This window comes from Mesorhizobium sp. Root552 (assembly GCF_001427285.1).
In the GTDB taxonomy this organism is placed as follows: domain Bacteria; phylum Pseudomonadota; class Alphaproteobacteria; order Rhizobiales; family Rhizobiaceae; genus Mesorhizobium.
The window spans coordinates 1-46,060 of record NZ_LMFV01000020.1 but is presented as its reverse complement, the minus strand read 5'-3'; the positions used below and the strand labels follow the sequence as shown (position 1 = coordinate 46,060).

The following is a 46,060-nucleotide window of genomic DNA, read 5'->3' as shown; positions in this document are numbered from 1 at the left end:
GTCGCCGAAAGCTCTGTCGTCATCTATCCGTCCTCTCAAAAGAGAGGGGGTCAGTTCTTCCTTTCGTCCGGGGGGCAATTTCTCATTTCGCCTGACAGGCCAGCCACGGGTTACTTTTCCAGTTGTCGCGCAGCCGGTTCATGGCCCGGCGAGCCTCATGGGCGGCAAATTCGGCCGGTGTGATCTTGCCCCGCCTCATGTCGTCCAACTGACGGTTCCGGACAGCACGCGCCGCGTGCGGACCGCAATGTTTGATGCACCGCCTGGACCCGGCCAAGGGCTTGCCCTGGCACGCCCCACCGGTCCGGGTCCGTGCCCCGCAGACGACTTCGAGCGGACCGCCGCGCCGATGGAGCACGTTCGCCGCCCGGAAATTGGCTTCCTGTTCGTCGCTGTAAAATCCGCCACTTGCCATCGTCCGCCCCTGTCGTCTCAATCTCACATGGGAGGAAAATATACCTAGGTATGTTCAAAATTCAAATACGACTGCCACCGGCATTAGCGTATGCGAACGCTGTTCAGCGGTCGTCCACGAGCTAGGTCGCTGGACGGCGGCTGCCCCCTGTCGAATGGCTGGCCCACACGCGGGGCCTGGACAAAACTGATTGCTTGCATTGGAGAATAGGCCGCTCAGAGATGGTTTCTCTGCCCTTCAGGCCGCTCGTCCGATCGGTTGAGTTGCGCCAGCAGCGACCATCATAAGGTGGTACCACTACTCCCGCTTTTCTGTCGCATAAGAACGCCAGAGTGTCTCAAGTTTGGGCAGCGACTCGCACCCGAGGCTTGACGACAATGTTTGCGTGAACCTCTTGGTAGATCGTCGCCGCACCGGGCATCTCCAGTGTTACTGCGAGGCCAAAGGGAATTGGCTCATCGATAGGTGTCCCTTGATCACGCTCGCGCTGGATTTGCAGCGGGAACGTAGCGCCGGGAGCGAAGTTCCCAATTCGCGAATCCAACCATCTCCGATGAACGATGGTGCCGCTTTCGGATTGGCTATTTGAAGGCTGCTGCGGACTAGTTCTTACGCCGAGAGCTTCGATAGCAGGGTCTTGTAGCGAGGCAATTTTCAGCTTCACTGCGCGGTAGGCCAGATGCCCCGGCCGGATCGGCGTGAACCAAGCAAGCGTTACCCGAACCTCCCTTTGGTTCGCGCTTGCCCCAATCGCCGCAGGCAGAGGAACGTCAAATGTGACCGACGATTCCGGTCCGAGAGTACCAGTGGCCCAGAGGGTTGCGCGATCGGCCGCGCACGCTACCGCATCCTCGGGGTCGACAAAACCGTAGCCGAGATATCGGCAAACTTCTCTCCGCCAATGCTCGTGGTGCAAGTCGAGATCTGGATCAACAATTGGTCGAATGAAGCCGTCAGAACCACGCCATGACGCGGAATGAACGAGCAGTGCTTTCAGTAAGGCGGCTCGCTCGGCCTGCGGCATCGGACCAATCAGTTCCGGGTATGCATCTTCAAGTGCGTCGAAAATGCGGTGCGCCGAATGTGTCGCCAACGCCGTAGCGGCACTTGTACCAACAGTGAAATGCAGGCCTACTGCACCATTTTCGGGGTGAGCAGCGACCTTCAACCCCCAAAATCGTGTTGGATGGGGGTGAGGTACAATGACAGGCGGAGCCGCAACCGGATCGAGACGAACCCTCTGCCGACCACCTGCCAGGAGGACTTCAGGTTTCGTGGAGCGCCGCACGCCGAGACCGAGACGCGAAGACAGATTTGGCATTTGCACATTTGCATATGCTGGAAATGGGCTGGCACCACCGAACACTTCCTGAGATGAATCACGATGCCAAGAGCCGATTGTTAGGGCGTTCACGCTATCAGCCGGCGCAAGCACTCTGCGATCAGCTTTGACCGCATCTAGCCCCTGAAAAATCGCCTTCTCCCTGTCATCGGCTGTAGCTGAATGGAACGCGCCTTGGTCTGGAAACCCGCCAAGCTCCACCCCATCATTGATGTTACCGGCACTGACGAGAAACAGGATTCCATAAGTATACGCGAGAAAATCTAGAGCACGAGCCCAGGTAGAAATCTTGCCGCCAAATGGTTTTGTCCGATCGCCGAGTGAAAGGTTGACCACAACCACGTTCATTCCGCCATTCCGACGCATTCGCATGACGGCCTCGACGATCACGTCAATGACGAGTTTCCCACTGTCGAAAATCTCGTCTCCCAAGGCTGGAGCAAACATCACGGGCCGGAAGTACACGCGTCGGCTGATCGGCGAGGCAGGGTCATTCAAATCGCCATGAACAGTGAGCGAGGCCATAGCGGTGCCATGGACACGAGGTCCGACCGCCTGCGCTTCAAGATTGTCAGGATCGTCTACGGCGAGATGACCGGCCAGTAGCGGATGCGTCTGCACGGGCACGGCGTCAAATACCGCCGCTATCGGGTCGTCATTGATTGGGACCGCGCGAGCGATGTCGTCAGGCACCCTGTCGCCCGCCTCTATTGGCGTTCCCACGCTCTGCGGCACTATCGACACGACAGGATCTGCTCCGGCGAGAGACGCTGGGTCCAAATTAACTATTCGCCGCACCTCAGCTGCGGACACGTCTACGAGCAGAGCGTGATAGGCGAACTCGGTTCGCCGCGACCGGTGGACTACTTGGCCGCCGGATTCAGTTATTCGGCCAGTTACGTCCGCCTCGGCAGCCATAGCGGCGGCATTGCTGTGACGGAACACTAACTCGACTTCAATTCGGACGAGTTCGTTATCCGGCGCACCGTCAACGATGCTTTCCAAGTACGCGCGATTGAACGTGGTAACGCGATCAGCTGGTCCCCAAGGCCGAACCATACGTAGCTGGAGAAACAGGTCTCGCCACGGCGTATAGTTCCGTGGAACGGAGCCGTTGTCCCGCCACCGCGACCAAAGAGAGACAATCTCCCTTAGCGCAGCAAGTTGCGGCACGAGCAGGTAGAACTCGGGTGCTTCATCAAGCGCATCCGCTGCAAGCTCTTCTTCCCCAGCGAACTCTAACCCCGGTATTCTCGCTACCGCTTTTGCGAAGTTCGCAACGGACCCAGTGACTTCAAAGACCAGAAGCCGTTCCGGAGCGAGGGAATTCGGGTCGGCACGTAGCTGGAGCGAGGCGTTTGGGCTACCCAAGACATTATGGAGATTGTGAAACACCGGCCCGTGGGTTTGGACTTGTGTAGTCCGATCAAGCCTGCGGGGAGCGGCTCCTCCGCCTCCTGAGCGCCGCCTTGGAGCCGGTTTTGGATCGTTTAGTCGCAGTAGCGGTTTGGTCGGATCGTGCGGCATCGGCTTCTAAAGGTCTTACTCGCGTTGCCCAAAGACTGATCTGCTCTTGCAGAACATCTTTCAATCTACGATTTGCGAGCGAAAGTATATGTTGCCGGCGCACCGCCTGACAAAATTCCAGAGCTTCGGCAAAACTTATGTCCCCAAGTTTGTCGGCCAAGACCCTGGCAGTTATACCCGTCGGCTCGGGCCAAGCGTCAAATTGCCGATCGATCAAGACCGCGAGTGAATCCCGCGAGGGCTGCGGCATTGATAAGCGAAGTTGGAAGCGACGCCACACGGCACGATCCAGAAGCTCCGAATGGTTTGTGGCCGCTACGGTGACGACGTAGCTCGGAAGCTGGTCGATCTGCATAAGCAAAAACGACACGACGCGCTTGATTTCGCCGGTCTCATGGCTGTCTCCGCGCTCTTTACCGATCGAATCAAATTCGTCAAAAAATAGAACACATGGCACGGTGCGTGCGTAGTCGAATAGCCGAGCGAGGCGAGTATTGGTCTCGCCAAGGTAGGAGCCGACCAACGTATCATACCGAACGGTGAAGAATTGGACCGCAAGTGCTTCGGCCATGCCTTCCGCGATAGAGGTCTTTCCGTTGCCGGGGGGGCCTGAAAGCAGGACGCGATGGCGTGGCTGCATGCCATGCGATCGAAGCAAATCTGCCCGGTGCTGCTCTTCAACAAGTTGCTTGACCTGCTGGTTCACCGGTAAGGGCAGGATCAAATCGTCCAACCGTTGGCGCGGCGTAGACTCAAGAATGGTGTCTTTGCCGGCTTGGGCAGACGGGTGAGCCATTGTCGGCGGCGTCACCGTGACAGCGTTCAGCGCACGCTGGAGCCGATCAGCCAATATGTGATGATTCTTGCCGCGCTCTTCCGCGACGATAGCCTCCACGGACGAGCGCAGCGCAGCCCGGTCGCCGGATGCACCGGCGCGAACAATCGACAAAAGAAGGTCGCTACGAGCCACGGCGGTTCACTTTTTGACACGAGCCTTTCTGACTACAAATGATTAACATTTTGGTTGCTCGCTTAACAGCATACGTTTTGACGCTACTGCCAATCCGCACAACAAAAGCGCTATTCGATCCTGGAACGCGGCTATGGAAAAGCGGCCGTTCCGCTCCCGTGCTAGGTCAGCCATAGCGAGCGCCTTCGCATCTCCTCGAAGGCAGCCATTCACTCGGCGACACCGTAGGTCGAGGTGGCGCTACAAGCGGACTATTGACTATTAGATGAAGTAGGCCGGCGTTGTACTTTGCCACCCAGAAAAAGATCGGTGGATCACGACTGAGCGAGCAAGTTGCGAGCCACTTGTTTGCTCGGGCTGCTTGCGGAGAATCTGGGCGCGGCTCTGTCGGAATGCGGAATATGCGCCTTATTTGTCTGTAGGGATTCCACTTCGATCCGGCGTGGGCGGGGTAGCCCTGCACATGCTGGTGCAGATGGAATGCCGATGGCCGTCTGAAAAATGGGGGGCCAAGTACGGCACGCAGCGGGATGGATTAAGCGCGTCTAATTGATATTGGTAGTCAGTGATCCATAATCATCGCAACGTCGTCCGGCGTAATCTGGGCGTCATTGGCTGGGCGGTGACTCAACTTGGTTCTCATGATCTCATATCGAATGCCGATTTCGGCAACGATCTGGTCGATATCTGATAGTTCGTCTTCCACCCGCGCCCGGCTGATGATCGTAGAAACGGATGATCGGTAATATTCCGCAAGGTTGAGTATGAGGGACTCCAGATAGGAGGGCATTCGGCCGGCGTGGACGAGCTGGTTTCTCGCCCTGTAAATCCGATTAATCTGCCAATTTACGCGGTTGAAGTGATCCGTGATCGTGCGATGGACACATTTCACGTCCCGATAGTCCCGATGAAGTTTCCAGACCCGATGCAGGGCGAGGGGGCTTTCAGCCAGTACACCGCAAAGCTTTGTCCGAAGAGGCGCGTACTCCGGCAGGAACATCAACTCGGCGAACGCCTTCGCCGCGGGAAGGGTTTTACTTGAGCCGGTTTCCCAAACCAGCCTCCGGAAGCGGCTGCGGTAAGTCACCAGCAACTCGTCGTACACCGCCGTCACTTGCCTCCTGGTGTGGCGGAGCGCAATGCAGGGCACGATAAGTGAGGCATAGTGGACAATCCGAGGGTCGTCCCTCGGTTCACTGAGCAGAACCTCGATCGCTGACCAGAAGGAGATGAGTTGGTTCTCGGGATTGACAGAGGTCCGTGCAAGAGCGGCTGTGTTGATCGAACTAAGCAGTCGCTCGGTAGATGGTTCGTCAAACCGGGTGGCAATGCTTCTGGCGTAGTTTCTTATGCTCCGCAGCCTGTTGCCCGAACTTGGCACCTTTCGGGGCGAGATGTTTACAAGAAAATCGCCCCTGGTTACGGTCGAACCCGATTTCGCCCGGGCGCGAGCCACGTGCATGGTTTCGCCCCACTCGGAGCGCATCCCATGAGGATCAAGGTAAGCAATCGCACGCTGCGAGCTTAGCATTTGGAACACCTCGGTCATGGCCCCATGAGGGTCAAACTGCTCGGAGATGCATTCGAGGGCCATGGAAAGGCCGGCGGCGTTCGTATTTGAGGAAAGGGAAGCCGCCTGGTCGGCGGTAAGAAAAGACATATCCCTGACGGTGAAACCCAATCCCTTGAGATATTGGGCGAGATCACGGGTTACCGCCGCATGTACTACGAATTTTTTAGCTCTGCCATCGAACTCCCTGAAAAACTTGGAGAGAGTGGCTGATCGTGCTCGCTGTATCGGATGAGCGAAAAAGTAGGACTGAACCAGCTCGAATATAAACCTTCGCTGATAGCCAAGATTTATGATGTGGCTGCAATAGAAGCCGACAAGCTTCCTAAGCTCGGTTCTGCGCTTTGGATCACCGAAAACCTTAAGGATAAGTTCCTCAAGCCGCTCCTTGTATCTAGGAACGACAAGTTTCTGGATCAACTTGATGCGGGATGCGAAGTCACCCATCCGGACGCTGTTCGGCTGCCGCAGGATAAGCAGAAGGGCCTCGATCTCATCTGCCGCAAGGAGCTTTGCTGCCTCGTCCTTCGAGAACGACCAGGCCAGTTCGTTGTAGATTGGCGTCAGGGTGGCAGGCGGTATGCGACCCCGCTTTACCTCATCGACAAGCTCCAGAGCTTCACCGAGTCTTGCGATCGTATCGAGGGAGTAGACCCGGAAACTCTCGAAGGTGTTCAGTGTCAGCATTTCGCTCATTTGCTGAGCGAACATCAGTATTCCCCGACTACCGTCAGTATCGGGCCAAGCAAATTTTGGCGGGCGCACCGATTCTCCCCCTGCGGTGGTAGCCCAAGCTAGAACTGTGTCAGAATACCCGCAAGTCATTATGAGCCGGAAAACGATGAAGGCAAAGCGCCCGTGTCATAAAGCTCACCTAGGAGATAGCCGTAAGTAACCCACGCGTCGGTCTCTTCGCCGCTAGCGTTCGTGGACAAAGGTTGACTGCGGAATCTGGTTTTGATGGCTTCCCTTTGGAGGCAGCCTTGGGCGAACGGATTGGATTGACGGACGGGGAATGGGCGCTGATCGGTCCGCTTCTGCCTGCTGAACGAGGGCGCGGATGCCGTCCTGCTCAGGACAATCGAAGGTATTTCGAGGGCATGATGTGGATGGCGCGCACCGGAGCGCAATGGCGACACCTGCCGGATGAATACGGCAAATGGAACAGCGTCTTCCGCCGTTACCGGCGCTGGGTCGAGACCGGTGTGTTCGAGGCCATGCTCGAAACGCTGGCCGAACTGGTCGAGCGGGATCGAAGCGCCGACATGATCGATAGCACCGTTGTCCGGGCACATCATTGTGCGGTCGGCATAAAAAGGGGACTCAGGAGACCGAGGCGCTTGGCCGATCGCGCGGCGGCTTCACCACCAAACTCCATGCCCGGTGCGATGCAAAAGGCCGCCCGCTCGGCTTCGTGCTGACGCCCGGACAAACGCACGATACCCAAGGCTTTGCGCCATTGTTCCGGATGATTTCCGACCGGATCGAGGCCTTCCTTGCCGACAAGGGCTATGACGCCGACGCCATTCGCGAAGAGATCGCCAGCGCTGACGTCGTGGCCATCATCCCCTCAAAAAGCAACCGGCGTGAGCCCATCCCTTATGACAAAGCCAAGTACAAATGGCGTAATCAAATCGAGCGCCTCTTCAACAAGCTCAAGAACTGGCGGCGCGTTGCGACCCGATACGACAAGACCAAGGAATCGTATCTCGGTTTCGTCGCCATCGCTGCAGTCAAACTATGGATACCCTTTGTCCACGAGCGCTAGTTCTCGGAACCCCGGCTTGGTGCGGGGTGCCGGTCAGGATGCATAGCCGACTACCTTCGTTCGGACATTCCACCCCAGCACCGAGCATTGAAAAGCCCGCCACCCAACGTGCTCCAGAATGTCCCGCTATGGGTCATGACGTCTACGACAAAGGGGCGCGAACCTTCGAGAGAAGGGGTTGGAATAGGAATTCCGCAAACGTCAGATTTTCACCATTAGGATGCTATATCGAGCGTCGGCAGCGACCGCACGATTTTCATGGTTTCGAGACTGACGGTAATGACGCGCTGGAACAGTTCGAGTGGATAGGCAGGGTTGCCGACCGTCTCAATGGCGTAGCGGTTGGCGTCATTGACGATGCCGCTGGCCTTGTCGGACTTTACGCACTGGCGTTCCATCACCCATTCGAGCGCGGGCTTGCCGTTTACCACATAGTCGTAGGCTTCCAGCGGAATGCCGGTCATGGTGATGTTGGCGTTGTAGATCACGGTCGATTTGTCGAGGTTTGGGCGCTTGCCGGCGAACTTCATCTGCTCAACCCGGTAGAAGCGTTCCGGGTCGGCAATGTTTGCAAGTCGCAGGTCGCCCTCGGCAATTGTGACGGGATAGGGTTCGACCTGCTCATAATCGCAATGCAGGTCGCCCAGCTTGTGGCCCGCCGCGACAAAGGCCCTGAAGTCAGATGCCGTTCTTACCGCAGGGATGCGCGGCAACTGCTTGGACAGGTTGTCAGCGAAGCGAGCGCGATAGTCCTCCGAGTGCAGCAAGCCATAGACGTAATAGAACAGATCATCCTTGGTGATAGCTTCGCCTGGATAGGCGGCTTGGAAATGCGCCAGTCCTTCATCGGTGATGGCATCGCGTTGGCCGCTCTGTACGATTGACGCGGCAGCAAATAGGCCGCCTTGGGCAGTGTAGCCCGTCGGTTCTATGTAACCATCGTAAAGGTAACGGGGAAAGCACTGCTCCCCGCCATCCGGAGTAAATGCCGGGACTTTGTTCGACATAAGGGCGAGGCAGCCATCACGCCACTTTGCCTTGACCATTATTACCCGATTAACCGCTTCAGTGCTCGGGAATATGCGCGGCATCTGATAGACCATTTCGTTAAAGGTGCGGCTGAAGTAGAGCCATTGCCCTGTGAAAGGACGATACAAGCTCGGCGTCAGACAACCCTCGTCAAAGTCAAAGTTCTTTCCTTTGACCAAATCGCCTTTGAGCGCCCGCGTCCAACTGATCTTGCTGGGGTCGGTATTAATGAACCCGTCCACGGCGGAATCGCGTGCCTTACGGTCTTCATAGGGGTGGGCGGCGTTGAAGCGGTCCAATTCGCTGTTATAAACACCGATCATCGCACCCATGTTTTCCGCCACCACCTTTCGGCTCGGGTTGTAGGCCCAAGCGTCCCGTGCAGTCAGAACCCCTTGTGAGAAATTATCAAACAGTTTTGCGTCGTCGCCCTTCTTGTCGCCCAAGGTCAGAAACGCTTCAAAGCTACCGTCGCGCTGGTTGAGCCAGTCGCCATGTTCGTCCGGCGTAACCGCCTGCCACCCTCCGACCTTGTTGATGCCGCCGATGCTGCCGAAGCGCGACACAATGGCCAGCTTTCCTTCGCGGGTTAGGTAGTCGCCAATATCGTGGAAGCGGATTTGTCCTTGCTTGGCGGCGTTCGGGTTCTTCAGCAGCAAGGTGATGGCAACTGGCGTGCGGCTGCCTTGCCCGAATACATTGTCCTTCTCTTTGCGACGCTGTTCACCGGACGTGCGCGCATTGCCCCGCAGGTGGAAGACATGAATGCTGGCGAACTCGTTGGCAAGGCACTTGCGCAAGCCGTCAGCGGTATTGGCGTCTAGCCAGCCAGCATTGGAGACATAGGCGACCACCCCTGCATCGCCTATGCGGTCACTCGCCCAGCGAATGGCCCGAATATAACTGTCATAAAGTCCCTTCGCCAGTGTCGCCTTGGATTGCTTCGTGTAAGTTTCGCGGATGCGGCTATCCAGCTTGGGGTAACTCAGATTGTCCGCGTTATCGTTCTCGCTCTTTTGCCCCACGGAATAAGGCGGGTTGCCGACAATGACTCGAATATCCAGTTCCTTCTGCCGGGAGCGGCGCGTACTGTTGTCGGCCATCAGGTCACTGATGAGGTCTTTATCCTGCTCGTAAAGCTGGAATGTGTCGGTGAGACAAATGCCCTCGAACGGCACATAGTCGCCGCCGGCAACGCCGTGATAAGCGGCTTCTATGTTGATGGCGGCGATGTAGTAGGCCAGCAGTACAATCTCGTTGGCGTGGATTTCATGCCGGTATTTGTGTTCCAACTCGTCCGGCTTGATCAGTCCGGATTGCAGCAGGCGAGTTATAAAAGTGCCGGTGCCGGTGAACGGGTCCAGGATGTGGACGCCCTTGCTGCCCAACGTCTGCCGGAACTCGGATTGCAAGACCTCGTTGACCGAATGGATGATGAAGTCCACGACCTCGACGGGCGTATAGACGATGCCCAGCCGGTCGGTCATTTTCGGGAAGGCGTTGCGGAAGAACTTGTCGTAAAGTTCGACAATGATTTTCTGCTTGGCGTCGGCCTTGTCGATATCGGCGGCGCGGCGCTTCACGCTTTCATAGAATTTTTGCAGGCTTTCGGCTTCCTTCGCCAGATTGTGCTCGTGCAACTTTGCCAGAACGGTCTGCATGGCCTTCGACACGGGGTTGTGCTGGGCAAAGCTGTAGCCTTCGAACAACGCCTCAAACACCGGGCGGGTGATGATGTGCTGTGCCAACATTTCGATGGCTTCGCCCTCGCTGATGCTGTCGTTCAAATCGTCCCGGACTTCGGCCAGGAACGCCTCGAACGCCGTCCGCTCTGACGTGCCGGGCTTTTCCACCAGCGCGGTGATGCGGGTGATGTGGGTTTGGGCGATCTTGGCAATGTCGGTCGCCCAATCCTCCCAGTAGTCGCGCCGACCGCACTTCTTGACGATCTTGGCCATGATGGCCTTGGAGAACTCGTCAAAGACAAAGGAGCCTTGGGCCGGCCCGGTGGGTTTGGTGTCGCCCGGTTCGCGCTCGTCATCCTCGCCGGCGGCGCTGCCGTGGCCGATGCCGGGACCGCCAGTCTTGCTGTCATTTCTGGTCGGCAGCTTGTTGCTGACGGCAATGACCTCGATGTGGTCGGACACGTCCACGCCAAGGTCAACCTTGTTGATCATGGCGTCGAAGCGCTCGTCGTGGGAGCGCAGCGCGTTCAAGATTTGCCAGACGACCCGATAGCGTTCGTTGTCGTTCAGCGCTTCTTCCGGCGTCATACCTGCCGGTACGCCAATCGGCAGGATGACATAGCCCATGTTCTTGCCGGGGGCGCGGCGCATGACGCGGCCGACCGACTGCACCACGTCGATCTGCGACTTGCGCGGGTGCATGAACAAGATGGCGTCCAGCGCCGGCACGTCCACGCCTTCCGACAGGCAGCGGGCATTGGTGAGAATACGGCAAGCATGGTTGCCGTGGTCCTCCTTCAACCAATCCAGCAGGCGGGTCCGCGCCTTGGCGTTGAAGGTGCCGTCCACATGCTCAATCTCGCATTCGAGCGGCTTGGCGTTGCCCTCGGCTTGCTTGCCCTCATCGGACGCCAGATATTCCGAGACGACCGCAGCAAATTCTTCCTCAATCAGTTCGGACGTGGCGATATCCCGGCAGAAGGCCAGCGCCCGCTTCATGGGCTGCGGATCGGTCAGCAACTCATTCTTCAAACCATGCTTGGTCAGCGCCTTGTAGCAGCCGATGATCTTGGTGGCGTCGTCCAGCTTGAGTTCGGACGATCCGTCCGCAAGCCGCTTCTGCACGCCACCGCTGACCATCTGTTCGTCAACGGCCAGCACCAGCACCTTGTAGTCGGTCAAAAGGCCGTTCTCGACCGCCCAGCCGAACCCACGTGCAAACAGCACCTTGCCGTAAAGCGCTTCGTCATCCATCGAGCACAGCACGGCGGATGCCTCGTTGGCCTTGCTCTTGATGGCATCACCGAACACGCGCGGCGTGGCGGTCATGTAGAGGCGCTTCCTGCCCGCGATGAACTGCTGGTTGTGGATTTTGACGAAGTTGCTTTCGTCCTCGCCGTCCAGCGTCGCCCCGGTGGTCCGGTGCGCTTCGTCGCAGATGATGAGGTCAAATTCCCGCAGGCCATGCTTCTGCTGCGCGTCCGATATGACCTGTATCGACTGATAGGTGGAAAACACCACCGTCATGCGGTCGGCTGCCGGCTGGGTAGCCTTCTGCGCCAGCTTGGCGGCATCGGTGGTTGCCGGATAGTCGAGGTCGTGCGTTTCTATCTCGGCAATGTCGTTGTCTGCCTTGCGGCGCTTGCCCACCTGCACGTCGGAACAGACAGCAAAGGCCCGCAACGGGACCACGGCATCAATGGTCCATTCCCGGATGGTCTGGCTCATCAGGGCCAGAGACGGCACCAGGAACAGCACCATCCTGCCGGGTCCGGCCATGTCCTCGGCAATCTTGAGGCCGGTAAAGGTCTTGCCGGTGCCGCAGGCCATGATGAGCTTGCCGCGATCATCTTCCGCCAATCCGGCACGGACAGCAGCCAGCGCATCTTGCTGGTGGGGTCGGATTTGCTTGGCCGCTGCGACTTTGATCTCGTCGCGCAACAAATAGGCCGACCAGTCAATCGGGCTTTCTTCGAGCCGGTCGAGGCCGATGCGCGAAGTCGGCTTCGACTGGTCGTCAAGGGCGGCTTCCGCGTTGGCGCTCCACGGCGCGTCGGTGGTGTCTATAATGAGACGGCGGCCGAACTGGCGCTTGCCGGATGCGGTGAAGAAGCTGTCGATATCGGCTTTCTGGATGCGGTGGCCTTCCCGGTAGAATTTGCACTGGATGGCGCAGACGGCATCTTCGCCGCGAACCTGGGCGACCGCATCAATGCCGGTGTCACGCCCGTCAACGCCGTGACTTGCCGCCCAATCTGAGAACAGCCAGGCATCCTCATATTCCTGCGCCATGCCGGGGTCGTTCTTGATGAAATCGACCGCCAGCCGCTCGAAATAGTTGCCTTTCTCGCGCTCGGTTCTGGCGCTGGCCCGAAACTGTGCCAGCAACTCACGAATGGCGTTGGTCTTCGCCTCGACGCCGGATTGCTGATCCAGCGATCTTGGTTGCTCATTCATGACAGTCCCCCGGCACTTGCAGTTCAGGCAAGGGATATATGGCGAATCATCGCGCTACAGCAGCCGATTGCCCCTCGCTGTCACCGCACCATTGGCCAAAGCAAAAGGCAGTTCAATAGCCAGCAGACCGGCAGTGGATATCATGCGGAAGCAATCAACCGAAGAAACGCCGCCAGCGCCGCCTTCTCTCGTTTGACGAAACGGTCAAAAAGCCCAAAACACCGCCGCTTTGTGCTCGCCGGGGGTGTGACCAACTGCGCGCGTGCCGGGGCAGGCCGGGGGGTGGGGCCTGCTCCGGAGCCGGGTCCACGGACCATCGCGCGGTCCGCGCCCATGCCTTCTCCCGGCGGTCACTGCGAGCCGGCAATCCCCTGCCGGGGCTGGCCCATTGTTGAGAGCGACGCGGTCGGCCATAGTCGCTTGGAGTTGAGACGGTTGATGTGACGGCAGGCCAAACGACAAGCATGACTGACAATCCGGCTTCCGATCCAGACATGCGTGACCTCATGGCCGCCGTGGGCCAAGTGCTGCTATCGTGGGGATATCTGGAAGCAGCCATCCGCGACCGTATCGCGGCAATCAATCCCGAACCCAAATCGTCAACGGCACCCCTGCGGTCACGCTGGCGCGCGGTCGAACCATCTACTCCGGAGTTCGAGGCGCTGTATGCTGAGATAGTGCCCCTTGCCGATATCCGGCATTGCCTCGCGCATTGGCTGTCGTCCGCCCATGCAGACCCAAGGACAGGCAAGGAACCGGAAGTCGTGTGCCGCACACCAACGGGCGACCGCGCCTTTAGGTTCTCTGCCTTGCAAGGCGTCGCGGCGTCGCTTCACCGGGCAGCGTGGTCCGTAAGAGGCTTGGCCCCCGTTCGACGAAAGAAGTCCGCCCGATGATTCGCATCAATTGTGTAATCCGCATCGCCGCGCTAGGGCGGCACTAGCAAATTTGCTTGTTGGTGCCCTCATTTCGACCCCTCCCGTTCTCCGGCGCGGCTAAAATGGGCGACAGGTGAGAAAGGCAAGCAAAGCCCGCTTCCGTACCTATAGCGTACCTAGTCAGGTTTTGTGGATTTACTGGGTTTTGCTAAGCCTTTGAAAAGAATGGCTCCCCGGGCCGGATTCGAACCAGCGACCAACCGGTTAACAGCCGGTTGCTCTACCACTGAGCTACCGGGGAACAGCAGGCTCATGCGAACGGGGCAGCCTATAGCAAACCCCTTTCGGCTTTGCAAAGAAGCAAATTGCATTTTTTTGCGGTTGTTGGCGTGGCCTTTCTCGCAATATCCCATTGCGGCGACCATATTGGCATGCCGGCCACTGCATGTATGCCCTGGAAAGGGATTGCCAAGCTGTGTTTGGAATAGGGTGAGATGGTTTCGCAGGACGAAAATCAGCCAGAGCCAGCAAGGAAAATCTATGTCTTCGGGCATGAGTTCAACATGCCGCGCTCGCGCCGGGCGCGCATCGTCATCGGCGTTGGTTTGATCGTTCTAGGTATTTTCGGGTTCTTGCCCGTGCTGGGGTTCTGGATGGTGCCGCTGGGACTGTTGGTGCTGTCTTACGAATTTGCTACGGTCCGACGTTGGCGCCGAAGATTTGCCGTTTGGTGGGAACGCCGCCGCAGGCCCGGTCGATAAAGGAGCTACCTGCTATTCGGGCCTGTAGAGGAAGCGGCAGGATTGGCCTGCCGCCCCCAAGAGCCGCATTCACTGGTGATGCATGTGCCGTTCGGCGTCGACTTCGCCCATGGTGAAGCTCTGGAAACCGGGCATGAGCTGCCAAATGGCGGCAAGACCGACGACCACATAAGCGACGCGGGCCACTACGGTGCCCGAACCACCAAAGACCGCACCGATGATATCGAAACCCGAAACGCCCATCGCCAGCCAATTCAGGCCGCCAATGATGATGAGAGCTAGGGTGACTAGGTTCATGTAACGCATAGACGCCTCCCTGAGAGTGTTGCCTGTAAAAAAACGGGTGCCGTTTCAAACGGTTCCAGTGGTAACGGTTTTGTGATCGCAGTGATCGACCGAGGCCGCTCGATTCACGCGAACCCGGCGTCGTGCCGGCCTATCGTGTACGCCGGCACTATAATGCGGGCAGGAGAACGAAAGCGCTGGGAATGAGTTTGGAGGCGCTTGACGCCACTTTGCCGCCAACCTATTGAAGCGCCTTGGAACGCCCGAAGAATGAGGCCTCGTGGCGGAGTGGTTACGCAGAGGACTGCAAATCCTTGCACCCCGGTTCGATTCCGGGCGAGGCCTCCAAATTCCGGAATTCCTGCATGTTGCGGGAAGTGGGACGTTTCGGCTTGAGTATGGCGCACACTGCGCGAAGGGCGAGGCGGCTTGGATATGAGCGCTGATTTCACCGAACGTCGCGTGAAGATGATGGACGGGCAGATTCGCACCACCGACGTGACCAGCGCTCCGTTGATCGAAGCATTCCTAGACGTGCCTCGTGAAATTTTTGTCGATCCTGCCGTTCGCGACCTCGCCTATATCGACGAGGATATCCGCATAGCAGCTGGCCCGGATTCGCCGCGCTTTCTGATGGAGCCATCACCCCTTGCCCGGCTGCTGCAATTAGCGGAAGTCGATGAGAATGATTCTGTTCTCGATGTCGGCTGCGGAACCGGCTATTCGGCTGCCATCTTGTCGAGGTTGGCGCGTTCGGTGGTTGCACTGGAAAGTGACCCGGCATTGGCGGCGCGTGCAACTTCCGCGCTGGCAGAAACTGGCTGCAACAATGTCACCGTGGTTACCGGATCACTGCGCGACGGATATGCCGCCAACGCGCAGTATGATGTGATTTTTATCGGCGGCAGCGTGGAAGAGGTTCCTGAAACGCTTCTCAAGCAGCTTGCCGAGGGAGGCCGGCTGGTTGCAGTAGAGGGGCGCGGAAATGCCGGTGTCGCCCGTGTTTTTCTTAAGACCTCTGGTATTGTTACGGGTAGACGTGCATTTAATGCGGCAATTAAGCCACTACCTGGATTCGAACGTATCCGAGTTTTTGAGTTCTGATCGAATTTTTCTTGCAGCAGACGCGATGTCATGCTGGCCTAGGCTAGCAAGTCGTTTCTGAGCCGCTTGGTTTGTGCGGGCGGCGATGTGGGAATGGGGGCGCGGCCGGGATTGCTTTACAAAAGAGCATTCTTGGGCTGCGCGGCTCTGTTGAATAAATGATTGAGGGGTCGACGTGCCGTCCTTTAGCAAGACCATTTTTGCTGCCGTGCTTGTCTCTGCAACCGCGCTTTCGTCATTGTCGGTTTCGGCGGAGACCATCACCGGCGCTTTGTCGAAGGCTTACCAGAACAATTCGCAGTTGAACTCGGCTCGCGCCGGCGTTCGCGTTGTCGATGAGGACGTGGCTATCGCCAAGTCCGGATGGCGCCCGACTGTTGGTGCCTCTGCAAGCATCGACTATACCAATACGCGCCGTGATACCGGCACCTCGCGCCTGACCACCGGCAGCTACGGTGTGCAGATCAACCAGATGCTGTTCGACGGCTTCCAGACCAAGAACAATGTCGCGGCAGCCGAGGCTCGCGTTCGCGCTTCGCAGGAAAGCCTGCGCAATACGGAAGAGAACATCCTTTTCAGCGCCGCCCAAGCCTACATGAACGTGATCCACGACCGGCAGGTCGCGGCTCTGACCCAGCAGAACCTGCAGTTCCTGAACGAACAGGCACGTGCTGCGCGCTCGCGCTTTGATGTTGGCGAGGGCACCCGCACCGACGTCGCGCAGGCCGATGCCGCCCGTTCCGGGGCCGAGGCGCAGGTGAGCGCCGCCCGTGCTCAGGCACTCGCGAGCGCAGCAATCTATCACCAACTGGTTGGCGAAGAGCCTGGCAAACTGAAGGCAGCCGCGCCGCTGGGCAAGCAAATCCCTTCAAGCCTGGATTCGGCAGTATCCGTTGCTTCTGCGGAGCACCCGGCAATCCTTGCCACGGGTCATCTGGTGGATGCAGCTGCCTTCTCGGTCAAGTCCGCGGAAGGTGCGTTGCTTCCGTCCGTGACGGCCTCGGCAGGCATTTCGCAGACACATGTAAGTTCCTCAGGAGCGTCGACACTGTCGACCGGCGAGACCACTTCTGCCAATATCGGCGCTACCTTGAATATCCCGATCTATCAGGGCGGCCGTACGTCGGCGCAGGTACGCAAATCCAAGGAATCCCTCAGCCAGGCCCGCATTGAGGTGGATGTAAGCCGTGACCAGGTTCGTCAGGCTGTTACTGCCGCATGGACATCCTATGCGGCCGCCAAGGAAGGCGTCGTTGCCAACCGTGCCTTGGTCAATGCCGCTCAACTGGCGCTCAACGGTGTGGTCGAGGAACGCAATGTCGGCCAGCGCACCACGCTTGACGTGCTCAACGCGCAGGCTGACGTGATCAGCGCCAAGATCAATCTGGCGGGATCGGAGCGGGACGTGGTGCTGGCAAGCTATGCAATCCTTCAGGCGATGGGACGGTTGTCGGTCGAGCGGCTGGGATTGCAGGTCACGAAGTACCAGCCTCAGGAACATTACGAGGCGGTCAAGGACAAGTGGTTCGGCCTTCGCACGCCTGACGGGCGTTAACTCACTGTAAATATTGGATATTGAACCATGACGGCGACAGATTTTCTGTCGCCGTCATGCGTTATACAAAGTACCATTATGCCCCTGATATCTGGTCGCCGTGGGGCGTTTTGTCCGTCCATGAACTCTCTTCGGGGTGCTTTCAGACGGTAATCTGTTGAAATTCGACCGGGTTCCACATTGGGGATTCTCGGAAGGTCGTTGGTCGGTTACGCTTGCTTCGTGATTCGGACACAGCTGCGGTTGGCTGGCGAAACGGGCACCGGGGGCGGCGGAAGTGACAATGGCTACGGCAAGCAGCGCTCAGCGCGAACCTTCCATGGAAGAAATCCTGGCTTCGATCAGAAGGATCATCGAAGACAGCGATACCGGCCGCAAACCTGATGATGTTGCTGGTGTCGCCCAGGACGTCGAGCCTGCAGCAAAGCGAACGACTGCTGATGTCGAAGCCTTCCGCGCAGAATTGAGAACCGAACCTCAAGTGTCCAAAGCGGAGGTACTGGCCGCAGTAAAACCGGCGGTGCGGCCAGTAGAGCAGGTTGGAGCCGCCTCGCTGACGGAGGGGCGGCGGCCCCACGTTACGTTGGCTGAGGTTGGTGCGCAATTGGCTACCGAGAAACCGGCCTATTTGCCTTCTAACAGTACGTCGTCTCTGGGCGAGGTAGTCGACACAACCGAAAGTCGCGAGGCTGGGATTGCAGACGCAGTTCAGGCTCCTCTGGCTGATGAACAGCCATGGGGCGCCGCTGCCAACAGCAGCTCAAGCGTCCAAGCCGATGTGGCTGTCCCGGTCATCCACAACGAGCCGTTAGAAAATCTGACCTCAAGATTGGCCGAGGTTGATCATCTCGAGCCGGCTGCCGACGCATCTTCTTCGAGGTTGGCGATTGTATCCGAGCAAACCAGCCGACAAGTTGCCGCTGCTTTCGGTGAGTTGTCGGAGGCCTTCGCCACGCGCAGCAAGAAGACGTTTGACGACATGGCCGAGGAAATGCTCAAGCCGATGTTGCAGGATTGGCTCGACAACAATCTTCCGACGCTCGTTGAGAGATTGGTGCGTGAGGAGATCGAACGAGTCGCCCGCGGCGCTTGATCAGGACCAGGTACTTTGGGACCGCCCTTATAAGTGCTTTCGAAGCTTTATTATCAGTTTTTCGTAATTAAAATAATGGGTTGTACCCGCTTTTAGATTCAGTTTGCCAAAGGGTTTCAGGCTTCGGAAACCCGCTTCATTAAAGCTATCGCCCCGAACGGCGCTCGCACCTTGCCCTCGGTGATAAAGTAGACAAACACCTCGCGAGGTTTAACTGGCGCTAAGGTCTTTTGATCCGACTTCGGCAAGTCGTCTGGCTCTTTGCCTTCCGCCCAGATCTTCGCCCGTTTGGCCCATTGATCCAGCCGGTCCGGTTCGTAGCAGTCGGGATTATCGTCCTTGCCGGTCTGCAGTCGGGCATAGACGAAATCGCCAGTGACATCGGCAATCGCCGGATATTTCTCGTGGTCGGCGTAGACAATGGCTACGTTGTATTTACGGACAAGCACAGCAAATTCCGGCACCGCGAAGCTGTCGTGGCGTACCTCGACCGCATGCTTGAGCTTCACGCCATCCTGTTTCTCCGGGAGCGATTTCAGGAAGGCTTCGAAGTCGTCGGGATCGAATTTCTTTGTCGGCGCGAACTGCCAAAGGATCGGTCCCAGCTTCTCACCAAGCGCGGCAACGCCGGAACCCAGGAATCGCATCATGGATTCGCCCGCTTCACCGAGCACGCGGCGATTCGTGACAAACCGGTTGCCCTTGAGCGAGAACACGAAGCCGTCCGGCGATTCACTCGCCCATTTGACGAATGTGGGCTCCTTGAAGGACGAGTAGTAGGTGCCGTTGACCTCGATGGTCGGAACTTGCCGTGAAGCATATTGCAGCTGCTTGGCTTTCGAAAGCTTGTCCGGATAAAACGATGTATCCCAAGGCTCAAAGGTCCAACCACCCATGCCGGCGCGGATTTTTCCAGGGTTAGTCAAGGATCAGTATCCCTCTTGGTCTTGGGCGAAAGACAACGTTCTTGGACATCGCGCCCTATTCAGCCGCTTCCCTCTTGCCGCCCGGTCTTCTCCCCAGCAGCTCCTTCAGGAACTGTCCTGTATAGCTCCTCGGCTCGGCGACAATCGCTTCAGGCGTGCCGGAGGCCACCAGTTCGCCGCCGCCGTCACCGCCTTCGGGACCTAGGTCGAGCACCCAGTCGGAAGTCTTGATCACCTCCAGATTGTGCTCGATGACAACCACGGTGTTGCCCTGTTCGACCAGTTCATGCAGCACTTCGAGCAGCTTCGCCACATCGTGGAAATGCAGGCCAGTTGTTGGCTCGTCGAGGATGTAGAGCGTCTTGCCGGTCGCCTTGCGCGAGAGTTCCTTGGCGAGCTTGATGCGTTGCGCCTCGCCGCCAGACAGCGTCGTGGCCTGCTGGCCTATATGGATGTAGCCGAGCCCGACCTGTTTCAGCGTTTCCAGCTTGTCGCGTACGGCGGGAACGGCAGAGAAGAATTCGACGCCTTCCTCTACGGTCATGTCGAGAACATCGGCGATCGATTTGCCCTTGAACATCACGTCCAGCGTCTCGCGATTGTAGCGCTTGCCGTGGCAGACGTCGCAGGTGACGTAGACATCGGGAAGGAAGTGCATCTCGATCTTGATGACGCCATCGCCCTGGCAGGCTTCACAGCGGCCGCCCTTAACGTTGAAGGAAAACCGGCCGGGCTGATAGCCGCGCGCTTTCGCTTCCGGCAGACCGGCGAACCAGTCGCGGATTGGCGTAAAGGCACCCGTATAGGTGGCGGGATTGGAACGCGGTGTGCGGCCGATGGGCGACTGGTCGATGTCGATGACCTTGTCGAGGAATTCCAGTCCTTCTATCCGGTCGTGTTCGGCCGGATGCTCGCGCGATCCCATGATGCGGCGCGATGCGGCCTTGAACAGCGTCTCGATCAGGAAGGTGGATTTGCCGCCGCCTGAAACGCCGGTCACCGCGGTGAAGGTGCCAAGCGGGATTTCCGCCGTTACGTTTTTCAGATTGTTGCCGCGTGCGCCCACCACCTTGATGCGTTTGCCTTTCTTGCCGGGGCGACGCTCGGCTGGTGTTGCGATCTCCAGTTCGCCAGACAGATATTTGCCGGTGATCGAGGCCGGATTGGCCATGACCTCGCGCGGCGTGCCCTGGGCGATGACGCGTCCGCCATGAATGCCGGCGGCAGGGCCGATATCGACGACGTAGTCGGCATGAAGAATGGCATCCTCGTCATGCTCGACGACGATGACCGTGTTGCCGATATCGCGCAGGTGCTTCAGCGCATCGAGCAGGCGTGTATTGTCGCGCTGGTGCAGACCAATGGACGGTTCATCCAGCACATAAAGCACGCCGGTGAGGCCCGAGCCGATTTGCGAAGCAAGCCTTATTCTTTGGCTTTCGCCGCCAGAAAGCGTGCCGGAATTGCGCGCCAGCGTCAGATAGTCCAGACCAACATCATTGAGAAAGCGCAGCCGCTCGCGGATCTCCTTCAGGACACGCACAGCGATTTCGTTCTGCTTGTCATTCAACTGCGTCGGCAGGTCCGCGAACCACCTGTTGGCATTGCGAATGGATTGCTGTGTCACTTCGCCGATATGCTTGCCGCCGATCTTTACCGCCAGTGCTTCCGGCTTGAGGCGATAGCCATTGCAGGCCGGGCAGGGGGTGGCGGACATGAAGCGCTCGATTTCCTCCCGCATCCAGGCGGATTCGGTTTCCTTCCAACGCCGCTCAAGGTTCGGGATCACGCCTTCAAACGTCTTGGTGGTCTTGTAAGAGCGCAGGCCGTCGTCATACTGGAAGGCAATCTCGCGCTCATCCGTTCCTTGAAGGATCGCGCTTCTGGCTTCGTCAGAAAGGTCTTTCCATTTGTCACCCAGCTTGAAGCCGTAGACTGTGCCCAAAGCCTCGAGCGTTTGGGAATAATAGGGGGACGTGGATTTAGCCCACGGACTGATCGCGCCGTCGCGCAGCGACACGTTTTCATCCGGAACCACAAGGTGGGCATCTATGGCGCGTTGGCTGCCCAGGCCATCGCAGGTTGGACAGGCGCCGAATGGATTGTTGAAGGAGAACAGCCTGGGCTCGATTTCGGGAATAGTGAATCCCGACACCGGGCAGGCAAACTTCTCCGAGAACAGCACCCGCTCGTGCGTCTCGTTCTTGGATTTGTAGGCGGATTCTTCCGAGGTTTCGCTTGCCGGCAGCGGCTTGTCGGCAAACTCCGCCACCACCAACCCTTCAGCCAGTTTCAGCGCCGTTTCCATGGAATCGGCAAGTCGGGTAGCGAGGTCGGGGCGCACCACTATCCGGTCCACCACCACATCGATGTCGTGTTTGTATTTCTTGTCCAGCGCAGGCACTTCGGCGATCTCGTAGAAGACCCCGTCGATCTTTACGCGCTGGAAGCCTTTCTTCTGCAGTTCCAGGAGTTCCTTGCGGTACTCGCCTTTGCGGCCGCGCACGATCGGCGCCATGATGTAGAGCCGCGTGCCTTCCTCCATCGCCAGCACACGGTCGACCATTTGGCTCACCGTTTGGCTTTCAATCGGCAACCCGGTAGCCGGCGAATAGGGAACACCCACACGCGCGAACAAAAGGCGCATGTAGTCGTATATCTCGGTAACGGTGCCGACCGTCGAGCGCGGGTTCTTCGACGTTGTCTTCTGCTCTATGGAAATAGCCGGAGACAGGCCGTCGATCTGATCGACGTCCGGCTTTTGCATCATCTCCAGAAACTGGCGCGCATAGGCAGAAAGGCTCTCGACGTAGCGCCGCTGCCCCTCGGCATAGATGGTATCGAAGGCGAGCGACGATTTACCGGAGCCGGAAAGCCCAGTCATCACCACGAGGGAATCGCGTGGCAAATCGAGGTCCACATTCTTCAGATTGTGTTCGCGTGCACCGCGAATGGAAATGTATTTTTGGTCGGCCATAGCCGGTCCGCCGCCTCAGATCATGATGTCTCGGAATGGCGGGTTATCCCGGCCTTCCGCCAATATAGGTCGTCTCTACGCGGTTTCGAGAGAAGCCGCACTTCCCCGCCAGCGTTTAAGCGTCTTTCAGGACAGCGGGCAAGCGCAAAGAACAAAAAATGAACAGGCTACTGACAAAACCGGCCATACGGATTCATGTTACAGTGGATCACTTTTGGGTCGATATGCCTGCAAAAGGTTGACGCAGGTGCCAGGAAGGACCAGTCTTGGCAAGTCAGGAAAGCTGATCGCCAAACGGCGATCTTCGCAACCGGCAGGCAGTCTGCGAGACGCCGCAGACCAGCGAATGAAGCGCTTCCGGACACCATGTGCAACGGACAGAAGGAGCGAGGCATGACTCCACCGGACAGTCCCATCTGGCTCTACGCCGAGTAGAGCCGCGATCAGCACGAAACCAAACCAAGGCCCTTGGTTCCCGGTCCGGTTTGATCGTTTCCCTTACAATCAGAAACCATAGTCGGATCGACGGTTGAATCCGCGAAGCATCCGAAGATAAAAAGTCGGTGAAATGCTCCCGACACTATGGGTTGAACCCATTCAAAGCCCCGTCATTCTGCTCTGGCAGCGGCGGGGCTACTCATTTCAGGCGCCCACTTTTTGAGAGGGTGAGGTCGTGTCAGCGGTTTGGCGGTCGGGTCGAGCCAACTCCCACGTCAATGGTGACATCGCCAGAAATGCGTACATCGACATTTCCGATCTTGAATTGGCCTGACTTGCCCTGTGGAACCGTATCATCCGGTTCTGCATCAAGCGGTTTGACGATGCTATAGCCATCCATCACTCCGGGCAGAGTGGTGCGGGAACTGCCGTTGGAAACGGAGTCCGCCCAAGCAGTACTCGATACGCAGAATAGAGCTACAGTCAGGGCCGATGCCGATTTACAAAACATGGCCTCAATATAGGGGCATCAAGCGGGTCAAACCAGCATCTCAAGACAAGTCACCTGTCCACAGCAAGGGCCGGGCAGATGGATCGGTTCAACCAGGTGAAATTTTCTTGACTCGATCAAAGGGTATTAATAGAACATATAGAGAACAAAATCTTTGTGGGAAAGAGGCCCTTAGTCGAGCGGAATGAGGCGTCTCGCTATAAGGTGCTGCGGTAATTTCGTTTCGGATAAGCGTGGAGAAGTATCATGGCGGGTAGCGTCAACAAGGTCATCCTGGTTGGTAATCTGGGGGCAGACCCTGAAATCCGCCGGCTAAATTCGGGCGAACCTGTCGTCAATCTGCGCATAGCAACCTCGGAAAGCTGGCGTGACAAGAATTCCGGCGAACGCAGGGAAAAGACGGAATGGCATCAGGTCGTCATCTTTAACGACAGCCTCGCCAAGGTTGCCGAGCAGTACCTCAAGAAAGGCATGAAAGTTTACATCGAGGGCCAGCTTCAGACCCGAAAGTGGGAAAAGGACGGCGTCGAGCGCTACACGACCGAGATCGTACTGCAGAAATTTCGCGGCGAATTGCAGATGCTGGATTCACGTGGGCAAGGTGAGGGCGGCCAGGTTGGGGGGTACTCCGGCGGCGGTGGTGGCCGAAGCTCCGATTTTGGCCAGTCCGGCCCCGGCGACTATGGTTCCAATCGTGGTGGCGGCGGCGGCCCGAGCCGTGGTGGCGGCGGTGGCTCTCGTGATTTGGACGACGAAATCCCGTTCTGACTTTTGTGGCCACGGCACTGTGATTTTGTGCTTGGTCAACAGGTTGATGCTGTTTCTTGATTCAGGCGTGCGTGCCCGGTTGCCGGTTCGCGCCGCCTGAAACCGAAGAATCTGTTTCCGATCAGTACGATACGTCGGCAAATGGAATCAGTTCTTGCGGCTGTTTCCGCGTCTCTGGATCACGCAGCCAACAACTTGTCGACGATCATCTTGCCGATTGGAATTGCGGAAGTGGCCGCAGGCGAGGGCGCATTGCAGACATGCAGCATGCGCTCCGATTGCACGAATAGAAAGTCGTGTACCAATGTTCCATCTTGCATCACCGCTTGTGCGCGAATACCGGCTGGCCACGGCTGCAGGTCGCTGACCTCGAGTTCCGGACAGTATTTGCGGCAGGCTTCGAGATAGCGCCGCTTGGAAAGCGAATTCCCGAACTCTGTCACGCCGGAGCGCCAGTTAGCGGCGATCAGCTTCCAGAATCCGGCAAAGCCAAGCATGTCTGCAATGTCTGACCCCCGCATCGTGCCTTTCGGATAACCCTCGCGGTCGAAACCGAGCACGGCGTTCGGCCCTACCGTCACTCTGCCGTCGATCATCCGCGTCAGGTGGATGCCCAGAAAAGGCAAATCCGGATCGGGGATCGGATAAATCAGGTGTTTGACGATGCTGGAGAGGCGAGGCGGCAGCACGTGATATTCGCCGCGGAACGGCACTATGCGGTGCTCGATCTTCAGGCCAGCCATTTGCGCGAGGCGGTCGGATTGCAGCCCGGCGCATGCAATCAGCCGCTTGGCTTCGATCCTGTTGCCACCAACCTCAATAACCACACCGTTGCCTTGCTCCCGCAGTGCCGTGACGGGTAAACCAAAGCGGATTTCTCCCCCCTTTGCCTTGATGGCCCCGGCCATCGCCTCGCTCACCTTGCGGTAACTCACGATCCCGGTGGCAGGCACCAGCAGCGCTCCAAGCCCCGAAATGCGCGGCTCGGCTTTGCGTAGTTGCGTGGCATCGAGGTGTTCGAACGCGATGTCGTTCTGCACCGCCCGCTTCGCCAGTGCTTCCATGCGCTCGAGTTCCAGCTTGTCGGTCGCCACGAGAAGCTTGCCGCACTGGTCGAAGGCAATATTGTTGTCGCGGCAGAATTGCTTGGTCGCTGCTGCGCCCTCACGGCAAAGGCGTGCCTTAAGTGAACCCGGTTGATAGTAGATGCCGGCATGGATGACGCCGCTGTTGTGGCCGGTCTGGTGAACGGCTACAGCGCCTTCCTTTTCCAGGACGACAATCCGCACACCTGGCTCGCGCTGCAGCAATTCCATGGCAACTGCCAGGCCGACGATGCCGGCGCCCACCACGCAATAGTCGAATGTCATTTTGCCGCTCCGCTTCGTCGCCTTCGTTTACGTCGATTTGCGGTGGCGTGAAATAGCGCGCAGGGAGGGCGTCAACGGAAAAGGGCTTGCTGCACCAGCTCTTGGCTCTCGCCTGTCGAGACAGGCAAAGCTTGGCCGGCGTGTGTGCAATAGGTTGGACTATTCACGCCGGCCAATACGGTGGTCGTTGCAACCTCCGCACGAGGTTAACTAGGGCGCGCCGCATGACCGACCACTGGCGCTCTTGCAAACGGTGCTGGCACGCCAACTGTCGGCTGCAGGGCTCTGCCGGTGTCAGCTAAGGTTGGATACCTAGCACCCGGCCATGCTTCGGCTCAGGCCGGCAGTGCGCCGGACTTCTTGGCGGTCCATGTGGCGATATAGTCCATGAGGCCGGGCGACAGGCAGTCGTAGGGCTCAAGGCCGGCGTCCTTCAGCTGGGCTCGAATCCCGTCCATGCGGGTTGGGTCTACGCCCGCCTCGATGATCGACGATACGAAGGCCGCGAAGCCGGGCGGAGACCAGCCATCTTCCTCGAACCGTTCCGGATGAACGAACGACAGTCCCTTGAACGGATGGTCGCGCTCGACCGGCCCGTACATGTGCACGCCGCATTCGGTGCATGCATGGCGCTGGATCAGCGCGCTGGCGTCCACCACTTTCAACTTACTGCCGTTTTCTATCACTTCGACGTTATCGGACGGAGCCACGGCGACGGCGGAAAAGAGCGCGCCTTCAGGCTTCCAGCACTTGGTGCAGCCGCAGGCGTGGTTGTGAAGGATCTGGCCTTTAATTTTCACTTTGACGGGCCGGCTTTTGCAGGCGCAGACCAGCGTTCCACCGGCGAAACTCGAGCTTTCCTTCGGTAGTCCGTTGTCGATGGCCGGATGCAGTTTCTCAGACATTTCTATTCCTCCTGTGAGTAGGACCTTGGGTGGCCTTTAAATAGTGGAAGCTGGCAAGCGCTTTGCTGCCTGTTCCTAAAACACGACGACGGATCTGATGCTCTCGCCGGCATGCATGAGGTCGAAACCCTTGTTGATGTCCTCGAGCTTGAGGATATGGGTGATCATCGGGTCGATCTGGATCTTGCCGTCCATGTACCAGTCGACGATCTTGGGCACGTCGGTGCGGCCGCGCGCGCCGCCGAAGGCGGTGCCCATCCAGGTGCGCCCGGTGACCAACTGGAACGGCCGCGTCGCGATCTCCTGGCCGGCGCCCGCAACGCCGATGACGACCGACTTGCCCCAGCCCCGGTGCGAGGCCTCCAGCGCCTGGCGCATCACCTTGGTGTTGCCGGTGCAGTCGAAGGTGTAGTCGGCGCCGCCAATCTGGTCGGCGCCGCGCTTGGTCAGGTTGACCAGGTAAGGCACGATGTCGCCGTCAACCTCCCTCGGGTTGACGAAATGGGTCATGCCGAACTTCTCGCCCCAGGCCTTCTTGTCGTTGTTGAGATCAACGCCGATGATCATGTCGGCGCCGGCCAGCCTCAGGCCCTGGATGACGTTCAGGCCRATGCCGCCAAGCCCGAACACCACAGCGGTCGCGCCTTGCTCGACCTTGGCGGTGTTGATGACCGCGCCGATGCCGGTGGTCACGCCGCAGCCGATGTAGCAGATCTTGTCGAAGGGCGCGTCGGGATTGACCTTGGCCAGCGCGATCTCGGGCAGCACGGTGAAGTTGGAGAAGGTCGAGCAGCCCATGTAGTGGAACAGCTTGTCCTTGCCGATGGAAAAGCGGCTCGAGCCGTCCGGCATCAGGCCCTGGCCCTGGGTGGCGCGGATCGCCGTGCACAGATTGGTCTTGCGCGACAGGCATGACGGGCACTGGCGGCATTCGGGCGTNCCGTCCGGCATCAGGCCCTGGCCCTGGGTGGCGCGGATCGCCGTGCACAGATTGGTCTTGCGCGACAGGCATGACGGGCACTGGCGGCATTCGGGCGTRTAGAGCGGAATGACGTGGTCGCCCTTCCTGACGCTGGTGACGCCCTTGCCGACATCGACGACGACGCCTGCGCCCTCATGGCCGAGGATGGCCGGGAAAATGCCTTCGGGATCGGCGCCAGATAGCGTGAACTCGTCGGTGTGGCAGATGCCGGTCGCCTTGACCTCGACCAGGACCTCGCCCTCGCGCGGACCCTCAAGGTCAACCTCCATAACCTCGAGAGGCTTTCCAGCGGCAACAGCGACTGCGGCGCGGGTTTTCATAGATTTACTCCAGCTATTCTTTAATCGTGGAAGTGTGGGGCTTATCAATATTAAGGCGGGCAACCGGTGCCGGCTGCCCGCCTCATATGCGTTTTCGTTCAGTTGGCGGAGGCAGCCGAATGTGCGGACCGGTCGGCTGCCGACGATCCAATTGCCGAATCCGCGACCTCGCCGAAATCCTTCGGCATCCGCTGGCTCAGGATCATGACACAGACAATACTCAGCACAGCCATCGCCGCGAGATAGTAGCCGATGGAGTGCGAGCCGTAGGTCGCTGCAAGCTCCGTGGCGATGATCGGCGCCAATGCTCCACCGAAGATGCCCCCGAGGCTGTAAGCCAGGGCGGCACCGGTGTAACGAAGGCTTGGCTTGAACAGTTCCGGCAGGAATGCACCCATCGGGCCGTACACGCCGCCCATCACGGCAAGAGTGATCGACATCGCCAATGCGATTAGCCAGGAGTTTCCGGTGTCCAGCATCGGGAAGAAGAAGAACGACCAGACGATGGCGACGAGTGCCGAGATGATGATGACGCGTGGCCGGCCGTAGCGGTCGCCAAGCATTCCGCAAACCAGTGTCGATGCAGCCATTGCGATGACCGCGACCATCGTCAGGCTGAGCATATGCGAGCGTTCCAGACCTAGGGTTTTGACCCCGTATGACAGGCCGAATGTGCCGGTGGTAAAGAACAGAACATATGTGATTGCAGTCGACATGCCACCCAGGACAACCTGCAAGGAATTGGTCTTGAGGACACTGACGATCGGTGCGCTCGATTGAACTTCCTTGTCCAGCACACGCTGGAAGACCGGGGTTTCGGCTATGCTGAGGCGGATATACAGACCGAACACGATCAAGACCGTGCTGAGCAGGAACGGGATACGCCAACCCCAGCTCATGAACTGTTCGTCGCTCAGGAAAAGGCTTAGCCCGAGGAAAATTCCGTTCGAAAGAAGGAAGCCGGGCGCGCTCCCCAACTGCGGCAATGCGCCGAACAGCCCCCGCCGCCCCTTGGGCGCAAACTCCGTCGCGACTAGCGCGGCTCCGCCCCATTCGCCACCAAGGCCGATGCCTTGCATGAAGCGTAGGAGGCACAGCAGAACCGGTGCGGCGATGCCTATGGATTCGTATGTTGGCAGAAGCCCGATGGCGACGGTGGCTATGCCCATTGTCACCAGTGAGGCAACGAGCATGGCCTTGCGGCCGATCCGATCGCCGAAGTGTCCAAACACCACTGCCCCAAGCGGGCGCGAAACGAAGCCCACGGCAAAGGTGGCGAATGCCGCAATAGTTCCGACAACGGGATCGAGGCTTGGAAAGAATATCTTGCTGAAAACGAGCGCTGCGGCAATTCCATATATGTAAAAATCATAAAACTCGATAGTTGTTCCAATCAAACTTGCAATGGCAACGCGCCGCTGCATAGACTTCGAAACCTCAGCCATATTTCCCTCCCAAAGGTACGTGGCGATCAATCCTGGACCGGGCGAACCTGTTCTCAACGGCTTTGCCGCGCACAAATCCACCCGGAATCCGGCGGACGATAGTCAAAAGTTAGTCGCATGCAATATCGATAATTTTGTATGCATTGCCGGAATTCCGTGTTACGCGAGAGCGCGCACACACGAACAAAATCTGGCGCAAGCCTAAATTTCCCATCAAAAAAATTTTCAAACGTCGCTTTAAGCGGCGCCAGATTGTGTGATCGGGCCGGCAGGTAAGGGCCCGCGGTTCAAAGCCGCCTGATGGCGCGAGATTTTCGTGATCCATGCGCGCAATTCTGCCCCGAGTGGCTTTTCGAGCGCCGAGCGCTGCCATGCGAGGAAGTAGGTGTGGGACAGCTCGAGCCGCAAGTCGAAGGGAACCACCAGTCGTCCGGCGACGAGGTCGTCGTGGACCATGGATAGCTGAGCCAGGACGAAGCCGCGGCCATTGATCGCCGCATCGATGGCTGCGCTGGAAATCGAAAACCGGAGGTAACGTGGTGTGCTAGGCGGCGCCTCGCCGATGCTTGCTGCCCAATCCACCCAGGTCGGTGGTTGCTGGTAGCTCGAATCCCACTCGATGCCGAGCAACGGGCGGCTGAGAATGTCGGCAGGCCGTTCCACCGGGTTTGTGGCCAGGAAGACGGGCGAGCACGCGGGCACGACCCAGTCGGTGAACAACTCGGTGTAGTGCTCAAATGTTCTGACCCGGTCGCCATAGGAAATCCGAAAGTCGACCGGTTCCTCGCCTTGGCGTGGCTCGGTGCCGGTCCCGACGAGACGGATGTGGGCGCCCGAGTTGGCCTGCCAGTCGAACAGTTGTGGCCCGACCCACTTGCTTGCGAGTGAAGGCAGGCAGCTCAGCACCAGTGTGCTTTCGGCCCGGATAGACTGCAACTCGTCCTGCGCCTCGCGAAGTTGGTCGAATGCCCGAGTAACTTTCTCGTGGTAGATGCGGCCCCAAGGCGTCAGCGAGATGTTCTTGCCATGCCGCTCCAGCAGGCGCAGGCCCAACATGTCCTCGGCGCGCTTGATCTGCTGGCTTACAGCTCCGCTCGTTACACCCAGCTCATCGGCGGTTGTGGCAACGCTTCCGTGCCGGCCGAAAGCCTCAAAGGTCTGTATCGCCCGCAATGGCGGAAGCTTTCTCACATCCCGGCTCCAACCGAAAATCTCTGCTTTAGTAAAACTAAATCAGATCGCAATTTCAATCATTTTGATTGGGACGGCGTCGCGGCTATTGTCCGGATGTCTGAAACGGGCCGCTTGGAGCGAGCCGGGAGGCGAGGTTCTCGCCCGGACAAATGAGGAAATCCAGATCTTGTGCGGACCGCGCCGGATAGCGGCAGGCCGATGGCGAGGTCGTGCAAACAGATCACCGTGACGGGTGTCGCGGACAAGGAGGAAACGATGGTTGACGTACGCAGAGTCAGGGGCGGGGACGGTCTCGCTGAAATCAACGATGAACTCGACCAGATCCTCGACTCTGTGGTTGAGAATACGCGCCTTGCAACGGAATCGTTCTTTGCCTCCTATGACAAGAACCCCGATCCGAAGGTCCTCGCTGCATGGCTGGCGCCGCGCGCCTGGCGAGAGATCGACTACGTTTTCCTGCTGAACGAACAGATCCGTCGCTACGGCCTTGAGTTCGAGCGCAAGCACATCACCTTGCTTGCCAAACAGTCTTTCCAGGAAGCCGAGCACTACGAAATCGTCGGAAAGGCAATCGAGTCGCTTGGTGGCAAGGTGCCGACCTCGGTTCCGCCCGAAGCCAAGCCGTGGAGTGACTTCTTGTGGGACTGCCTCGAGCGTCACCCGCTGGCGGCCATTGCGGCTTGGAACTGCTCGGAAACCTCGGCGTCCGGAAGCTTCGAACCGACGTTTAAGGCTGGGGAACGGCACGACTTTGCCGAGGTCGTCCGTGTCTACAAGCAGATCGAGACAGACGAGAAGTTCCACGTCGGCCTCGGTCGGCAGGTTCTGGCGGCTTACGCCAAGACTGACCACGACCGCGATGAAATCCTGCGAGCGATGCGCGGCATGCGTGACATTGCCTGGAAGACCTTTACGCCAGAATCCGTCGCCCAGGCTCGCAGCGCCTGAGCCCAGCGGTGAGGCGGCGCAGCTTCTGCCTGCCCCGCGATTTGGCGGACCGAACAAGTCGATGAAACCGGCGCGGATTGAGACCATGACGACATTCGATTCCCGGTCGCTGGGACAGGCGAGCGAACTTTACGATCTGACCATTGCGGAACTGCGGCCAGCCGCGGAAGGCGTCGTCAGTCTCGAATTGCGTGCTCCGGATGGGGCTGACCTGCCGGAATGGCAGCCGGGCGCACATATAGATGTGTTGCTCTCAAACGGCATCGTCCGGCAATATTCGCTTTGCGGAGATCCTTCCCTGCGCGACAGGTGGCGGATCGGAGTGCTTCGCGAGCCTTCCAGCCGCGGTGGGTCAAGCCATATCCACGAGCAGTTGCGGCAGGGCGATACGCTCACCGTTGCCGGCCCGCGCAACAATTTCAGGCTTGTTGAGGCGGATCGCTATCTCTTTGTCGCCGGCGGTATCGGTATCACGCCAATGCTGCCGATGATCCGTTCGGCTGCGGCGCAAGGCAAGCCGTGGACTCTTCTATATGGCGGGCGCAGCAGGCGTTCGATGGCGTTTCTTGATGAGATTGCAGGGCTTGCCGGTGGCGAAACTCATATCGTGCCGCAAGACGAGATGGGGCTGCTCGATCTCCAGAAATTTCTCGGGCAGCATCAGCCCGATACGCTTGTCTATTGCTGTGGGCCAGGCCCGCTGATCGATGCGGTGGAGGCCAAGTGTCAGGTCTGGCGTGCAGGCGCGCTGCATCTGGAACGGTTTGCGCCAAGTGACAGGGCCGCCAGGAAGGAAAAGGGCAGCTTCGAGGTGGAGCTTGCGCGCTCCGGGCAACGTCTGGTCATCCCGCCTTACCGCAGCATTCTTGATGTCCTGAAGGAGAACGGCTGCCAGGTCACCAACTCCTGCTGTGCCGGCATCTGCGGCACTTGTCTTGTCAAAGTGCTCTCCGGTGTCCCTGATCACAATGACGATGTGTTGAGCATCGAGGACCAGGAGGCGGGAGAGGTCATGCTTGTTTGTGTCTCGCGCTCGAAAAGCGAGCTGCTCGTGCTCGACTTGTAACGCGCGGACAAGTGGAGGTGGCCGCAATTAAGGAGTGATCAACGCCGCTTGGGGTCGACCGGGACCCACGCGGCCAAGCTGCATGTTTCGGACCTTGGGAGAGAGGGTTTGGAAGATGAACGATCTGCATCAATGCAAATGGGAGGAACTAATGCATTTGAACGGGCGTAAGCATAAAGCAGACTTCTGGATCGCTGCCGCGCTCGGCGCGGCCGTGATGTTTTCGGGATCGGCGTTCGCACAGGAATGGACGCCTAGCAAGCCACTGCGCCTTGTCGTGCCTTATCCGGCAGGCGGAACGAGCGACACGATCGCTCGCCTGATAGCTCCCGGCCTTGGTGATGCCCTCGGTCAACCGGTCGTCGTTGAGAACAAGACAGGCGGCGGCGGCGTGACCGGAACGGAGGCGATCTTGCGATCCCCTGCGGACGGCCACACCTTTGGCATTGTTGCGAGTTCCTACGCTTCGAGTGTCAATCTCGTTCCCGATCTGCCATTTGATCCCGTCAAAGATGCGCAACCACTGACGATGGTCACTCGGGTTGGCGTCGCTCTGGTCACCAATCCCGACTATCCGGCCAAGACGCTGCCGGAACTGTTGGCGCTGGCCAAGGAAAAGCCCGGCACAATTGCCTATGGCTCAGCTGGCAACGGCCTCTCTGGGCATTTTTCAGGTGAGGCAATGAAGCTTTCCGCCGGCGTAGACATGGTTCACGTGCCGTATCGCGGTGGGGCTCCGGGTCTGAACGACGTTTTCGCCGGCCAGATACCGATGATGTTCAATGTGATCTCTTCGGTGATGTCGTCCGTCGAGGGCGGGAAGGTCAGTCCTTTGGTCGTCACCAGCGCCGAACGCTCCAAGGTCCTGCCGGATGTGCCGACGATGGCTGAGGCAGGGGTGGCAAACGTCGAAATCTATGAGTGGTACGGGCTGGTCGCGCCCGCCGGTATCCCGCCGGAAGCTACCAAGCGTCTTCATGCGGAACTTGAAAAGGTCCTGAAGGAGCAGGCCTTTGTCGAGCGCATGGACAAGCAGGGCATCGAAGTGGTGGCGAATTCGCCCGAAGAGTTCACGGCCTTCATCACTTCCGAGATCGATCGTTTCGGCACGCTCATCAAGTCGGCGAACATTTCGCTCGATTGATCTCAGCCATTTAGAGCGCCGCAGCCGCGGGGAGTCCCGGCTGCGGCGCGCAACAACATCCAGCAACTTCAATTGGAGCGGTATTGCATGAAACGAACGACGTTTGTGGACGCCGTCTACACCCAAACCGAAGGCGAAACGACCTGCATCATCAACGGACAGTTCCTCTTTCCGGGAGGAACCACGCTTCTTGAGAAGCGGGAGCATTTCAAGAAGCGCTTCGATTGGGTGCGCAAAGCCATCTTGAATGAGCCGCGCGGTCACAACGATTTGTTCGGCGCGCTGATCGTTCCATCGTCCAGCCCGGAGGCCGATGTCGGCATCATATGGCTGGATGGCGACGGCTATGGCGATATGTGCGGCCATGGCACCATCGCCACCTCCATGATCATGACGGCTTTCGATCTGACGCCACAATCGTCGAGCCCAAATCGCATCCGCATCGAAACGCCGGCTGGCATCGTGGTCTCGGAAGTGGAAGTCGAAGGCGAAGAGGTCAAGTCGTGCCGCTTCGAAAACGTGCCCGCCTTTCTCGCCGAACAGGATATTCCGGTGGAGTTGCCCGAGCTTGGAAAGGTTCAGGCCGACATTGCTTTCGGTGGCAACTACTTCATCACCATTCCCTTGCCGGAAACATTCTGCCGCATTGCTCCGGAAAATGGTGCGATCCTGGCTAAGCTGGGCGTACTCGCCAAGCGGCAGATCAACGAGAAGATAAAGCTCGTTCATCCGGAAAAGCCGCACATCACCGAAATCGACCTGGTGACCTTCTACCAACCCTCTCAAAGGCCCGGCGCTTTCTATCGCTGCGTCCACACTTATCGCAATGGCAAGATGGATCGCTCACCCGGGGGAACCGGCACGTCGGCCATGCTGGCGATGCTTGAAGGGCGCGGCCGCATCAAGGTGGGCGAGCCGATTCAGGCGGAAGGCTTGTTGGGCTCGGGTACATTCGAAGGCTGCATCGTTCGAGAGACCAAAGTCGCCGGCAACCGTGCCGTGGTTCCGACGGTCAAAGGGCGGTCTACCATTGTCGGTTTCGCCAAGTGGCATCTCGATCCCAATGATGAGAATGGCAAGGGCTACGTGATCAGCACCGTCTAGTCACGGTCACGTGTCGTGCCAGGGAGGATTTCAAGTGGCGAGTGCTAGAGCCCTGACGCGGGCACGCAACATCAGCGACCTGCGCGAACTCGCCCAACTGCGGGTTCCTCGTTTCTCGTTCGAGTATGTCGATGGCGGTGCCGAAGATGAATTGACGATGGCGGCCAACCGGGCCGCATTCGCCGGTGTGCAGATTCTGCCACGGCAATTGGCAGGCATTTCATCCATCGATATGTCCATCGATGTGATGGGTGAGCCTTCGGCACTTCCGATCGTGGTGGCTCCGACCGGATATAATGGCATGCTGGCGAAGGACGGCGATCTGGCCTTGGCCAGGACCGCACTGGATGCCGGCTTTCCGTTCACGCAAAGCACCATGTCCAGCAGCACGATAGAGGAGGTCGCCGCGGCGATGGTCGGCGGCCGCCACTGGTTCCAGCTCTATATGCTCAAGGACACGGCGATCACCAAACGCCTCGTCGAACGCGCTTTGGACGCTGGATGCGAGGCGTTGGTGCTCACCAGCGATGCCATCGTGCTCGGCAATCGCGAAGGCGACAAGCACAACTATGCCGGCCCGGGCAAACTGACATGGCGCGCAAAAATAGATGTCGCCTCTCGCCTGTCGTGGGTGCTGGATGTCGTGGTGCCGCATGGGCCGCCGGGCTTCGGCAATCTGACCGAGTTTCTCCCCAAGGGGCAGAGCAGCGCCATCGACGGCGCGCGCTTCATATCTGCGCAGATGGATTCGGCGCTGTCGTGGGAAAGCGTTTCGTGGCTGCGCTCCATCTGGCCGCGCAAGCTAGTGGTCAAGGGCATCATGCGCGCGGAGGATGCCCTTGCCGCCGCCGAGAGAGGCGTCGATGCGATCGTGGTCTCAAACCATGGCGGACGCCAGCTCGATGGGGCGGCAACCTCGCTCGGCGCGCTTCCGGCAATAAGCAAGACGCTGGACGGTCGTTGCGAGATCTTTCTGGACAGCGGTATCCGGCGGGGAGGGGATATCTTCAAGGCGGTTGCGCTTGGGGCCAACGCGGTGCTTTGCGGGCGTGCCATGCTCTACGGCCTCGCGGCTGGAGGTGCTGCAGGTGCGTCGAGATCGGTCGAAATTCTCCGCACCGAACTTGAACGCACCATGATGCTAGCCGGCCAAAATTCACTCAGGCGCATCGACACATCCGCACTGTGTGAACGATCGCCGCTGCTTCGGCGGTGATTGGGCATTTCAACAAAAAAGAAAAGAAGGGAGCCTCCATGCGCTTGGTGAAGAGTCCAAACGATATCCTCCTCGCAGCGACACTGCTGGCAATGGCAGGCTTGCTCTACTGGCAGGTTTCCAAATTGCGGGTGGGCACAATCCTGCGCATGGGGCCGGGCTACATGCCCACTATATTGTGTGCTCTGATCGCACTGGTGGGGCTTGGCATTTTCGCCCGCTCTTTTTTCTTTCAGGGCGACAAGCTGCGCTCCTTGCCTGTACGCCCACTCACTTTCATTTTCCTCGGATTGCTGTCCTTCGGCCTGCTAATCGAGAAACTCGGCCTGTTGGTGGCAATGCCGACGCTGGTCATATTGGTTAGCGTTGCCGATCGCGATAGCAGCAAAGGCGAAGTCGCGGCCCTCGCGATTGTTATGACCTTGTTTTCGGCATGTGTTTTCGTATGGGCGTTGCGCCTTCCAATTCCACTCTGGACGGCGGGTTGATCGATGCTTGATGCATTTTCGAACCTTTTCGCCGGTCTGTCGGTCGCGCTGCAGTTCCAGAATATTCTCTATTGTTTCAGCGGCGCACTGATCGGAACTTTGATCGGTGTTCTACCGGGACTGGGGCCGGTTGCCACCATCGCCATCTTGCTTCCAGTAACCTTCTACCTCCCTCCAGTGGCGGCTCTGGTGATGCTCGCGGGTATCTACTACGGAGCGCAATATGGCGGGTCGACGACAGCCATCCTCGTCAATCTTCCGGGCGAGAGTTCATCCGTCGTAACTTGCCTCGATGGCTATAAGATGGCCCGCAACGGCCGCGCCGGTCCCGCTCTTTCAATCGCAGCCCTGTCGTCGCTATTCGCGGGCTTCATAGCCGTGCTCTTGATGGCGGTCTTCGCCACCGGCCTCAGCGAATTGACGATGTTCTTCGGGCCGGCCGAGTACTTCTCCCTCATGGTTTTCGGACTGATCGCTGCGGTCATATTGGCTCAGGGATCCGTGCTCAGCGCCTTGGCTATGGTCTTTGTCGGGCTGCTTTTGTCGCTGGTTGGCACTGACGTTTCGAGTGGCGTGCAACGCATGACTTTCGGCTTCTTTGATTTGAGCGACGGCATCGATTTCGTCCCGCTGGCGATGGGTCTGTTTGCGGTTGCCGAGATTCTCAAGAACCTCGAGGACCCTGAAGAACGCGTAGTACTGAAAGGCAAGATCGGGCGGCTGCTGCCGAGCCGCGAGGAATTCAAAAGGTGCATTCCTTCTGCATTGCGCGGCACATTCATCGGGTCGTTTCTTGGCCTGTTGCCGGGTGGTGGGCCAACCTTGGGCTCATTCGCCGCCTACACGGTCGAGAAACGCGTTTCCAAATACCCGCAGCGCTTTGGCACCGGTGTGGTGGAGGGGGTGGCCGGGCCTGAAGCGGCCAACAACGCCAGCGCGCAAACTGCTTTCGTGCCCTTACTGACGCTGGGCATTCCGTCGAACCCGACGATTGCCATGATGGCTGGCGCGATGCTCATTCATGGCATCCAGCCGGGGCCGGAAGTCATGACCAAGAACCCGGACGTATTCTGGGGCCTGATCGCCAGCATGCTAGTCGGTAACCTGATGCTCGTAATCATCAACCTGCCACTGATCGGCGTTTGGGTTTCGCTCCTGAAAATCCCGTACCGGCTGTTTTACCCGGCAATCCTGGTGTTCTGCTGCATCGGTGCCTACAGCGTGAACAACAACGTCTTCGATATTTATGTGATGATCTTTTTCGGCATCGTTGGCTACGTGTTCATGAAATGGAACGCAGAGCCGGCACCACTGATCCTCGCATTTGTCCTGGGGCCGCTCATCGAGGAGCATTTCCGTAGGGCAATGCTGCTTTCGCTGGGTGATCCGACGACCTTCGTCAGCCGCCCAATCAGCCTGGCGCTGCTGGTGGCTGCGGTCGGCTTGGTCCTGATCACAGTCGCACCACGCCTTCGCCGCCGGCGGCATGATGCGTGAGCTGTCGCTGCGCTTGATCGAACAGTGGGCCGGTGCCCGACCCTTCTGCTCAATCGGTTAGCTTTGGATGCGGTCGATTTGATGGCGGACAGCCACGAAACCGAACTGTCCGCCTTAAGTGCAAACGCCTCGACAACGCTGCTTCAGTATTGCGGCACTTTGTAATCGAGCGCCTCGGACACGATTGCGGTGTCGCAATAGTGCTTGTAAGTGGTCAACATTCCGTCGCGAGCGGTCCAAAGATGAATGGTTTCCATCTCAAACGATTTTCCGGTCGCCGACGCCGTTGAGCGATACTTTCCGGTTACGATGATATTTTCTGCATCGATTTCGATAAACCGGTCTGTGTCCACTGCCCAGAAATCAAAATATGCGCCGAAATCCTGGAAGAACTTCTTCGTAGCGTCCAGCCCGGCGTGGTCTCCTCCGAAAGGAAAGCCTTTCATTATCGCCAGATGGAAATCCTTGGTGAAAATCTCGTCGAAGTCGCCCTCAGCCCCATTCACGATATCGTAGAAACGCTGCACTAGTTCACGGATCTTACGTGCCATCTTATCTTTCTCCCAAAAAAATAGCCACCGCAGCACCTCGTGCTGTCAGTGGCTCCATTGCCCTATGATTCAGTTATTCTAATACAGTCAAATTATCACTGCTAGGAAGATTACTTGCCTGTCGATAATTTGTCAACATTGCAATCCCTCTTGGCGCGCTTGCCTGCGCGCGCTGAACAAAGCGATGAACGTGAGGGTTGTTCAATTTCTCAAATTTACAACGTGTTGATTTTATAGAGAATTACATCGATTTTAGCTGATGGCGGAGGGGTGGTCGCTGAAAACCAACCTTCTCCGCCCAAGGGTAGTATCGTTGCACAAAAAATACCCGGTCCTAGATGCAGGCTCGCAATGTGTCACTTGTCGAGCCGAACTCAAACCCGAAGGCTGATTTTTATCATGAATCAAACTTATCAAAACTAAGCATCCGACAGGCAACCTGAGTGTTGGTTCCTGTTGCCACCATCAACACTCTCCTCATCGTGATAGCTCGAGGACAGAGGCAGATTGTGAACACCAGAACATGCTTTTCGTGCGATGGGCAAATTGCTTAAAGTGCTGCGGGCCGGATGGGATAGGTGCTCGTCTGCCACTTCGTTGGCCAGGAAGAGAAACCGGGAAAAAGACTTCCTGTTCACCGCTACCATCGGGCCCGGTTGACACGGCCCGCAGCAGTCCAAACGCCTGGAACAGGAAAAAGGTTCATGATCGGGCCTTCTTGAGCCAGTTCAACATCCCGGTTTCGTCCGCATTGAAACCATCACGCGCATGCCTGCCCCTTGCAGCTTGCCAGTTCCTCCCGTTGAGTTTTCCTTCCAACCAGTCGTTGAGTACGGTTGGGTGAATGTAGGATTTGCGACAGACCGAGCGCGTGTTGACAAGCCGTTCTGCGACTTTGTCGATGATCCCGTTCAGGACGCGCTGTTGTGCTGCCTTGCCTTCGGGAAGTTCTGTCTTTGCGAGAAGCGTCGCCGCATGGATGGTACCGCCCCAGGTCCGGAAGTGCTTGGCGCTGAAACCATTGCCTGCGGCTTCGCGAATATAGCAGTTGACGTCCTGTGAGCTAACCGGCCGCCTGATGCCATCTTCATCCAGATACTGAAAAAGCTTCTGCCCCGGAATGTCTTGCGCGCCGCGAACGATGCGAGCGATGCGCCGATCGACAAGCTTCAGTTTCCATTCCTTTCCCGACTTGCCCTTGAAAGCAAAACGCAGGCTTGCCCCCTCGATGTCGACGTGACGGTCGCGCAAGGTCGTCAGGCCGAAACTCTTGTTGTCCTTGGCGTAGGCGGCATTGCCGATCCGTATCATCGTATTGTCGAGGAGCCACACCACCGCTGCCACAACCCGCTCGAAGGGTAGACCATGCCGCCTTAGATCGGCATCCACCCGGGCGCGCAATCTGGGCAATGCCTTGGCGAATTCGACAAGGCTGTCATATTTTTGGCCGTCACGCTCGGCTGCCCAATCGGCATGATACCGGTACTGCTTGCGGCCTTTGAAGTCTCTCCCAGTGGCCTGTATGTGGCCTGCAGGGTCTGGCGATATCCAGACATTCTTCCATGCTGGCGGGATTGCCAGCGCGCGGATGCGCTGGACAGTTTTTCCTTCGCCCAGTTTCTCGCCCTTCGGTCCTACGTACCAGAAGCGCCTCGGTGCGCCTTTGCGGCGAATTCCCGGTTCACTGTCATCGACGTATGTAAGCTGCGCGCCAGTGGCCGCTTCATCACTGTTCGTCGTCTCGAGCATTTGAGGTGACCAACCGTTTCTCACGCGGAGAAACGACATCGTTCATTTCCGGTTCCCGGACTTTCCTATGCGCGCTGAAATTCGAACAAACCTGCATCGGAATCGGAATGAGGGGACGCTGGGCGCCCTGTAAGCGAGCCACACCGGCTTGCCGGTACGCAGATCGAGTTTTCTTGTCATGAGGTCCCCTCTGATCGAGGAGGAAATCGCCATTCGTGAATGCGGTTCCCAAACGAACACGTTTTGTGCGAACCAAATTGTGGCTCAGGCGTTTTCGAAACAGGCGATCCCCGCCTTATGGAGAAAACCATGGACTGGAACCGCGTCGAAGGAAACTGGAAGCAGCTAAAGGGCAAGGTCAAGGAACAGTGGGGCAAGCTCACTGATGATGATCTGGATGTGATCGCCGGCAAGCGTGATCAGCTGGAGGGCAAAATCCAGGAGCGCTATGGTCTCGAAAAGGACCGTGTACGCCGCGATGTGGACGACTGGTACGGCCACCAGAAGTGGCCGATGTAAATGACACCCAACGCCCGCTCGGCATTGGCCGGGCGGGCCTTTTTTTGCTATGTCAAGTTAATATCAATACCCGGTCCTAGGCTGGCGGGTTAGCGCTATCACATGATAGGGCGCGACGCGGTACCGACAATAGTGCGCGTGAAATAGATATGACTCGCTATTGTCGCAGTTCGGGAGGACAATGCACCATCGCCAGCCATTGATTAGGGCGTTGGCGACTGTCAGCGAACAACATGCTCCCGCCCCGACCTCCGTGAAAGGAGGCTCCACGATGCGCATCGCGAACAGACGTTCCGGGTTTTTCACACCTGGTCAGTTGGATGAAATGCAACGGAAACTGGATAGGGATGCCCCTATCGGGGAAACGCCGACAGAGCGGGAAAACCGTGCGCTGGCGATTGTTCTCGGAAGGCAGGCAAGCGACCCCGAGACCTACCGCGAGAAAAAGAACAGGGCAGCGGCTGATCGACCGGCAGCAATTTAATCTCAGTCGGTCGTCTCATTGTCGTTTTCCGCAACAAGATATGGACCCTGGTGGTCCGTGTATGGTGAAGCGAGTCCCCACGCTTGGCCAGACCAAGTTGAACTTGATCAGGTCCGGCCAAGCCGCAATGGACGTCAGTGACGAGCGTGATTTTCCGCGTTCCGCTTGCGGGTAGCAGCTGCTTTCTTTACCGAAGCCGAGCGTTCCGCTTTCGGTCTGGAAGCGGCAGCTTGACCGCCTTTCTCGCCACCTTTGTGGGAAGCGGGATTGCCTGTGTTCTTACCCCGACCAGAACCGCCTGGGTTTTTGCCGCCACCATCGTCTTTGTTGACAGTCGCCCACGCTCGACGTTCAGCCTCTTCCTCAGAAACGCCGCGTTTCTCATAGCCTTCCGCGATGTGATTCGCCTTGCGTTCCTGCTTATCCGTGTATTTGGACTTGTCTCCCCGTGGCATGGAAAGCCTCCTCAGTCCTTATGTTCAGGCATGTCTTTCAATTGGTCCTTCGTCCACGATGTCACAGCATGAACATCGCCATCTTCATCGCGCATGAAGTCGAGGTCGGTGGCGGACACCGCCACGGGCTTGGCGCCAATGCCAAGGAAGCCACCGACATCGATAACAACCTGACTGCCGTGGACATGATCGACAGAGCCGATGGTCTCGTCGTCCTGACCGAAGACAGTGGCGCCCTCAAGGATATCGGGCGTCAATTCAGCGGGTGTCAGGCGAACGTGGTTAGTGTGGTCCATTTGGATGCTCCTTTAGGTTAGACATCCTCAACAACCGAAGCCGAAAAGCGTTCCGAAGGAACTTCGCCTGAGGGCAAATGTGATCGAGCGCTTTTCGCGACTCCCTCGCGCTTCACCGTTTCAGATTGGGGCGTATCTTCTCGACCTCTTCGCGTGTGCTCGTATCGGGAATGTCACTGTCGCCATTTGGGTTAGGCACGGGGTTATCCCTGGTATCCCGTGTCGGTTTGTCTTTCGGTTTACCCGTAGGTTTCGTGGTCTCAGACTTTTTGGATTTCTCAACTTTTGTCATTTCAGCCTCCGATCGGCTTTCCAAATGTGTTGTTGGTCCAAGCGGTGTCGAAGGACTATCCCTCGGCCTTCATCGTCGCAGCCAGCTCGAGCAATTTCTTGCGGTCACGTCCATGCTTCGCAACTAACTCCCTGGCCTGCTTGGGCGACAGGTCTGTATGTTCGGCCAGGTAACGGACATCAGGATCTTCAACACCGCTTGCCGGCTTTGATTTGGTTTCTATAGTCTGATCGGTCATGGTCTGAGCTCCCTTCTTCAGAATCTCTAACGCTTCCTCTTTCGTGATGCCTACACGACGGGCAAAGTAGGCAGCCTCACGCGCGCGCTCGGCCCTATTAATCAAAATGTCGCTCATCGGTTTTCCTTTATTCCAAGATGGAAACCGCTCGGCTTCCCTTCTGTTCCATTGGCGTCTTCTTCGCAGAACTTTCGGGCGCTTCAGGCGTTGGACTTCTTTCAGCGGAGAAATGTCATGGCGGAGACGAGCAGAAGTAGCACTGGCGCTGCCGTTGCAAAACAACAACGGATCCAGAAGACGGTTGCCAGAACGGATGCTGCAGACCGGAAAGCGCAGGACAAGCCAATGCAGGCTGGAGCGCGCCGGTATCCGGTCCCGCCGTTTCCGAAGCAACACTATCCCAAGCCCGGCCACGAACGCGTCCTGGACCCGCAGCCGATGTATGACGCTCCCTTCTATCGCGGATCGCAAAAGCTCCAGGATAAGGTCGCCGTCATCACAGGCGGCGATTCCGGAATTGGTCGAGCCGTGGCCGTATTGTTCGCGCGTGAAGGCGCAGATGTCGTTGTCTTGCATCTTGCCGAGAAGGCCGATGCCGCCGTGACCAAAGCCGCCGTGGAAGGGGAAGGTCGGCGATGTCTGATTATCGCGGGTGACGTTTCCAAGCCGGCGTTTTGCGAGAAAGCGGTTGCAAGGACAGTCGATGCCTTCGGGCAACTCGATATCCTCGTGAACAACGCGGCGTTTCAGGTGCATTCCCACAATTTCGAGGACCTCACAGCCGAGCATTTCGACATGACGATGAAGACGAACCTTTATGGCTATTTCAACATGGCCAAGGCCGCAGTTCCCCACATGCGGCCAGGAGCCGTCATCCTCAACACAGGTTCGATCACCGGCATCGACGGATCGAAGGCGCTGGTAGATTATTCGCTGACCAAGGGCGGCATTCACGCATTCACCCGCTCGCTCGCGGGTAATCTCGTGGGCAAAGGCATTCGGGTAAACGCAGTGGCGCCAGGGCCGGTTTGGACCCCACTCAACCCCTCCGACAAGGAGGCAGAGGATGTTTCCAAATTCGGCTCAAAGACACCGATGAAGCGGCCTGCGCAACCGGAAGAAATAGCGCCTGCCTACGTCTTTCTCGCGTCCTCGCACTGTTCAAGTTACATCACAGGCGAGGTGTTACCTATCATCGGTGGGTACTAGGTGCCGGACATTCTCGGACCGTGAGATGGAACGAACCATCCGCCCCAAGGTTTCTCCCAATATGGACGATGAACCCATGACCAAAAACATTCCTGCAAAAAAGGCACGACAGGGCTTGCGAGGGCGCCCTGTCCTCATAATCCTTATTGTGTCACTTGCGTTGGTTGGAGTGGTGTGGGGTGTTGTGGAATATTACGGGCGCTCGATCGAACCCGCATCCCAACAAGGCCAAACGTTACAAAATTGAACAGCCTGGCTATTGGCACGGATTGAGCGCAGGCGGCAAACTCAAAGTAACTTTTTGAACATCGAGTTCGCCCGTGTGATCCCTGCGCTGCCAATGTATTGTCACAATACGATTGTTGCCTCGGCAAGAATGCCTTCGTTTTCGAGAAATGCGACTAGCGCGTCTCTCGCCTCGTCTGGCCTGATTTGCTCTCGTTGCGCAATTCCAATGGCCTGAGCTGCCAGGTAGTAGAACGGGCCTCTTCTGTCTTGCGGCCACTCATCAAGAAAGAGCTGTGCCTCCTCGAGCGATCCGAGCGGCCTTACGCCGAACTCGACGTCCTTCACCCAGATGCTCGTGGAGAATAGTTTCATGATGACCTCTGCCGCCACGAAGGGAACTCCCATCGAGGATTGAGGTTGCATCCTTCATTTCAAATAATGGCGCGAGAGGCTTCGCGGGGGCGCAAGTGACCCGACCCGCGACCGAACCTGAGCCAAATGATCTCACGACGCACACGGTGCGATGTTGCGGTATCGCCAGCCATTGTTAAGGGCGTTGGCGACTATCAGCTAACAACATGCTCTCGCCCCGACCTCCTGAAAGGAGGCATTATGCGCGCAACTGATAATTTTAGCGGGTTTTTCACCCCCGAAGATTTATCTCAAATGGAACTTGAGTTGAACAAGGATGCGCCAGCCACAGAAAGTATGGCCGAGCGTGAAAGCCGCGCTCTGGCTATTGTGTTGAGTCGACAGTCACGCGACCCGCCCTTGACTCAAAAGAATAACCGGAACGTCGGAACTGATCCGCCCTCGGGAAGTTTAAATGCAGTCAGCCTCGCATCCTGACGAACAGTGCCCAAGACCCCCGCTGCCGACCCCTCCGGCGGCGGGGTTTTGTTATTTGGCGCAAGGCATTTGGGAAATCCGGAACGCTGTGGCGTTCTAATCGTTGTGGTTCGCATTCGTGAACAACCCATCGGAGAGGAGAAATCATGAGTATCGGGACAATTCTCATCATCCTGCTTGTGCTTATTTTGTTGGGCGGATTTAGCGGCCTCGGCGGCGGACCTTTTTATGGAACAGGATATTACGGCGGCGGTGGGTTAGGAGTCGTGTTGCTCATCGTCATTATCCTAGTCGTTCTGGGCAGAATTTAGATTCTCGTCGAAACGGAAGCGTACTGGGGAGGACAAACCTTCCCATGCTATTCTGTGACAACGCCCCATCCGGGTGAATGCCGGATGGGGTTTCTTGGACCGAAATGGCAAAGCCTTGAGTGTCAGTTCAGGATTTGAACAATCTGGTGGGTTTGCGGATCGATGAGTACTGTTCGATCGTTGATGACAGCATAGCGATAGCTCACGTCCGGCACCTCATGCATCACGACCGTATCAGGTACCTTCGTGCCAAGGCTCAATTCCAGCCCCAGGATGTTTATGGATGCTGCTGGGTTTTTGTGCACATATTCCCGGATAACTGTCTGCTGTTGGGGCTGGATCACCACGGCACCCGGGGCGGGTTCGGCCGGCACAACGACAGTAGTGTCGGCCGGCGCGATTACGGTATTCTGTGCTGCCGCAACACCGCCGCTCGCAAGCAATGCAGCTGTAACAACATAAAGAGACGTTTTCATTGGTTTCTCCTTTGCGGTCTTAGATGAGGGAAACCCGAACGTTGGCAAGTAGGTTCCGATACAGAATAAGGTCATTTTGCGTCCGCAAAAGTGTCAGGTGCTCAATAGGGTTCAGGCAGGGTTATAGCCGTCCGAATGGCGCGTCTTTTCATTCACATCATTGCTAGGCTTCGAATTTCCCAAGCCCGGGGGACGCTTGTTTTTTCCTGCGTCCTGAGAAAAATCGGGGTGGCCGGCGAAGATGGAGTCCTTCGGCATAGTTAAGGGATCGACCGTAGATTCCGATATTGCCGGTGTTGCGGGTTTGGCTGAGAAAGCAGGGTCGTCAAAAGGCGGGAAACTTTCGTTCGGGCGCTCATCCTCATCATCGGTCGGCGAGGTAACGAGATCGGAGTCCTTTTCGATCGGCCTTTCGAATGGGAAAGTTGCATCCCCGTCTTCTTTTCCGGAAATTACGCGAGGATTTGCGCTTGAGACACCATCGTTCGAGCCGCCTTTGTGATGCTTTTCAGACTGACCCTCGGCATCTCGCTCTGGCGATGTGTCATTGTCCGTTGGACGGCGGGTGTCCGTAGTCAGGGATTTTGGGACCAACTGGCATCGTGAGCTAACGGAGGCTCTGGTCCATCAGGGTTGTCATATTAGGCTGCCGCATCTCGATGAAG

Annotated in this window: 40 protein-coding genes, 2 tRNA genes and 2 pseudogenes; 21 read left to right on the top strand and 23 right to left on the bottom strand. The window is 57.9% G+C overall.

The window, feature by feature from the left end:
• Positions 1-82: 82 nt before the first annotated feature.
• From ASD50_RS10585 to ASD50_RS10570, 4 genes are all read right to left on the bottom strand, one after another.
• Positions 83-415 (bottom strand): hypothetical protein, encoded by a 333-nt coding sequence (locus tag ASD50_RS10585; protein WP_056240285.1) that lies wholly within the window; start codon positions 413-415, stop codon positions 83-85.
• Positions 416-752: 337 nt separating this feature from the next.
• The gene (locus ASD50_RS10580) at positions 753-2,450 is read right to left on the bottom strand and encodes a S8 family peptidase (RefSeq protein ID WP_162252005.1); all 1,698 of its coding nucleotides are present in this window, start codon (positions 2,448-2,450) and stop codon (positions 753-755) included.
• Positions 2,451-3,183: 733 nt separating this feature from the next.
• Complete coding sequence (locus ASD50_RS10575) at positions 3,184-4,254, bottom strand: AAA family ATPase (protein ID WP_056240278.1); 1,071 nt, start codon at positions 4,252-4,254, stop codon at positions 3,184-3,186.
• Positions 4,255-4,816: 562 nt separating this feature from the next.
• Positions 4,817-6,511, bottom strand: a complete 1,695-nt coding sequence (locus ASD50_RS10570; RefSeq protein WP_156465019.1) for a hypothetical protein — start codon at positions 6,509-6,511, stop codon at positions 4,817-4,819.
• 251 nt (positions 6,512-6,762) lie between these two features.
• Between ASD50_RS10570 and ASD50_RS24255 the strand changes: the two are divergent.
• A pseudogene (locus ASD50_RS24255) lies at positions 6,763-7,592 on the top strand (IS5 family transposase).
• A gap of 215 nt (positions 7,593-7,807) precedes the next feature.
• On the opposite strand, the gene ASD50_RS10555 reads toward ASD50_RS24255, so the two are convergent.
• On the bottom strand, positions 7,808-12,763 hold the full coding sequence (locus ASD50_RS10555) for a DEAD/DEAH box helicase (RefSeq protein WP_056240267.1): 4,956 nt from the start codon (positions 12,761-12,763) through the stop codon (positions 7,808-7,810).
• 1,104 nt (positions 12,764-13,867) lie between these two features.
• Positions 13,868-13,942, bottom strand: a tRNA-Asn gene (locus tag ASD50_RS10550).
• A 193-nt stretch (positions 13,943-14,135) separates the two neighbouring features.
• On the opposite strand from ASD50_RS10550, the gene ASD50_RS10545 reads away from it, so the two are divergent.
• Positions 14,136-14,402, top strand: coding sequence for a hypothetical protein (locus ASD50_RS10545; RefSeq protein WP_056240261.1), 267 nt, complete (start codon positions 14,136-14,138; stop codon positions 14,400-14,402).
• 69 nt (positions 14,403-14,471) lie between these two features.
• On the opposite strand, the gene ASD50_RS10540 is transcribed toward ASD50_RS10545, so the two are convergent.
• Positions 14,472-14,708 (bottom strand): DUF378 domain-containing protein, encoded by a 237-nt coding sequence (locus tag ASD50_RS10540; RefSeq protein ID WP_056240258.1) that lies wholly within the window; start codon positions 14,706-14,708, stop codon positions 14,472-14,474.
• Between the two features lie 253 nt (positions 14,709-14,961).
• On the opposite strand from ASD50_RS10540, the gene ASD50_RS10535 reads away from it, so the two are divergent.
• The 4 genes from ASD50_RS10535 to ASD50_RS10520 all read left to right on the top strand — a co-directional run bounded on the left by ASD50_RS10535 (position 14,962) and on the right by ASD50_RS10520 (position 18,439).
• A tRNA-Cys gene (locus ASD50_RS10535) sits at positions 14,962-15,035 on the top strand.
• An 87-nt stretch (positions 15,036-15,122) separates the two neighbouring features.
• Positions 15,123-15,791: a protein-L-isoaspartate O-methyltransferase family protein gene (locus ASD50_RS10530; RefSeq protein ID WP_056240254.1), complete on the top strand. Its 669-nt coding sequence runs from the start codon at positions 15,123-15,125 to the stop codon at positions 15,789-15,791.
• Between the two features lie 175 nt (positions 15,792-15,966).
• Positions 15,967-17,346, top strand: coding sequence for a TolC family outer membrane protein (locus ASD50_RS10525; protein WP_056240252.1), 1,380 nt, complete (start codon positions 15,967-15,969; stop codon positions 17,344-17,346).
• Between the two features lie 283 nt (positions 17,347-17,629).
• On the top strand, positions 17,630-18,439 hold the full coding sequence (locus ASD50_RS10520; RefSeq protein WP_056240249.1) for a PopZ family protein: 810 nt from the start codon (positions 17,630-17,632) through the stop codon (positions 18,437-18,439).
• 116 nt (positions 18,440-18,555) lie between these two features.
• On the opposite strand, the gene ASD50_RS10515 is transcribed toward ASD50_RS10520, so the two are convergent.
• Positions 18,556-19,365, bottom strand: a complete 810-nt coding sequence (locus tag ASD50_RS10515) for a DUF72 domain-containing protein (protein ID WP_056240245.1) — start codon at positions 19,363-19,365, stop codon at positions 18,556-18,558.
• A 55-nt stretch (positions 19,366-19,420) separates the two neighbouring features.
• Positions 19,421-22,342, bottom strand: a complete 2,922-nt coding sequence (gene uvrA, locus ASD50_RS10510; RefSeq protein WP_056240242.1) for an excinuclease ABC subunit UvrA — start codon at positions 22,340-22,342, stop codon at positions 19,421-19,423.
• Between the two features lie 1,195 nt (positions 22,343-23,537).
• Here uvrA and ssb point away from each other — a divergent pair.
• Positions 23,538-24,059 (top strand): single-stranded DNA-binding protein, encoded by a 522-nt coding sequence (gene ssb, locus ASD50_RS10495; protein ID WP_056240234.1) that lies wholly within the window; start codon positions 23,538-23,540, stop codon positions 24,057-24,059.
• A gap of 179 nt (positions 24,060-24,238) precedes the next feature.
• Here the strand turns inward: ssb and lhgO are convergent, their stop codons facing one another.
• On the bottom strand, positions 24,239-25,369 hold the full coding sequence (gene lhgO, locus ASD50_RS10490; protein ID WP_244484483.1) for an L-2-hydroxyglutarate oxidase: 1,131 nt from the start codon (positions 25,367-25,369) through the stop codon (positions 24,239-24,241).
• Between lhgO and ASD50_RS23830 the strand changes: the two genes are divergently transcribed.
• Positions 25,274-25,480: a hypothetical protein gene (locus ASD50_RS23830; RefSeq protein ID WP_244484485.1), complete on the top strand. Its 207-nt coding sequence runs from the start codon at positions 25,274-25,276 to the stop codon at positions 25,478-25,480. The genes lhgO and ASD50_RS23830 overlap by 96 nt on opposite strands.
• Before the next feature lie 284 nt (positions 25,481-25,764).
• Here the strand turns inward: ASD50_RS23830 and gfa are convergent, their stop codons facing one another.
• The 5 genes and pseudogenes from gfa to ASD50_RS10470 all read right to left on the bottom strand — a co-directional run bounded on the left by gfa (position 25,765) and on the right by ASD50_RS10470 (position 30,272).
• Positions 25,765-26,334 (bottom strand): S-(hydroxymethyl)glutathione synthase, encoded by a 570-nt coding sequence (gene gfa, locus ASD50_RS10485; RefSeq protein WP_056240226.1) that lies wholly within the window; start codon positions 26,332-26,334, stop codon positions 25,765-25,767.
• A gap of 75 nt (positions 26,335-26,409) precedes the next feature.
• Positions 26,410-27,204, bottom strand: a pseudogene (locus ASD50_RS10480) (zinc-binding dehydrogenase); the annotation flags it as partial.
• A 70-nt stretch (positions 27,205-27,274) separates the two neighbouring features.
• The coding region (locus ASD50_RS23825) for an alcohol dehydrogenase catalytic domain-containing protein (protein WP_244484482.1) at positions 27,275-27,636 on the bottom strand (362 nt) is incomplete at its 3' end.
• A gap of 98 nt (positions 27,637-27,734) precedes the next feature.
• Positions 27,735-29,081: an MFS transporter gene (locus ASD50_RS10475; RefSeq protein ID WP_082549584.1), complete on the bottom strand. Its 1,347-nt coding sequence runs from the start codon at positions 29,079-29,081 to the stop codon at positions 27,735-27,737.
• 237 nt (positions 29,082-29,318) lie between these two features.
• A complete protein-coding gene (locus tag ASD50_RS10470) occupies positions 29,319-30,272 on the bottom strand; it encodes a LysR family transcriptional regulator (RefSeq protein ID WP_156465018.1) in 954 nt (317 codons plus the stop codon).
• A gap of 258 nt (positions 30,273-30,530) precedes the next feature.
• On the opposite strand from ASD50_RS10470, the gene ASD50_RS10465 reads away from it, so the two are divergent.
• From ASD50_RS10465 to ASD50_RS10435, 7 genes are all read left to right on the top strand, one after another.
• Positions 30,531-31,223 (top strand): hypothetical protein, encoded by a 693-nt coding sequence (locus ASD50_RS10465; RefSeq protein WP_056240304.1) that lies wholly within the window; start codon positions 30,531-30,533, stop codon positions 31,221-31,223.
• 85 nt (positions 31,224-31,308) lie between these two features.
• Positions 31,309-32,289: a PDR/VanB family oxidoreductase gene (locus ASD50_RS10460; protein ID WP_082549587.1), complete on the top strand. Its 981-nt coding sequence runs from the start codon at positions 31,309-31,311 to the stop codon at positions 32,287-32,289.
• Positions 32,290-32,446: 157 nt separating this feature from the next.
• On the top strand, positions 32,447-33,433 hold the full coding sequence (locus ASD50_RS10455; RefSeq protein ID WP_162252004.1) for a Bug family tripartite tricarboxylate transporter substrate binding protein: 987 nt from the start codon (positions 32,447-32,449) through the stop codon (positions 33,431-33,433).
• 87 nt (positions 33,434-33,520) lie between these two features.
• Complete coding sequence (locus tag ASD50_RS10450) at positions 33,521-34,537, top strand: proline racemase family protein (protein WP_056240209.1); 1,017 nt, start codon at positions 33,521-33,523, stop codon at positions 34,535-34,537.
• 34 nt (positions 34,538-34,571) lie between these two features.
• Positions 34,572-35,753 carry an alpha-hydroxy acid oxidase gene (locus tag ASD50_RS10445; RefSeq protein ID WP_082549582.1) on the top strand — a complete coding sequence of 394 codons (1,182 nt, stop codon included), beginning with the start codon at positions 34,572-34,574 and terminating at the stop codon, positions 35,751-35,753.
• A gap of 38 nt (positions 35,754-35,791) precedes the next feature.
• Positions 35,792-36,241, top strand: a complete 450-nt coding sequence (locus ASD50_RS10440; protein ID WP_056240206.1) for a tripartite tricarboxylate transporter TctB family protein — start codon at positions 35,792-35,794, stop codon at positions 36,239-36,241.
• 3 nt (positions 36,242-36,244) lie between these two features.
• Positions 36,245-37,738, top strand: coding sequence for a tripartite tricarboxylate transporter permease (locus ASD50_RS10435; protein ID WP_056240202.1), 1,494 nt, complete (start codon positions 36,245-36,247; stop codon positions 37,736-37,738).
• Positions 37,739-37,881: 143 nt separating this feature from the next.
• Here the strand turns inward: ASD50_RS10435 and ASD50_RS10430 are convergent, their stop codons facing one another.
• Entirely contained in the window at positions 37,882-38,289 is a 408-nt protein-coding gene (locus ASD50_RS10430; RefSeq protein WP_056240199.1) for a nuclear transport factor 2 family protein, read from the bottom strand.
• A gap of 702 nt (positions 38,290-38,991) precedes the next feature.
• On the bottom strand, positions 38,992-40,038 hold the full coding sequence (locus tag ASD50_RS10425; protein WP_244484481.1) for a DNA topoisomerase IB: 1,047 nt from the start codon (positions 40,036-40,038) through the stop codon (positions 38,992-38,994).
• A 309-nt stretch (positions 40,039-40,347) separates the two neighbouring features.
• Between ASD50_RS10425 and ASD50_RS10420 the strand changes: the two genes are divergently transcribed.
• Together ASD50_RS10420 and ASD50_RS10415 are read left to right on the top strand one after the other, a co-directional pair.
• Positions 40,348-40,557 carry a CsbD family protein gene (locus tag ASD50_RS10420; RefSeq protein ID WP_056240295.1) on the top strand — a complete coding sequence of 70 codons (210 nt, stop codon included), beginning with the start codon at positions 40,348-40,350 and terminating at the stop codon, positions 40,555-40,557.
• Positions 40,558-40,828: 271 nt separating this feature from the next.
• On the top strand, positions 40,829-41,041 hold the full coding sequence (locus ASD50_RS10415; protein ID WP_156465017.1) for a hypothetical protein: 213 nt from the start codon (positions 40,829-40,831) through the stop codon (positions 41,039-41,041).
• Between the two features lie 134 nt (positions 41,042-41,175).
• Here ASD50_RS10415 and ASD50_RS22425 read toward each other — a convergent pair whose 3' ends face one another.
• The 3 genes from ASD50_RS22425 to ASD50_RS23820 form a co-directional block, all read right to left on the bottom strand.
• On the bottom strand, positions 41,176-41,496 hold the full coding sequence (locus ASD50_RS22425) for a plasmid stabilization protein (RefSeq protein ID WP_082549580.1): 321 nt from the start codon (positions 41,494-41,496) through the stop codon (positions 41,176-41,178).
• Positions 41,497-41,507: 11 nt separating this feature from the next.
• The gene (locus tag ASD50_RS10410; protein ID WP_056240191.1) at positions 41,508-41,792 is read right to left on the bottom strand and encodes a hypothetical protein; all 285 of its coding nucleotides are present in this window, start codon (positions 41,790-41,792) and stop codon (positions 41,508-41,510) included.
• Positions 41,793-42,139: 347 nt separating this feature from the next.
• A complete protein-coding gene (locus tag ASD50_RS23820; RefSeq protein WP_244484480.1) occupies positions 42,140-42,439 on the bottom strand; it encodes a hypothetical protein in 300 nt (99 codons plus the stop codon).
• Positions 42,440-42,556: 117 nt separating this feature from the next.
• Between ASD50_RS23820 and ASD50_RS10400 the strand changes: the two genes are divergently transcribed.
• Together ASD50_RS10400 and ASD50_RS22420 are read left to right on the top strand one after the other, a co-directional pair.
• On the top strand, positions 42,557-43,531 hold the full coding sequence (locus ASD50_RS10400) for an SDR family oxidoreductase (RefSeq protein ID WP_056240187.1): 975 nt from the start codon (positions 42,557-42,559) through the stop codon (positions 43,529-43,531).
• Positions 43,532-43,556: 25 nt separating this feature from the next.
• Complete coding sequence (locus tag ASD50_RS22420; protein ID WP_156465016.1) at positions 43,557-43,778, top strand: hypothetical protein; 222 nt, start codon at positions 43,557-43,559, stop codon at positions 43,776-43,778.
• 101 nt (positions 43,779-43,879) lie between these two features.
• Here ASD50_RS22420 and ASD50_RS10395 read toward each other — a convergent pair whose 3' ends face one another.
• The gene (locus ASD50_RS10395) at positions 43,880-44,149 is read right to left on the bottom strand and encodes a DUF982 domain-containing protein (protein ID WP_162252003.1); all 270 of its coding nucleotides are present in this window, start codon (positions 44,147-44,149) and stop codon (positions 43,880-43,882) included.
• 222 nt (positions 44,150-44,371) lie between these two features.
• Between ASD50_RS10395 and ASD50_RS23055 the strand changes: the two genes are divergently transcribed.
• Together ASD50_RS23055 and ASD50_RS22415 are read left to right on the top strand one after the other, a co-directional pair.
• On the top strand, positions 44,372-44,608 hold the full coding sequence (locus ASD50_RS23055) for a hypothetical protein (RefSeq protein ID WP_156465015.1): 237 nt from the start codon (positions 44,372-44,374) through the stop codon (positions 44,606-44,608).
• Positions 44,609-44,754: 146 nt separating this feature from the next.
• Positions 44,755-44,919, top strand: coding sequence for a DUF3309 family protein (locus ASD50_RS22415; RefSeq protein WP_082549577.1), 165 nt, complete (start codon positions 44,755-44,757; stop codon positions 44,917-44,919).
• Between the two features lie 122 nt (positions 44,920-45,041).
• Here ASD50_RS22415 and ASD50_RS10390 read toward each other — a convergent pair whose 3' ends face one another.
• Together ASD50_RS10390 and ASD50_RS23050 are read right to left on the bottom strand one after the other, a co-directional pair.
• Complete coding sequence (locus tag ASD50_RS10390; protein ID WP_082549576.1) at positions 45,042-45,395, bottom strand: DUF1236 domain-containing protein; 354 nt, start codon at positions 45,393-45,395, stop codon at positions 45,042-45,044.
• 111 nt (positions 45,396-45,506) lie between these two features.
• Positions 45,507-45,989 carry a hypothetical protein gene (locus ASD50_RS23050; protein ID WP_156465014.1) on the bottom strand — a complete coding sequence of 161 codons (483 nt, stop codon included), beginning with the start codon at positions 45,987-45,989 and terminating at the stop codon, positions 45,507-45,509.
• Between the last annotated feature and the right edge of the window lie 71 nt (positions 45,990-46,060).

Bases quoted from the DNA above. Each gene is read 5' to 3' on its own strand.
- ASD50_RS22420 (WP_156465016.1), top strand. From the start codon at position 43,557: ATGGAACGAACCATCCGCCCCAAGGTTTCTCCCAATATGGACGATGAA.
- gfa (WP_056240226.1), bottom strand. From the start codon at position 26,334: ATGTCTGAGAAACTGCATCCGGCCATCGACAACGGACTACCGAAGGAA.
- ASD50_RS10400 (WP_056240187.1), top strand. From the start codon at position 42,557: ATGGCGGAGACGAGCAGAAGTAGCACTGGCGCTGCCGTTGCAAAACAA.
- ASD50_RS10450 (WP_056240209.1), top strand. From the start codon at position 33,521: ATGAAACGAACGACGTTTGTGGACGCCGTCTACACCCAAACCGAAGGC.
- ASD50_RS23820 (WP_244484480.1), bottom strand. From the start codon at position 42,439: ATGAGCGACATTTTGATTAATAGGGCCGAGCGCGCGCGTGAGGCTGCC.
- ASD50_RS10415 (WP_156465017.1), top strand. From the start codon at position 40,829: ATGCGCATCGCGAACAGACGTTCCGGGTTTTTCACACCTGGTCAGTTG.
- ASD50_RS10390 (WP_082549576.1), bottom strand. From the start codon at position 45,395: ATGAAAACGTCTCTTTATGTTGTTACAGCTGCATTGCTTGCGAGCGGC.
- ASD50_RS10430 (WP_056240199.1), bottom strand. From the start codon at position 38,289: ATGGCACGTAAGATCCGTGAACTAGTGCAGCGTTTCTACGATATCGTG.
- ssb (WP_056240234.1), top strand. From the start codon at position 23,538: ATGGCGGGTAGCGTCAACAAGGTCATCCTGGTTGGTAATCTGGGGGCA.
- ASD50_RS10520 (WP_056240249.1), top strand. From the start codon at position 17,630: ATGGCTACGGCAAGCAGCGCTCAGCGCGAACCTTCCATGGAAGAAATC.
- ASD50_RS23055 (WP_156465015.1), top strand. From the start codon at position 44,372: ATGCGCGCAACTGATAATTTTAGCGGGTTTTTCACCCCCGAAGATTTA.
- ASD50_RS10585 (WP_056240285.1), bottom strand. From the start codon at position 415: ATGGCAAGTGGCGGATTTTACAGCGACGAACAGGAAGCCAATTTCCGG.
- uvrA (WP_056240242.1), bottom strand. From the start codon at position 22,342: ATGGCCGACCAAAAATACATTTCCATTCGCGGTGCACGCGAACACAAT.
- ASD50_RS10460 (WP_082549587.1), top strand. From the start codon at position 31,309: ATGACGACATTCGATTCCCGGTCGCTGGGACAGGCGAGCGAACTTTAC.
- ASD50_RS10420 (WP_056240295.1), top strand. From the start codon at position 40,348: ATGGACTGGAACCGCGTCGAAGGAAACTGGAAGCAGCTAAAGGGCAAG.
- ASD50_RS10540 (WP_056240258.1), bottom strand. From the start codon at position 14,708: ATGCGTTACATGAACCTAGTCACCCTAGCTCTCATCATCATTGGCGGC.
- ASD50_RS10555 (WP_056240267.1), bottom strand. From the start codon at position 12,763: ATGAATGAGCAACCAAGATCGCTGGATCAGCAATCCGGCGTCGAGGCG.
- ASD50_RS22415 (WP_082549577.1), top strand. From the start codon at position 44,755: ATGAGTATCGGGACAATTCTCATCATCCTGCTTGTGCTTATTTTGTTG.
- ASD50_RS10440 (WP_056240206.1), top strand. From the start codon at position 35,792: ATGCGCTTGGTGAAGAGTCCAAACGATATCCTCCTCGCAGCGACACTG.
- ASD50_RS22425 (WP_082549580.1), bottom strand. From the start codon at position 41,496: ATGCCACGGGGAGACAAGTCCAAATACACGGATAAGCAGGAACGCAAG.
- ASD50_RS23830 (WP_244484485.1), top strand. From the start codon at position 25,274: ATGGATGACGCCGCTGTTGTGGCCGGTCTGGTGAACGGCTACAGCGCC.
- ASD50_RS10475 (WP_082549584.1), bottom strand. From the start codon at position 29,081: ATGGCTGAGGTTTCGAAGTCTATGCAGCGGCGCGTTGCCATTGCAAGT.
- ASD50_RS10465 (WP_056240304.1), top strand. From the start codon at position 30,531: ATGGTTGACGTACGCAGAGTCAGGGGCGGGGACGGTCTCGCTGAAATC.
- ASD50_RS10570 (WP_156465019.1), bottom strand. From the start codon at position 6,511: ATGCTGACACTGAACACCTTCGAGAGTTTCCGGGTCTACTCCCTCGAT.
- ASD50_RS10410 (WP_056240191.1), bottom strand. From the start codon at position 41,792: ATGGACCACACTAACCACGTTCGCCTGACACCCGCTGAATTGACGCCC.
- ASD50_RS10425 (WP_244484481.1), bottom strand. From the start codon at position 40,038: ATGCTCGAGACGACGAACAGTGATGAAGCGGCCACTGGCGCGCAGCTT.
- ASD50_RS10530 (WP_056240254.1), top strand. From the start codon at position 15,123: ATGAGCGCTGATTTCACCGAACGTCGCGTGAAGATGATGGACGGGCAG.
- ASD50_RS10435 (WP_056240202.1), top strand. From the start codon at position 36,245: ATGCTTGATGCATTTTCGAACCTTTTCGCCGGTCTGTCGGTCGCGCTG.
- ASD50_RS10545 (WP_056240261.1), top strand. From the start codon at position 14,136: ATGGTTTCGCAGGACGAAAATCAGCCAGAGCCAGCAAGGAAAATCTAT.